The following is a 57671-nucleotide window of genomic DNA, read 5'->3' as shown; positions in this document are numbered from 1 at the left end:
CGCCAGCTTGGTGAATCTACACAGGTGATGTGCGTAACTCACCTGCCACAGGTAGCCGGATGCGGCCATCACCACTTCTTTGTCAGCAAAGAAACCGACGGTGAAATGACTGAAACGCACATGCAGGTGCTTGATAAACGCGCACGTTTGCAGGAGCTGGCACGCCTGCTTGGCGGCAGCGAAGTCACGCGAAACACGCTGGCAAACGCGAAAGAGTTGCTGGCAGCGTAAACTTTTTCACATCCCAGGAGTCTGAGTTCACAATAAAAACGCCGTGTGACCTGACAGCAAAAGGTTTTAAACTGACGTCAGGTCTATTATCATCGGCATATTACATATGAGCCGCGTACTGCTCGGGCCCGAAAAGGAATGAAATCACTATGCGCTGTAAAACGCTGACTGCTGCCGCAGCGGTTCTTCTGATGTTGACCGCAGGCTGTTCCACTCTGGAGCGAGTGGTTTACCGTCCTGACATCAATCAGGGAAACTATCTGGCACCTAACGATATTTCAAAAATCCGCATCGGCATGACCCAACAACAGGTCGCTTATGCATTAGGTACCCCGATGATGTCCGATCCGTTCGGCACCAATACCTGGTTCTACGTGTTCCGCCAGCAGCCGGGTCATGAAAAAGTGACGCAGCAGACGCTGACGCTCACCTTCAACAGCAGCGGTGTGCTGACCAACATCGATAACAAACCTGCGCTGACCGGCGAGTAAGTTCAGGCAATAAAAAAGCGCTCAGTGAGCGCTTTTTTTGTTTCTGGAAGCTGAAGAGTGGCATCAGGCTTTCCCGGCTGACTTCTCCGCTCGCTGGCGACGCAGTTCTTTCGGGTCGGCAATCAGCGGGCGATAAATCTCAACCCGGTCACCATCCTGCACCACGTCCTGCAACTTCACCGGGCGGCTATAGATACCCACTTTATTCTTCGCAAGATCGATATCGTCACGCAGCGTCAGAATACCGCTCGCCAGAATCGCCTGCTCGACGGTGGCGCCCTCTTCCAGCGTCACACGTTGCAAATACTGTTTTTGCGGCAGCGCGTAGGCCACTTCAACCACAATCTTACCCGGCACTGTAAACCTCTCTGGCGCGCATCGTGAATGCCTGAACCATGTTCAGCGCCAGCTCTTTGAAGATGCGCCCAAAGGCCATCTCAATCAGCTTATTGGTAAATTCGAAATCAAGATGGAACTCAATTTTACAGGCGTCCTGACTGAGCGGAATAAACTTCCAGCCACCAATCAGTTTCTTAAATGGCCCATCCACCAGCTGCATCAAAATGCTCTGGTTGCTGGTGAGGATATTCCGCGTCGTGAACGTCTTGCTGATACCGGCCTTCGACACGTCCACCGCCGCCGTCATTTGCGTCGGGCCCGACTCCAGCACGCGACTTCCGGTGCAGCCAGGTAAGAAATCAGGATAAGCATTAACGTCGTTGACGAGGGTATACATTTGCTCCGCGCTATAGGGCACCAGCGCAGTACGGCTAATCTGAGGCATAGCAATTTCCATGTTCGAACACGGGCTAAATAGTATCATTTATCTACGGTTAAAAAAAACGTTCCGCGGCAACTCGTGCTAAGATAGCGCATTGCGCCTCGCGGGAGCTTGAGGCAGATGTGTACGAACTGCGATGACTTCAGGATATTATGACTAAGAAAAAAGCACACAAACCTGGATCGGCCACCATTGCGCTGAACAAACGCGCCCGCCACGATTACTTTATCGAAGAAGAGTACGAAGCGGGCCTCGCGCTGCAAGGCTGGGAAGTAAAATCCCTGCGTGCCGGTAAAGCCAACATTGGCGATAGCTACGTGATCCTGAAAGATGGCGAAGCCTACCTCTTTGGCGCAAACTTCACGCCGCTGACGGTCGCGTCATCCCACTACGTTTGCGACCCAACGCGTACCCGTAAGCTGTTACTGAATCAGCGTGAACTGGATACCCTTATCGGCCAGATCAACCGCGACGGTTATACGGTCGTTGCTCTCTCACTTTACTGGAAGAATGCCTGGTGCAAAGTCAAAATCGGCGTGGCAAAAGGTAAGCAGCAACACGATAAACGTAACGATGTGAAAGATCGCGAGTGGAAGCTGGATAAAGCGCGCATTATGAAAAACGCCGGGCGTTAAAAAATGTTATGCACCCGTATCCTGAAAAGGTGCGGGTGTTCTTCCAAAACTTTCCCTGCCTATGTTACCTCCCTGAATCGCAACAGTTAATTCCCACACTCTAAAGAATATATTCTTCGCCGTAACTTCTCTGTTCTGTTTAACTCATAACTTAATTTCATAATATATTTTATATCGTCAAAATCCCTTCCAGAGAATAAAAAATAATTCCACTCTGACATTAATTACGCGCGCGATCACGGATATATCATATTTTCTATTCATGATTTTCATCATATTAATAATGAAAAAGCCCTGGAATATGAATTCAGACATTTCCTAAAACCCGCTTTTTGTCGTTTTTTTTACACCAGTTTTCGGTGACTTACCTAAAATCATTAACAGTCACTCTGCGACAGAGAAAATATAAAAACATACAAATTCATGGTGTTAAAAAATGGTGCATCTGCTTTCCATGTTAAAAACCACATGAACTAGAGCGCGATTAACCCTGCATAAAATGCTGGTTTAACTGATAGTTAGCAAGCTTTTGGTTTATCGCCCGTTTGCGATTTATCTTATATCTGGCTATATCAACAACAGTACTTCAATGTTTAAAAGAGCATTTAGAGCAAGGAATTAAATTTCAGATAGAAATTATTTAATTATTCGCCAGTCAATATTTTAAGAATATTCCTAACCACTATTTCGATAGTGGGCGCTACCGCTTTTGCCTGAATTTCAGGAGAGCTGAATATCACAACAAATATGCCGGCGTAAAAGTCCTGAGCTGCTGAATAACCGAATATCGCCATTGCGATCAACCTGTTCACCTCGAATGGAGTGACACCATGCGTTCTGTATCGATTATTTCAAAAATGACTACCGTCGCCACCACGGCTGAAACCGACAGCGTGACATTGACTGCCCCATCGATTGTTAAAATTAAGGTCGATCGCGCCGATATTGCCTCGATGCAGCGTTCCAATCAGGATTTGGTTATCACCCTGAAAGACGGTGAAAAACTTTTACGTCACCTCAGATTTAGGGCAGAGCCAGCTTGTGCTGGAAGATGCGAACGGCGCGCTCTGGTGGGTACAGGATACGGATGGCGCATTCCACTTCCAGCAAATCAGCAGCATTGATGAACTGCTGGTTGCCGGAGAAGGCAGCAACGAAAGCGGCGGAGCCGCCTGGGCGTGGATTCTGGGCGGAGCCGCCGCAGCCGCCGGGATTGGCATCGCCGCGTCCAACAGCAACGGTAGCGGGAGCCATCATCATGATGATGGCGGCAATGGCGGAACCGATCCTGGAAATCCGCAACCGCCCGTAGATACCACCCCGCCCGATGCGCCAACCAATCTCGCTATTTCCCCGGACGGCAAAACGGTCACCGGTAACGCCGAACCGGGTAGCACCATCATCATTCGTGATCCCAACGGCAACATCATCGGTACCGGAAAAACCGGCGATGACGGCAAGTTCACCGTCGGCCTGGATAAGCCGCAGTCTAACGGTGAACACCTGACCGTTGAGGCGAAAGATCCGTCGAATAATACCGGGCCATCCACGCCAATCACCGCGCCAGATACTACGCCACCTAATGCGCCAACCGACGTTGCCGTTTCAAATGATGGTAAGACCGTCACCGGGAATGCCGAGCCCGGTAGCACCGTGACCATACGCGACCCCAATGGCAACGTTATTGGCACCGGCACCGCCGGCAGCGATGGGAAATTTACCGTCGACCTGAATAAACCGCAGACCAACGGCGAACACCTGACGGCGGAAGCGAAAGATCCCGCCGGAAATACCAGCCCCACCACCAGCGTCACCGCGCACGATACTACCGCGCCGGGCGCGCCGAGCGACCTGAATATTAACGCCGAAGGCACAACGCTTACCGGGAAAGCGGAAGCCGGAAGCACGGTAAAAATCACCGACAGCGAAGGCAATGTGCTGGGCACCGGGAAAGCCGATGGTAACGGCAACTTCACGATAACGCTGACCTCGCCGCAAACCGATGGCGAGCGTCTCTCGGTAACCGCGACCGACGCCGCAGGGAACCAAAGTTCCCCTTCGAATATTACCGCCCCCAATGTGATTGAAGAACCCGTTAACCTGTTACGCAGCGTGGTCGATGACGTCGGTACTATCACCGGGGCGCTCACGTCAGGGCAGAGCACCGATGATTCACGTCCGACCTTCAGCGGACGCGGTACGGCCGGAACCACCATCAATATTTTCGATAACGGTGTAAAAATCGGCTCCGTTCAGGTGGGCAGCGACGGCAACTGGAGCTACACCCCAACAACGCCGCTGAAGGATGGCAACCACTCCATCGTGGCGACCGGGACACAAACGCCGGACAATTCGATTCCTGGCTTCAAATTTGCCGTGGATACCACCCCTCCCACAGCCCCCTCAGGCTTAACGCCTTCAGCTGATGGAACGCATCTGAGCGGTAAAGCGGAGCCGGGTAGTGAAGTGATTATTCGTGATGCTGGCGGAAAAGAAATCGGCAAAGGCATGGCGGACGCCAGCGGCTCGTTTAATATCACCCTCAACCCCGCCCAAATTACCGGCGCACCGCTCACCGCGACGGCGTCGGACAGCGCAGGAAATATCAGCCCGGAGAGCAAAGTGCTCTCCGTAGATAAAACACCTCCCGAAACACCGGAGGAACTCATCATTAACGCTGCGGGTACGCAGTTAACCGGTGAAGCTGAGCCGGGTAGCAAAATTACGATTAAGGATAGCGCGGGCAACACCATTGCAAGTGGGGTCACAGACAGCAATGGCAATTTCTCCATTACGCTCACTCCTGCGTTGACTCACGGTGAAAAATTAACGGCCATCGCCACCGATGCGGCAAACAATTCCAGCGCACCCGGGAACGTCACTGCGCCGAATTTTGATGTTTCCAGCCAACCAACCATCATTTCCGCCACGGACGACATTGCACCTGATACGGGCAATGTCGCCAACAATGGGCAAACCAATGACACCCGCCCAACGCTAAATGGTCACAGCGATGCCTGGGCGACAATTACCGTTTATGAAGGCCAGACCAGGCTCGGGACGGTACAGGCAGACGGCAAAGGTAACTGGAGTTTCACGGTAGTTAATACCTTAAATGATGGTCAGCACAGCTTCACAGCTACTGCAACCAACATCGCAGGCAAGGTGAGCGATGCATCGGCTGATTTCACATTAAATATTGATACAGCGGCCCCTGAAGCTCCGTCGATTCAGGCTGTAATTGATGATCAACCCGGTATCGTCGGCGCAATCGAGAATGGCAAATCGACCAACGATACCACGCCAACCTTTAGCGGCGCAGGCGAACCGGGTAGTACTATCACCCTTTACAACAACAGTAGCGTCATTGGCACCGCAAAAGTTGATGAGTCAGGAGCATGGACGTTCACACCATCGACTCCGCTCACCGATGGAAGCTATACCATCCGTGTTACCGCCACCGATGCAGCAGGCAATGTCAGCTCTCCCTCCGGTAGCTTCACTTTTACCGTCGATGCCAAAGCGCCCGTGGCACCAACCTTTACGGCGGTGATCGATAATTCAGATGGTACAAACGTAACGGTCGCCAACGGAGGCGCGACCAACGACGCAACCCCGACGATTACGGGCACAGCGGAGCCTGGCAGCACCGTGACGCTTTGGGCCATGCTCAATGGAAGCCGCGTAGAATTAGGCACTGCAACCGTCAATGCGCAGGGTAACTGGAGTGTCACGCCCGGCACACCGCTGGCCGAAGGCACCTATACCCTGAGCGTGACCGCAACGGACAGTGCGGGCAACGTTAGCCCGGTGACATCAACGCAAAGTTTCACCCTGGATCTTACCGCGCCAGCCGCACCGAACGGCTTAGCCGTATCGCCAGATGGCGGCAGCGTAACAGGTACTGCGGAAGCGAACAGTACGGTAACCGTTAAAGATGCTAACGGCACTGTTCTGGGAACCGCTACGGCTAACGCCACGGGGCAATTCACGGTTACTCTCAATCCAGTACAAGATGATAATCAGGTGCTTTCAGTCACCGCCACCGATAAGGCAGGTAACACAAGCCCGCCTAATGGCGTTCAGGCGCCAGACCTTATCGCTCCCGATGCGCCAGAAAATTTACAGGTGTCAGATAACGGTACAATCGTTACAGGTCAGGCCGAACCGGGTAGCACAGTGACCATTACCGATGCGAATGGTAACCCACTGGGCAACGCGGAAACCGACAGCAGCGGAAACTTCAGCGTAACGCTGACAACCCCACAAACCAATGGCGAAACGCTGACCGCGATTGCGACGGATAAAGCGGGTAACCCAAGCGACGACGCCAGCGTCAACGCACCGGACATCACTGCCCCAGAACTCCCGGTGATCGGTTCAGTAGTGGATGATGTTCCGGCATTGACAGGGAATTTAGAGAACGGACAAAGCACTAATGATCCGCGCCCTACTCTGAACGGCACGTCAGAAGCCAACGCTATTATCACGCTCTACGACAATAACGTCATTATTGGTACGACAACCGCCGATGCGCAGGGCGTCTGGAGCTTTACGCCGGGTTCGAATCTCGGCAGCGGCAGCCATAGTTTTACTATTACGGCAAAAGATGAGGCTGGCAACACCAGCGACACATCAGCGCCCTTCACCATTATTGTCGATACTACCGCCCCAACCCGACCAACGATCACAAGCCTGACGGACGACCAGGAGCCGAATACGGGCGCGGTGAGCAACGGGCAAACTACGAATGATAATTTGCCTGTTATCAACGGTGCCGGCGAAGTGGGATCAACTATCTCCGTCTTTGATGGCGGTAAATTGCTGGGAACAGTCGTTGTCGGGAGTTCAGGTACCTGGTCGCTCACGCTCACCGCACCATTGAGCGACGGCCCACACAGCCTGACGCTGAGCGCGGCGGATGCAGCAGGAAACACGACAACCAACACGACACCCTTCACGTTTACCGTTGATACCAGTACTCCAGATGAGCCAATCATTCTGGAAGTTCGCGATGATGTGGGCCCGGAAGTCGGAGTTCTGAATGATGGTGACACTACCGACGACACTCGCCCAACGTTTTCAGGGAAAGCGGAAGCCAACGCGCAGGTTAACGTTTATGAAGGAGATACGTTGCTTGGCACAGCCAACGTCGATGCCAACGGAAACTGGACACTCACTCCTAACGCGGCGCTGGACGAAGGTAAGCACGACTTCACCTTCGTCACGGTGGACGCCGCCGGCAATATTGGGGCTAAAACTACCTTTACGCTCACCGTCGATACCCTTGCGCCCGAGGCACCGCTGATCGCTACCGTCAATGATGATGTGGGCGCAATTAAAGGAAATCTCACTAACAACCAGGTGACTGACGATACCTGTCCGACCCTTAGCGGTACAGGAGAAAATGGCGCAACCATCACGGTCTACAGCAATGGGATATCGCTGGGCACGACCACCGTCGTGGACGGTAAATGGTCATTCACACCGAATAGCGATCTGAACGATGGTGAAAATATCTTCACCGTAACCGCTACCGATGCTGCGGGTAACGTCAGCGCAGAATCGCCTTCCTTCACCATCACGGTGGATAATGACGCCCCCATCAAACCGGTGATTGGTTCGGTCGTTGATGACGTTCCGGAATATACCGGCGCGCTGGCCTCAGGAAGCGTAACCAACGATACCCAACCCACCTTCAACGGCACAGGCATCGAGGGCGATACCATCACGCTCTATAACGGCACCACCGTGTTAGGCACCGCCGTCGTCGGGGAGGATGGAAAATGGAGTTTGACACCGACTGCGCCTCTGGGGGAACAGACCTATACGCTTCACATTACGGCGACCGATCCGGCAGGCAACGTCAGTGTGCCATCGGATAACTTTGTCATTACCGTGGATACCACACCGCCTGCGATACCACCCGCTTTCAGCGTTCAGGATAATGTCGGCGACGATCAGGGCGCGCTGCAAAGCGGCGACCGCACTGACGACAACACGCCAACGCTGAACGGCACAGCCGTGGGCGGGAGTATTGTGACGATACTGGTTGATGGTAAAGCGATTGGCACAACCACCGCTAACCCGCAGGGCGGCTGGAGCTTTACACCTTCTCCAGCCCTGACGGATGGCACTCATACCCTGACCGTTACGGCAACCGATCCGGCGGGCAACACTAGCCAACCGACACCGCCCTTTACCCTCACCGTGGATACCACTGGCCCGGACGCGCCGACTAACGTTAACATTGTTGACGATGTTGGTTCGATCACGACTGACCTGATAGACGGTTCCTATACTGATGACCCTCGCCCTACGTTCTCTGGTACTGCCGAGGCGAATGGCACCGTCATCATCTTTGCCAACGGCATAGAAATTGGTCGAGCCAACGTCAATGACGAAGGCGGCTGGAGTTTTACCCCTGGCACTAACTCGCCGTTGTCCGATGGGGATAACGTACTGACCTTCCAGGCGCTGGACGACCTTGGTAACGCGGGTCCGCTTTCGGATGGCTTAACCCTGCACGTTGATACACAGGCCCCTGTTGCACCAGTCAATCTGGCGGTGGCTGATGATGGTCTCATCGTTACCGGACAGGCAGAGGCTAACAGCACCATTATCATCCGCAATGCCAACGGTGATGAAGTGGGTCGTGGCATCACCAATGGCCTGGGTTACTTCACCGTTGAGCTTGATGAAGTGCAGGCCGCAGACTCGGTACTGTCTGTTTATGCGCAAGATCGCGCGGGGAATATCAGCGTTGGGGCAGATGTCACCGTCGCGCCTCCGACTGAGCCAGCCGTCCCGGTGATTATAGAAATTCTGGACGAAACGGGCCCGAACACCGGCCCGCTGAACAACGGAGACAGTACCGATGATACGCAACCGATCATCAGTGGTACGGCCGCTGATGGCGCTACCGTTTATGTATTGATTGACGGGGTGCGTTCCCAAGATATCCCAGTGGTCGATGGCCGCTGGACCTACACCCCACAAGAAGCGCTAGGCGAAGGCGAACACACCATTTCAGCTATCGCGGTAATCAACGGCGAAACCAGCGCGGAATCCACTGAAATTACCATTATTGTGGATACCGTTGCCCCTGACTCCGCCATCATTGTCAGCGTGACGGATGATGTCGGAGCAGTCACCGGGCCTATTATCAATAATGGCGGCACCGACGATACACAGCCCACCCTGCGCGGCACCGCTGCCGACAGCGCCCGTGTGGAAATCTTCAATGGAACCACGTCACTCGGCTTTGCGACGGTGAATGCTCAGGGTAACTGGACATTTACACCAACCACACCGCTGGCAAACGGTATCTATAACTTCAACGTTGTGGCTATCGATGCTGCGGGTAACAGAGCAGATGCATCCAACACCTGGACCGTAACCATCGATAACGCCACGCCAACCGCCCCAACACTTACGGGAGTGGAAGACAACGTGGGTACCCTCGTTGGGCAAATAGACGAAGGTAGTAAAACCGATGACACTCAGCCAACGCTAAGCGGCACGACCTCACCAGGCTCAACGGTCATTATCTATGACAACAATGTTGAAATTGGTCGCGTCACCACCAGCGATGGTAACTGGAGCTTTACCCCGACCACACCTCTGGGCGAAGGAAGCCATAGTCTGACGCTGACGACCACCAACAGCGCAGGGAATACCAGCCCGGCAAGCGATCCGTTTGAATTCAGTGTCGATACCACGGCACCGTCGCGCCCGATACTCAACAGTGTTAACGACAACCAGGGGCCGATCACTGGCGATCTGCTGAATAATCAGACGACCAACGATGCAACCCCAACGCTCAGCGGAACCGCCGAAGCCAACTCAACGCTGAAGATTTACGACAACGGTAATCTGGTGGCGACCATTACCGTGCCAGAAACAGGCAACTGGACATGGACACCCGCCACGCCACTGAGCAATGCATCGCATGCATTCACCATAAATACCACCGATGAGGCTGGTAACGTCAGTGCAACAACACCGGCATTTACGATTGTGGTTGATACGGTGGCTCCTGACACGCCATCGGCAATCACGGCGACGGATAATACACCGCCGAATACGGGTGCGATAACTGAGGGTCAGCAGACCAATGAAACACGTCCGGCCCTGAGCGGTACCGCGGAACCTAATGCCACCGTGCAAATTCTGGATAACGGTACGGTCATTGGCACCGTTAAGGCGGATGCTGGCGGTAGCTGGAACTTCACACCGAGCACCGCATTGCCACCGGGCGAACATCAACTGACCGTCACGGCCACTGATAGCGCGGGTAATGTCAGCCCGCCATCTCCGGCATTGAACTTTGTCGTTGATACCGTCGCGCCTGATGCGCCAGCCATCGTCAACGCCAGCGACAACGTCGGCAGCATTACCGATACGCTGACGAACGGAAAAACCACCGACGATGCGACCCCTACGCTAAATGGCACCAGCGAAGCCTTTGCCTCTATTCGCATTCTTGATAACGGTGTGCAAATCGGTACCGCCACCGCCGATGTCAATGGCAACTGGAACTTCACGCCAGGCAGCGCATTGGGAACCGGTAGCCACGTGTTTACGGCCATTGCGACTGACAGGGCGGGTAATACGGGCAGCACATCGACATCGTTTACGTTGATTATTGATACCACCGCACCGGGGGTACCGACGATCATCCAGGCCAGTGACAACGTCGGCACGGTGCAGGGAACATTACTGTCAAACCAAACGACAGATGACACTACGCCAACGCTGAGCGGTACAGGTGAAGCAGGTGCCACTATCACCATTCGCGATAATGGCACCGTGATAGGAACTGCCATTGTTGGCGATAACAATGCCTGGACCTTCACGCCCCAGGGCGCACTTGGTGCGGGTACGCATAACTTTACCGCAACGGCAACGGACAGTGCCGGGAACACCAGCGTACCATCAGGCAGTTTCGTACTGACCGTCGATCTTACCCCGCCCGTCGCGCCAATTATCACTGGTGCGGCGGATGATATTGGGACCATTAAAGGGCCAATTGCGAACGGCCAGGTAACCGATGACACCCGTCCAACGCTCAGCGGGACGGGAGAAACTGGCGCAACCATTAACGTCTATGACAACAATGTACTGATTGGCACCACGACCGTAGGCAGCGGGGGGACCTGGAGCTTTACCCCAACGCAGGATCTCACAACCGGTTCGCATAATCTGACGGCGACAGCAACCGATCCTGCCGGTAACACTGGCCCGGCATCAGGCGCCTGGAATGTGGTTATCGACACCACTGCACCAAATACACCGTTTATCACCACAGTGACCGATAACGCTGGAACTGTGACGGGCACGCTTGCAGCCGGTCAGCCTACCGATGACACCACCCCAACGCTGAACGGTACAGCTGAAGCAAACGCCACCGTGCGTATTTATGACAATGGCGTAGAAATTGGCAGCGTACAGGCGGATGGCGGCGGTAACTGGACCTATACACCGACGCTCACTGAAGGTACGCATACACTTACCGCAAAAGCCGTGGATGCGGCGGGCAATACCAGTTCGTCCTCCACGGTGACGACGGTAACCGTTGACCTTACGCCACCCGCCGCACCGACGGATTTAACCGTCAACGCCACGGGCAACGTGGTGACAGGCCGTGCCGAAGCGGGCAGTACCGTGACCATTTACAGTTCAACGGGGACCATACTGGGCACCGGAGTTGCCGATGGGCTCGGCAACTTTACGGCTAACCTTTCCCCAAGTCAGGTTGACGGAGAAGACCTACAAGCCAGAGCAACCGACGTAGCCGGGAACCAGGGCATAGCAGCAGATTTCAACGCCCCATTCACCGGCTTGCCGGGCTCACCGGTTATTACCACGATTGTGGATAATGTGGGGCCTGTTTTAGGCAATGTTGGAAACAACCAGAGCACAAACGATAACCAGCCGGACATCAGCGGTACTGCTCAGGCACGTTCAACGGTCAACATCTACAACAACGGCGTGCTGCTGGCGACCGTTGTGGCGGATGACACCGGGGCGTGGAGCTATACACCGACGACAGTTTTAACCGAAGGTCTGCATGTTATTACCGCCACCGCCACGAATACCAACGGTACCAGTAGCCCATCCACCGCCATTAACATTACGGTAGACACTATCGCGCCGGACGCGCCGACTGCCACGATCAGCGGTGATGGCTACACCATTAGTGGCACAACGGAAGCCAACATTACGATCAGTGTGACGGTACCAGGTCAGGCCAACCCTGTCACGGTAACGACAGACGCCCAGGGTAACTGGTCTGTCGGGCTACCGACGCGTCTGGTCAGCGGTGAGCAGGTGACGGTGATTGCCACCGATGCGGCCGGAAACGTTTCATTGCCGGGGACAACTAACGCACCAACGCTGCCCATTGCGGCAAGCGACAACGTAGTGAACCTTGAGCTGGAAACGTCTGCAACTGTTACCACAGAAGAGCATAGTGACTACGGCTTCCTGCTGGTCGGTGCGCTGGGCAATGTAGCTTCAGTGCTGGGTGATGATACTGCGCAAGTGACGTTTACCATCGATGCTGGAGGTAGCGGTGTTGCCGTCATTGAAGCGGCGGCAACAGGGGCTGTGCTCTCGTTGCTGAGCACTCTTGAGATCGCCGTACAGAAATATGATACCGACCTTCAGGCATGGGTCACAGTCATCGATACCTCGTTGCCGCAATTCGCCAACCTGTTAACTATCGGCGCTTCAGGCGTGCGCCTGAATCTCGACAACCTCACGGGCGGTGAGTATCGCGTACTGAGCTTTAACACCAGCCTGTTGGCCGTTGGTTCTTACACAAGCCTGGATGTTTCTCTTGTCAAAACCAGTGCAGGCACTGTCGCTGCGGGTGCGATAGAAAATGGCAACGTTATTACCGATGCCGATCCGACAAACGGTAGCGATGTTGCCCCTTCGGGTACAAACGTCACGTCCATCACTAATGCCAATGGCGTGACAATCTCGGTCGGTGAAGGGGGCGCGGATATCGCTGGCAAGTACGGCACGCTGCATATTAATGCGAACGGAAGCTATACCTACACCCTGTCGGAAACCAGCTCATCCATCATTGGTCGTTCTGAAAGTTTTACCTATACCATTACCTCCCCTGCGGGCCAGTCCTCCACCGCCAACCTGGTGATCACGCTGGGCTCCACCGTACCGACCAGTTCCGTCACCGCTGCCGATGACAGCGCCAGCCTGCAATTTGACACCTCGGTTGCCGCAGTCAACAACGGCCCGAGTTCCACCACCGGCTTTACCCTCGTTGGGCTGAATCTGGGGAATGTGATTGATGTCGGCCTGCTGAACAACATGCAGAACCCGATTATCTATAACGTGGATGCGGGTACCACGCGTACGCTCTCCCTGGGCGCAAGCGTCGGCGGCGTCGCGGTTGGCGCGGTCTTTGACCTGTATGTCTATCGCTACAACGCGGAAACCGGCAATTATGAGCAGTATCGCCATGTTCCGAGCTGGCTCCAGGCGGCGCTGCTGGGCGGCTCCACGGCGCAGGATCTGGTCATCACCCTGCCAGATGGTAAATACCTGTTCACGCTGAACGCGGTTTCCGGCTTGACCGTGGCAACCGGTTTTACGCTGAGCGTCAACGCCGACCACACTTACAGCGTGAAGAGCGCGGGGGCCAGCACGACTGGCGACGTGCTGGATAACGATGCCGGTGCGGCAAACGGTCATGTGACCGAAGTGAATGGCGTGGCGGTGGCGGCCAATGGCACCACCACCATTAATGGCCTGTACGGCACGCTGACCATTGATGCGCAGGGGCATTACACCTACACCCTGAAATCCGGCCTGGGTGCCGACAGCATCAAAACACCGGACACCTTCGTGTACACGGTAACCGCGGCGAATGGCGACACCAGCACAGCGTCGCTGAACGTGCAGCCGACCGCGAAACCGGTCGATGCGGTGAATGACACCAGCAGCACGATGGCGCTGGCGACCAATCAGGTAACGGCCAGCTACTCAGACACAAGCGTTGGCTCTGCCACCATCGCGCAAGGCAACAGAAGCGCGACAGGCAGCGGTACCTTCGATGTGGCTGAAGGCTCGGCCCTGAAGGCCATCTCCGTAACCTTTAATACTTCTGCGTCCGGATTAGCCGGGGTTGGCGGGTTGAGTGTGGCGTGGTCGATTCTGGAAAACGGTCAAACCGTCTATACCGGTACTACGCTACCTTCCGGAACGTTCGGCTTACTGAATGGTTCCAGAACCGTGACGCTCAGTGGGTTTGAACTGGATGCCGGCACGTATACCCTCGCCATTACGACCAATTTGACCAGTACCCAACTGGGTAACGTCAGCGTTACCCCTGTGGTGAACGCGACTTCATACGATCTGGATAACTTCCTGATCAACAACAACGCGCATACGGTGACCGGCAACATCTACAACGGTAGCGACTCCGCAGGCGCCGTCGATCAGATTGCTTCCGCGCAAACCGTGCTGACGGTCAGCGGGAACAACAGTACGCAGACGCTCAACCCAACGGTTGACAGCAACGGTGCGGCGACGGTTCAGGGTACCTACGGCTCACTGCGCATCGCCATCGACGGTTCGTACACCTACACCCTGAAAGCGGGGCTGCATCCGGGCGACATCACCACGAAGGAGACCTTCACCTACACCCTGAACGATCAAAAAGGCCACTCGGACAGCGCGACCTTAACCATCAACATGAACCCACAGTTCACCAGCACATCGCAGTCAGATGTGATCCACGGCTCGGCCTACGGAGACACATTAATTTATGACCTGCTGAATAATGCCGATAACAGAGGAGGCAACGGGGCCGATCGCTGGGACAACTTCTCGCTCGCTCAGGGCGACAAAATTGATATCGGCGACCTGCTGGTGGGCTGGAATGGCCAGGAATCGACGCTCGGCAACTACCTGACTGTGACCACCAGCGGCAATAACACGGTGATTTCTATCGACCGTGATGGCACCGGTACCGCCCACAGTTCAGCCACCTTAATCACTCTGGAGAACGTACAAACCACGCTGAATGAGCTGATCGAACAGAACCATATTGTGACCTGATAGTTAACAAAACCCCGGGCGCGAAGACGCCCGGGGTAATAACAAATACACCTGCGCTATTTTAAAAGGGATCGACAATGGGAAAGTTAACACCTATCGCATGGGGGCTGGCGAGCTGCCTTTGCTCAGCCGCCCTTCACGCCGAAGAGACGCCAAGGTTTATCTCTTCGCAGACCTTGCACGAACAGCAGGAGCTACCGTCGTTATCCGGCAAAGTGGATCTGCCGCTCGACCCCGCCGCGCCGGGTACCTTAACGTTGAATAACGCCGTTGATCGCGCGGTGAGCTGGCATCCGTCCATTCAGGAAGCCGTTGGCAAACTGCTCGCGCAGAATGAGCAGGTCGATGTCGCTAAATCAAAATACTATCCGCAGATAAGCGCGGGCATGAACAACGGCTACGCCAATAACTATGTCGACCATGGTTTCAGCCCGTCGCTGGTGGTGTCGCTCTCCCAGATGCTCTATGACTTTGGCAAAGTGGCAAGCCAGGTGCGCGCCGAAAGCGCGGGCGTCGCGCAGGAGCAGGCAAACGTGCTGGTCAGTATTGATAACGTGGGCTACAGCACCGCCGTCGCCATGGTGCAGGTGCAGACCTGGCAACAAATGGTGGACGTCGCCGAAGAGCAGCTCACCGCGCTGAACCACATCGGCGGGCTGATTCGCCAGCGCAGCGACGAAGGTGCAGCATCGCAGTCTGACGCGGTGCAGACGGACGCACGTATTGAGTCCGCGCGCTCGCAGCTGATTCAGTATCAGGCAACGCGCGACAGCGCCGAGGCCACGCTGATGAGCTGGCTTGGCTGGAATACCCTCAACGGCATCAGCAACGACTTCCCCGACAAACTGGCGCAAAGCTGCAATATCGCGCAACCGGACGACCGCCTGGTGCCGTCGGTGCTGGCGGCGTGGGCGCAGACGAACGTCGCACAGGCCAATGTCGATTACGCCAACGCGCAAATGACGCCGACCATCTCTCTGGAACCGCAGGTTCAGCACTATCTGAACGACAAATACCCCAGCCATGAAGTGCTGGACCGCACGCAGTATTCGGCGTGGGTGAAAGTGGAAATGCCCATCTACCAGGGCGGCGCAATGACCGCCCGACGCAATGCCGCCAACTATGCGCTGAGCGCGGCGCAAGCGACCATCCAGCGCGTGCGTCTGGAAGTGCGGCAAAAACTGCTGGAGTCGCAAAGCCAGGTGATGAGCCTGATGAGCTCTTTGCAAGTACAGCGCCGTCAGCAGGAGTACAGTGCGCGCACCCGCGAACTCTATCAACAACAGTATCTTGAGCTGGGCTCACGCCCGCTGCTGGACGTACTGAACGCCGAGCAAGAGGTGTATCAGGCGCGCTTTTCCGAGCTGCAAACGCTCAACCAGCTGCACCAGCTTGAGCTGAATTGCCTCTACAACACCGGACGCCTGCGCAATGCGTTCCGCCTGGAAAATCGCAGCATTCAGTCAGTGGAGATCCAGCCATGAACAACGCCGATACCGCCGACACCTTTTTAACCGAACAGACGCTGCAACGCTGGGCGCTGGCGATAAGCCATATCGCCAACCACTACCGCATTGCCTGCTCGCCGGGCACCATTCAGGCCAATGCCCCGTGGTTTCACGATAAAAGCCTGCTGCCCGCGCTGACCCAGCTCTCTCGTCAGGGCGGGCTATCGTTTCGCCTGCTGGAAGCCAACACGCAAACCCTCAACAGCTGGCGTCTTCCGGTTGTCGCCGCGCTGAATAACGGCGAGCTGGTGATCGTCGAACGCTTTGATGGCGACAGCACCGTCGAGGTGCGTTTTGTCGATGACACCTCGCACATCAACCGCCTGTCGATGGACGAACTGCTCGGCAAAATCGACTATCTCGCCGCCCTGCGTCCGCTTTCCGCGATGCGCGATAGCCGGGTCGACAACTATATTTCCCGCTTCAGCCCCGACTGGCTGAAATCGCTGGTCTTGCAGGACATCCGCCCCTACGGCCCGGTGATGTTCGCCGCCTTTCTGGTGAACGTGTTGTCGCTCGGCGGCATTGTGTTCTCGATGCAGGTCTATGATCGGGTGATCCCCGCGCAGTCGTACCCGACGCTTTACGTGCTGGCATTCGGCGTGCTGCTGTCGGTGATTTTTGGCTTCCTGCTGCGCGTGGCGCGCGGACACATTATGGACGTGCTCGGCAAACGCGCCGACATGCGCGTCTCTGACCGCGTGTTCAGCCACGCGCTGCGCCTGCGTAACAGCGCGATCCCCCGCTCGACCGGCAGCTTTATTTCGCAGCTGCGCGAACTGGAGCAGATCCGCGAAATGATCACCTCCTCGACGATCTCGACGATCGTCGATCTCCCCTTCTTTTTCCTGTTCGTGATCGTACTGGCGATTATCTCACCGCAGCTGGCGTGGATCGCGCCCGTTGCCGCCGTGATGATGGTGCTGCCCGGTATTCTGTTGCAGAAAAAGCTGGCGGTGCTCGCCAACCAGGCCGCGCATGAATCAACGCTGCGCAATGCGGTGCTGGTGGAGAGCGTTCAGGGGCTGGAGGATATCAAACTGATGCAGGCCGAGAACCGCTTCCTGCAACAGTGGAACAGCTATATTCGCATTACCGCCGAGTCGGGCCTGCGCACCCGCCAGATCTCCCAGGGGCTGATAAGCTGGGGGATCACCGTGCAAAGTCTGGTTTATAGCGCGGTGATCCTGTTCGGCGCGCCGATGGTTATCGAGGGCGAAATGACCACCGGTGCGGTGGTTGCCGCGTCGATGCTGGCTTCACGCATGATCGCCCCAATGGCGAACCTGTGCGGCGTGCTGGCGCGCTGGCAGCAGGTCAAAGCCGCCAAATCGGGCCTCGACAGCATTATGCAGCTCCCCACTGAAACCCAGCGCGACGACAGCGTGGTGCATCGCGATATTTTCCATGGGCACTATCTTTTTGAAAACGCACAGTTTCGTTATCACAACGACGACCAGAACGTGCCGCTCAAAATCGGCCGCCTTGAGATTCAACAGGGTGAACGCATCGCCCTGCTCGGGCGCAACGGCGCGGGGAAATCGACCCTGCTTCAGGCAATGGCGGGCGGCGTGGAACTGGTAAGCGGCGAAGCGCGGCTAGACTCCCTGAGCATTGCGCAGATTGATATGGCCGATTTGCGCCGCAACGTCGGCATGCTCAGCCAGAACGCGCGCCTGTTCTACGGCACCCTGCGCGAGAACCTGATGCTTGGCGCACCGCGCGCCAGCGATGACGACATCTTTGCCACCCTTGAAGTGTGCGGCGCGGCAGGCTTTGTGCGTCAACTGGCGAAAGGTCTCGATCACCCGATTATGGAAGGCGGCGCGGGCCTGTCCGGCGGCCAGCGGCAGTCGATTCTGCTGGCGCGTATGCTGCTGCGCTCGCCCAACATCGTCCTGCTCGATGAACCCACCGCCTCCCTCGACGACCACACCGAACGCGAGTTCATTCAACGGCTGAATCAGTGGCTGGGCAATCGCACGCTGATTGTCGCCACTCACCGCGTACCGGTGCTCGAACTGGTGGAGCGCGTGGTGGTGCTGAAAGATGGGCAAGTGGTGATGGATGCGCCCAAAACGCAGGCGCTGGGCGGCAACCGTATTGGCACACCGGCAACCGGACGGGAGTGGAAAAATGAAAACCAATCAGCATGATGTGGTGATGGATGACCCGGACATCAGCCGCGAACGGGAGTTCTCCGGGGCCAGCCGCATTATTATTATCAGCACCGTGTTATTTGTGCTGCTCGGCATCTGGGCATGGTTTGGCACGCTCGATGAAGTCTCGACCGGCACCGGGAAAGTGGTGCCCAGCTCGCGCGAGCAGGTTTTACAGTCGCTCGACGGCGGTATTCTGGCAGAACTGATGGTACGTGAAGGCGACAAAGTGCAGGCCGGGCAAATCGTCGCCCGCATGGACCCGACGCGTTCAGAGTCCAACGTGGGCGAAAGCTCCGCACGCTATCGCGCATCGCTGGCATCCAGCGTTCGCCTTTACGCAGAGGTAAACGACCAGCCTCTCGTCTTCCCCGACTCACTGAAAGCCTGGCCCGATCTGCTCGCCAGTGAAACCCGGCTCTACCGCTCACGCCGCGCGCAGCTGGCGGACTCCGAAGCAGAGATTAAAGACGCGATGGTCTCGGTTAACAAAGAGCTGGCCATCACCCAGCGGCTGGAAAAAAGCGGCGCGGCAAGCCACGTGGAAGTGCTGCGACTACAGCGCCAGCGCAGCGACCTCAGCCTGAAACTCACGGATTTGCGCTCGCAGTATTACGTGCAGGCCCGGGAAGCGCTCTCCAAAGCGAACGCCGAAGTCGATATGCTGCTGGCCATCATCAAAGGCCGCGAAGACTCCGTCACCCGCCTGACCATCCGCTCGCCGGTGCGCGGCATCGTAAAAAACATCCAGGTCACGACCCTGAACGGCGTCATCCCGCCCAACGGCGACCTGATGGAGATTGTCCCGGTCGATGACCGCTTGCTGATTGAAGCGCGCCTCTCGCCGCGCGACATCGCCTTTATCCATCCCGGCCAGCGCGCGCTGGTGAAAATCACCGCCTATGATTACGCCATCTACGGCGGGCTGGAGGGCGAAGTGGAGACCATCTCCCCGGACACCATCCAGGACAAAGCCAAGCCGGAAGTGTTCTACTACCGCGTGTTCATCCGCACCCACCAGGATTATCTGGTGAACAAAGTCGGGCACCATTTCTCCATCGTACCGGGGATGATCGCCACCGTGGACATCAAAACCGGCGAAAAAACCATCGTCGACTACCTGATCAAACCGTTTAACCGGGCGAAAGAGGCGCTGCGTGAGCGATAAATGAACGACTATCTGCCTGTTGGCAATGGATTTTTGCCCAAAATGCAGGCAGAGAGTATTTATGCAGGGGGGTGGCAGAGCGCATAGCAACTCTGTTATACTTGCTGCAACACTATTGGGGCTGATTCTGGATTCGACGGGATTTGCGAAACCCAAGGTGCATGCCGAGGGGCGGTTTGCCTCGTAAAAAGCCGCAAAAAAATAGTCGCAAACGACGAAAACTACGCTTTAGCAGCTTAATAACCTGCTCTGAGCCCTCTCTCCCTAGCTTCCGCTCTTAAGACGGGGATCAAAGAGAGGTCAAACCCAAAAGAGATCGCGTGGAAGCCCTGCCTGGGGTTGAAGCGTTAAAACTAATCAGGCTAGTTTGTTAGTGGCGTGTCTGTCCGCAGCTGGCAAGCGAATGTAAAGACTGACTAAGCATGTAGTGCCGAGGATGTAGGAATTTCGGACGCGGGTTCAACTCCCGCCAGCTCCACCAAATAATGATGTACTGAAGTTCAGTAAAGTCTACTAAGCCCGCATGGAACCAGCCTTGCGGGCTTTTTTACGTCTATTGTAGTCTAGTGAGAATTGCTGAGAACTATCACTTATGGCACCCTGAATGGGACCCACAACGAAGGGTCCTAAAATCGAGGGTCCCAAAATGGCAAAAATCGCTAAGAAGCTCACTGACACTGAAATCAAAAGCACCAAGCCAGCCGCCAAAGAAATCAACTTGTTCGACGGGGATGGTTTGATCCTACGAATCGCCCCCCTCTCGAAAGGAGGGAAAAAGAATTGGTATTTCAGGTATGCAGTGCCGGTGACCAAAAAGCGAACTAAGGTGAGCTTAGGAACATATCCTCACCTTACACTGGCAAGAGCCAGAGCCTTACGAGATGAATACCTTTCCTTGCTTGCCAATGGCATTGATCCTCAAATCCATAACAACGATAAAGCTAATGCCTTAAAGAATGCTACTGAACACACTCTCCAAGCCGTGGCAAGGAAATGGTTAGATGAGAAGGTAAAAACATCAGGTATCTCACAAGACCATGCAGAAGATATCTGGCGAAGCCTGGAGAGAAATATCTTTCCCGGCTTGGGTAATGTTCCTATCAATGAGATCCGACCTAAACTCTTAAAGCAACATCTTGACCCTATTGAGCAACGAGGAGTCCTCGAAACTTTACGGCGAATCATTTCCCGATTAAATGAAATTTTCCGTTATGCAGCAACTGAGGAACTTATCGAATTCAATCCGGCTGACAACCTTGGGCAACGGTTCAGTAAGCCTAAAAAGCAGAATATGCCTGCACTACCCCCTTCCGAGTTACCCCGCTTCCTATTGGTGTTAAACAATGCCTCTGTTCGTTTGGAGACACGATTGCTGATTGAATGGCAGTTACTGACCTGGGTACGTCCTGGTGAAGCTGTTCGCACAAGATGGGCTGATATAGATATCGATAACTCAATGTGGAACATCCCGGCTGAGTTTATGAAAATGAAGAAGCCTCACAAAGTTCCACTAAGCAAAGAAGCTTTGAGAGTCCTGGAGTCAATGAAAGCGATAAGTGGGCATCGTGAATGGGTGTTTCCAAGCATAAAGGCTCCTCTTAACCATATGCATGAACAAACAGCTAATGCGGCCATAATCCGTATGGGCTTCGGAGGTGAGCTTGTAGCCCACGGTATGCGATCCATCGCTAGAACGGCTGCTGAGGAGTCTGGACAGTTTAGGACTGATGTCTTAGAAGCCGCCCTTGCCCACTCGAAGAAAGATGAAATAATTGCAGCATATAATCGTGCAGAATACTTAAAAGAGAGAGAGATACTAATGCAATGGTGGAGTGATTATGTCATGACTCAAAAATATAAAACACTCGCTGCATGAATGCTGACTTTTAAGAAATAATTAAGGTGTATATCCCCAACCTGAAAAATTGTAAGTGGCGACGTGCCATGTCATCGCCACTTACATTAAAATTAAATATTAAGCCATTCAATTTCTTTTTTAAGTAGCCCACCACTATCAACAGAATTTATCAGCCCTTTAACATTGATTTTCTTTAAACTGTCATTGCTATCAAACTCAATGAAAACTCTGTGTTTTTTTAATAATTCGGATGCAGCAGCCCTTGAGAAACCGTATTCCTGCAAAGACATTTCTTTAGCATTAATTGTTCCATAATCAACAAATTTAGATAAGTTTATACCTGATGCGTTCTCACCATGTAGAGATTTACATAACTGATAATAATGAGCCAAAGAACTTTCCAATTTAAAAGTGATATCTGTCTCAATAGAATTTATCACCTCTAATATTTTTAAATTTACGTGGTATGTATTGCTACTGTCAAAATCAACCCAACCATAAGGAGCAAGCTCACAGACTTTTTTACTGTACTTAATGCCGTTATTTATAATTGAGTTAATGGATTCACCTCTTAACCAAGAATAGGTCATGATACTAAAAGGGTAGATTGCTGTTGACTTCACTATTTTATAAACATCATTTATTTTCTGTAAATATTTAAACACATCATCTCTTTGAAATGTCATTAGGATATTATTTTTATTAGAAGCTAACTTATATGCTGAGGATTGTATATCTGAGTTAAACCGATGATTTTCAGAAAAAGTGGAGATATCAATGTCAAGAAGGTTTTTCTTGGCTAAATGTTTACGTCCAGATGAAATTATTTCTTGTCTAATTTCTGAATCGAATGCCCTTAGTAACCCACCAATCTTACCTTCACTCAGATATGTTAAAATCTCAGATAAAATCATTGTTGAAATTTCAACCACTTTAGGTTTGTGAGATTTTACACTTTCATTAAGATAATTGAGTATTTGCTGAGGAGATTGAAGCAGTGGCGAAATCTCGTTATCAATTTTTATTATGTCTTTATTAGAAACAGAACTCTCAAATTCACCCCAAGAATTTGTTTCATTCCCAATACAAATGATATTCCCTGTCAACTCGCTCTTATATCGACCTGCTCTGCCAGCAAGGTTCCAAAAATCAAGAGAAAATCCATTGCTGTTACTTGCTTTACCAAATGGATAAATAAAAACATTCTTAGTTGGTAAATTGACACCTTCCAGTAAAGTCGAGGTACAAAATATGTACTTAATCTTTTTACTTGAATAAAGAGACTCTATTCTTTTCCGAATAAATGCTGGCAAGTTTCCGTGATGATACGCGATACCATATTTTAATAGATGTGGTAATGAAAAATCTTTATGAATGCACTCAGAAATTAATTTCGATTCGGTAAGTAACTCTTCATCTTCCTCAGCAACTATACCCTTTGAAATCAGGAAACTTGAAAATTCCAATGCTTTATTTACACATTGTGATTTACTTGAAACATAGACAAGATTTGAATCATGTTGAGAGCCAATTTTGAAAATTAAATCGAAATCAGATTCAAAACCACCAAATATATCAAAATCAATAACTTTTTTTGTCACTGTATCAAAATACTTATACTCTTTGCTATAAATATTAGCAAAAAACAAGCTTTGAGCAACAGGGCTTTCCGCGATACTTAGGCTTTTACCATTAACATTAAAATATTTGAAAAATATATCAGGGTTAGAGATGACTGGACTTGAAAAAATAAGTTTCAAGCCCGAATATTTCTCCAGCGAGGCCGAAATGACTTTATATAACGTTAAAGATCTCTTACTACTTTTATCTGCTAACTTATGTGCTTCATCGATGAAAAGAACATCAACATTAATATCGAGATAATCCGACTCGTAAAGGAAGTTATTATATCGCTCTTGGGTAAAGATCATTAAATTCTTCTCACCCGGTTTAACACCTGATACGGATTTGGTGATATTTACATTATCAACTCCTCGTTTATTTAACATGGCACGAAAATCAACCAAGTATTCTTCAAGCAAAGCTTTTGTGGGTAGAATAAAAACAATAACATCAAATTTATTAAGTAAGTCAATGGCACAATTTTTAATAACAAATGATTTACCCAATGATGTTGGTCCTGAAAAACTAAAGAAACGATTATTTAGGATCTCATTGTAGATATCATATTGCCTATTAGTGAATGAATACTCTGAATTTGGTATAGCCTGAGTAGCCCTACGAATGTCTCCTATCAATGTGGATGAAGTTGAGAGGGAAACAGATGGGTCAGTAAATGATGTCACTGCTGAAAACAAACCAAAATTTGTAAGAATAGATTTTGTTATCGCCTTTGTATAGTTATTATGAGGGAACAATTCATTTATTCCTGAAATTACTTTCAAGGCGATAGCTCTATTGCTTTCAGTGCTTGAATTAGATAAGAACTGACTAAAATGAAGAAGTCTCTCGTGTTGTGCTGTAAAAACAAAATCATGCCTGTTCTTCTCGAAAAATGAATAAGCTAACTGTTCCAAGAGACCATGATAGTAATTATTAAACTCATAGCTACTTTTAATTCGATCACATAAATACTCAATAAGACTGATCATCACCAATTAACTCCCTAACAATAGCCAGCGATAATTCATTAATTTTATTACTCGGCATGACCAATAAATTTAATTTCAAGCCAAAGGAAAGATTCTTTAGGATATCTTCATCAATGCCAGTACATGCCTGATTAACCAGTGAGATAATATAGTCATTTACCGCAGCAAATTCATTTTTATTATATTCTTCCAAAGAAACAGTAAAGACCAAGCAAAATGTACTAATACACTTATCCTCAGAAAAAAGAACTTTAAATAGTGTTTCACATTCTGATGCCGGAAGCTTTTGATTTAAAAATGAACGTTCTAAAAATAATTCCTGATTAAAACCATACAAATTAAAATTAGAAATTACTTTCCCTATTTCATCATTTAAACCGTCAATTATATTATTGTGGCCACAATAATTTGAAAATGCTAATTCATAATTCCCATCGGGATTAATCATATAATGCATGTGGTGATAATTTTTGTCCGTCAGCCCAGTTGAGTAAAGATGAGGAGCATTAAGGTATGTTTCTACTAATCTTCCTGTCAGCAACTTATTAGCAGGTTCATACTTATCCTCATTAGCTAATAAATTACCGGCCCTATACATACTTTGAGAAAGAGAAAGTTTATTGGTAGTTAGCATATGATTAAATTCAATAAGCAAAAATCTTGCAATCGGATTTAAGTCAAAGTGAGGAAATCCTTTATGTGAAGGTATGTAAGTGACAATTTCTAATTCATCGGTAACTTTCTTCCTGAAAATTTCTTTGACATAACCCCCTATTGAATTATCTAATTTTATTGTCCATGCAGGTTTATGAAAAACGATACAGTCGAAGAATTTATTAAGCTGCTCATGGTCAATATCATTTAGACATTCAGCAACGAGATCATTATTTTTCCCATTTTCTATTACAATCGCATGTGCTATTGGAAAATCTGAAGTTGGATATTCTAAAACTAATGCACCAGAAACACCTTTATACCCTCTAGACTTTTCAACCAAATCAGGGGTTGAGTTAGATTCTATATTATAATATATAAGTCCATCAGATGATTTATTAGGAAAGTTGAGCATGATGCGCCCTGGTTCTGTATCATTTTGTTTATATGCATTAAGATAAAAATGTGTTGAGCTAATATTAGTGTCACTACCGATGCGTAAAGGATGACTGGAAGAACCTTCGACAAGAGTGATAGCCAAGTCTTTATCAGGAAAACTGAAGATTTTTAAGGCATCTAGGCTCATTTTAGAGTTTTCTAATGAAATATTTTCTAACCTGAGTTGGACTGGACATTGCCTACAACAACCTGCTGTTTTCGCTTTAAATGGCTCGCAACTTGTCTTCTGATGGCAAAGACCGTGCTTCGATGAGATCACAAAACTTGCATCGCAGGAACTTGCCTTAAAAAGATACCCAGTCGATTCAGATCCTAACCCTTTGATCTTTATGCAATTAGCTACACTCATAGTATCGTACATTAACTCCATTAGAAGAATAAGTGCATAACACTTGACATCCTAACACATTGTTCTCACTGAAAATACTTCTGACTTTATCATTATCACTACTAAAATGAAATGTTGCTTGTTGAAACTGGGATAATATCCGAGCGATAGTTTTATTGTTCGGGTGATTATGCTTGCTTTTATCAGCACAAAATATATATTCTGTTTTACCTATTATATTTATTAATTCGCTATTTGTGTTTTTTTCACTTCCATGATGTGATAATTTTGTAACACAAAAACCTGGTTCAATTTGGTTTAATCTGAAACATTCAATGATATCAGAAGCCCATGCATCACCTAAAAACAATCCCCTAAAACTATTATACTCGATGATAAGAGATAAGCTGGTTCTGTTAGTAATTGATCTATCGGGTATGAATTTATCATTACCATTAGTAATTTCTTCAATACATTCTGCTAAGGTGGGTTCAAGATTTTCATCGGAAGAAATTTGTGGTTGATTTTTTATCAGATAATCATCATGCATATATTGGAGTGAACCAATTGTCGGTGTTAAAGGGATGAGCTTGATATCATTGATAATGATTGGTTCGTTACCAAATACTAATGCCTCTAAGGAAATTCCCTTATCCTTTATAAAGGTATCTAAATTAACATCTTGATTATAGGAAATCTGTTGTTCATGATCAGTAAAAATTTCACCGCAAATACTGAGACTATTAAAAATGAACTTTTCAATTTTAATTCCTGAAGATATTACATACTCATAACCGCCAATATGGTCATCATCATTATGTGTAACAATTGCAATATCAATTGTTCTATCATTCAATAAATATTTAAGCTTCTCTATAACATTCCTTCTTATCAAAAATGTTTTAGGTCCGGAATCAATAAGTATCAATGTATGAATGAAATCTAACAGAATACAATCGCCATGACCAGCATCTAACACATTAATTATTGGCACTATCATCACCTAATTTTAACATGACCTTAGCATTTTAAAACCGAATTTGACAGTTTATAAAATTTGATGTCATTTATAAAGGAAGTAATACCTTACTTTTATCTGGTTTGAAAATCAAGGTTCAATATCTTTCTGAAAATACAAAAAACCGAACTTGGCGAATCCAAGCAAGGTTTCATTATTTAATCTATAAAAAATATTAGGAGTCTTACCTATGAGTAATATCAATCGATTAATCGATTCCAATTACCAACTGTAACCTAGCCAATTAATCATATAAATATTTTATAAAACAAATCTTTCGAGATTAATCAAACGATCTATATAAAAATAAGATTATAATACAATTCAATCTCGGTATTGACTTTCTTGTAAAAAATTATGAGCTTCAATGTATTTATTCATTAGCATAACTTTGTAACTGTCTTTGTATAAGTCATTGTATAAATTTTTTCTAATTGAATCTGCATCCATACCATTATCAATCATCACCGAAATGTTATACATCTCGTCAATCCTTTTTTCCATGAAAATACAGTTTTTAACATACTTAGCTTTTTCACAATCCTTCCCATTTAAATACTCTTTTGTTTTGAGTATATGTTTTTTCAATAACCCGCCACTTTTTAACATTAAGTAATAGTTAATACTATTTTCCTGATAAACAATGGAGTAAGTATCATACATTTTATCAACATAAGATTTGTTGTACTTACCATCAACAAATAGATTATTATCACGAACATCAATAAAGCTATATTTAGCTTCTGCCACCAGAGCCTTATCATTAAAAACATTCATTTTTTCTAAATAGGGAAGTCTGGCTGATGAAGAGCAAGAAAAAGTAGTGAACATAACTATTAACATTGATTGGAATAAAACCTTATTAATCATTAGAACCTCCGTTGACTTTTTATTTAAGATAGCAATCAATTATTAAAAGTCAACAGAGGTTTATTTCAGGAGTGTATCTATCTATTATTGTAGTCTATGTCTACTCCCTCGCAACTATAAGCTTTACTGTCTGAACCGGGTATAACAGATAGCATTTTAATAAGTTTTTCAGCTTGTTTTTCACTTACTCGGCATCCATTTGAAATATCGCTCAATAGTGTCCCTGGGCTAGAATTGGGGTCAACTTTAAAGTTACATGCACATTGAAGTTGACCAACCTCTATTTCTGGGACTTGTTTAGGCAATTCTGATGCTTGTGCCAATGAAACAAAACAACTAAATGAATAAAGGAGGGGTTTAATATTCATAATGTTCTCATTTGTGGTGTGCCATTGATGAAGCTATTATAATATATTGTTTGCAGAATGACATGTTTTTATTGAAAACTGAACATATATACCCATTGCCATTTTCACTTCATCCACTAAATTCGAAACAGATATCATTTCAAATAGAAAAAAACATTCTTTTTCTTATGTTTTAAGATTAATAATTACATTATTTTCACCCAATGAAAAATTAATTTAGCTGTGCTATTATAAGGAAAGAGATTAAGTTTAGATCTATATCCCCCACAGGTGATTTTAATATGTCAAAAAGCAACTACAAGTTTGAACGTTGGATTCCTCAATCACAGTCATCTTGGGCATGGCGAGTATTTAAAAAACATAACAATGAATTATTGAGAATGCTAATAACATTTGATAATAGTCATAAATTTACCTATAGCAACCTGAAAGAAAAAGGGGCAAATTTTGAATCTGAGGTTATCAGTTACTTTGATTCATCTCTCAAATTAAAAGGGCATATGAATGATACTAAATTTAAAAATATCAAAGAATGGAGCAATTCTTTCAATGAATTACAAAACTGGATGAATCTCAATGCACTTCTTGCAATGATGTCGAACTTAGAAACGTATATGGCAACAGTCATTCCTTTAGCTATAGAATCTGACATCGGTGTTCTGTACGGTGTTTCAAAGAGAATAGATGGTATTGAGCTGCTTAAACATGGTAAACAAAAAAACCATGGTATAAAAGAAATGGTAATAGGTTGTACTAAAGGAACATGGCAATCAAGAGTGAATACATATATAAAAATTTTCGACCATGCTCCAGATAAACTTATCAAAAACATATCTGAACTAGATAAAATGCAAGATATAAGAAATAAAATTGCTCATGCTTTTGGGAGAGACATTGAAAGCTCCAGAGCAAATGGTAAAATCACTACATTACCCAGTGAAAAAATAAAAAATGATAAATTAATTGAATTTCAAACAACCGTATGGCAAACAGCCAAAGTTATAGATTTTCACTTGCAAAATTCTCATATCGGTGAATACTTAAGAGTCCTTTTCTATCATAATATGCAAAAAAATTTAAACACAGCACTTCATAAAAATGAAAAGGCTGTTATTTTAAAAAAAAGGATTGGTAAATTTGGCGACGTTTCTGCAGGTAAAGAATTTTGCCAAGGTTTAGTAGAGTACTATGATAAACTTTAATATACAATGGAGAATAAAAAATGAAATATGGGTACGTCACCAGCAATAAAAACTATATTTTTTATTACGATGAAAGTAATAACATAAGAACTTTTACTCTGCGAGGTAATAAATATAATGTTGACAATAACCCTCAAAGTACTTACTCACCTATTTTTGTTTTAGCTGGGATTGTTACAAACCAAACTAAACATAATATTTCAGCACAAGAGGTAAGAACATTACTTAATATCCAGAGCAATGTTAAAGAAATAAAACTAAAACATGTCGGAACAGGTAGTTTCCCTGAATTGATGAATAATAAAAAGATTCATGTGTTTCTAACATGGTTGCTTGAGAGCCCTTTCTTTATTCATTATTACGCAACAAATACGGTCTACTGGTCTTTCCTTGATATCATAGAAGACCTTGCACACTATTTATTCGACGACAAAAACAGTTCTTTATTCAAAAAAGCATTTCATAACAGTATAGATCTTAGATCACAACTCGATTTTTACAAAAATGCTCTATATATACTTATCAAGAAAGACAAAACTGGTTTTTTAAAATTGATGAATGATTTTAATTATCCTGAAATAAATAATAATGATGCTAATAAATTTTACAAATCCCTGCACAAATTTTGTAGAAGTCACACAAATAGTTACCTTAGCTACAAGCATAAGAATCCAAACCATATTGAGAAATCATTGCTGGAACTAACAAGGCTCCTGTCCATCTGTAAAGACATTGATAATGCCGAATTAACATTCAATGATAAAGATCTTCTTATAGATTCATTTTCTCATTTCTATCTCAATCGATTGAATGGATTTAGAAACTCCCAGCACTTGCTTGATGAAGAAGACTTAGTAGAACCGCATCTGGTACTTTCAACAAAAAATGAATTTATTGGTGATGAAAAAAATCAATACTATGGGCTGAATTTCAAATTCATAAAATCGGAAAGCAATATTGAAATTCAAATTTCTGACATTATTGCTGGTATAATTCGCTCTCTATACTCTTTTATTGAGCAGGTTGAATTTTCCGAAATTGATAGCTTTATTGAAAATTCCACCGAATTGCAAAAGGATAATATAAAGAAACTAAGCATGTTAATTTCTAAATCTGTAAATGAATGTGAAGGCTTTATTTTTAGAACCCAACCACAAATGGATGAATCAAAAATGTATAAGCTATTATCATAATGATTTAACATGTTAATAAAGCAAGAGCTAACTCAGCGAAGCTGCGTAGTCTTGCTTTACTTGCTCTTCGATTAGTAAAGGAAAGCAAAATCTCAAATTCTTATTGGTCGCTTCGAATTCGTCAACATTAACTCATTTGTTATTATTGAATTGAAGTAGCCCTGATCAAGGAAATATAATAGTTGCTTCACTTCTCTTTTTGAGTTTGGCATAGTGATTTTATTATCACCATTCACATTAGTTATACCTAATTGATATCCAATCTTCTGGGCACACTCAATTAGATTTTCAATAGGCTGATCGTTGAGTATTCCAGAACTTATTATCAAAGATACTTTCTTTTTAATTGCAGAATCTGCAAACATCATAAAATCTTCAGCATTTTCCACATGAAATATATCATTACCGATAAAGTTATCTAAATCCTCTCTAGTAGCTTCATTAAAATACTCTTCCATGTTAAAAAATCGCCGGAGCATAAAGAAACTCTTGAACAATAATTTATCACCCACAAGAATAGCAGTTAATCGATCACTAAGCGAAAAACCAGGACGAGTGGACACTGAGAATCTATTTCCAGGCTGAGTTACTACTTGGAAAAAGGATTTTTCATTATTAATTATTTGTCGTCTGTCGAAACATTGAAGCCAAACTTGAGTAGGATTACCATTCGAAGCTGGCTCACCCGTAAATAACGCTTTGAAATAATGAACTGACACATCATCAGGGTCCCAAACCGGAACAGCATCAGGCCGTTCGATTGCATTAATAATGCCTATTTCGTCATCAAATGGATTGATGGAAAATATCTCACCATCCTGAACATTATAAGATGCACAAAACTCTATTTCTTCGATATCTTCATTTATAAACTCACTCCTCTGAGTTCTAAATAGATTTTCTACTACCGTTTGTGCGGGAGCATCTATGTCAATCTTAATTATTCTAGTCGGTATTTCGCTGTCTGTAATCGCAAAAAGTTCCATATAATATCCTTATACAATCATATAGGTATGTTCAGTAAGCTTCTTTACCCTCAAACCTTTGATCTTCGCATTGGTAAGAGGTTTTGTTGACAAAAGAACAAAACTCACCCCAGTGTCATCTTCGGCTTCATAAAACTTGAATCCAAATATGATAGACAAAATTGGATTGAAACTATACGAAGACGAGTGCTTTATGTAGAAGAAAAGACTTAAATAAAAAAACAGGGCTAATCGCCAATCCATAAAAGTGGTCGGCCCAGATATAAGTGGAAATAAGTAAGTCAAGAAATAGTTGGTTATTTCCTTATCTGCCGGAGATGCCGATTCTAAGTTTTTCAATGTGACCGGATTATATTTTTGTGCTTGCTTGATTATAAAGACACAAAAAACAACACTTACGACAGCCAAAAGAATTGAGGAAACAAGAATCTTATAATTATCATTAATATAAGCTAAGAATGCCAATGTCAGGCAAACTGGGGCAACCGAACTAGCAGTCAAAGCATAGCGAGCAAATCCATTAAGCATACACCACCCACCATAACTGTATAAAAAACCAGTATACATGAAGTCCGTGGTCATAGCGATCAGCTTTAGTGCTAAATCTCATCGAACTCATTACATATTATAAAGTTCAGATTGACAAACACAATTCATTTGGTAGATGTATTTTATCATCATAATCAATAAGTTAACCAGATTCACCATTTTTTGCATAAGGAAATGCTATGGAAAAATCTAAACATGACGATCAGCATCGTGATCGATTTAGGAAAGATAAAAATCTAAGGTTGTTACGCCATTATTGTATCAGTGTGCGTTTGAATCAGGCAGAGCTAGAGCTTTTAAATAACAGAAGGGGCAAACATAAAAAAGGGGAGTGGTTAAGATTAACCTTTTTAAATCACACCCCAACCGATATTCCGTTAGTAAATGTTGAAGCTTGGAAAATGTTGTCAGACATATCGCAAAAGCTAAATCGAATTGCGATCCATATCGATGGTAAAAGCAAAGACAGCAAGCTTACGAATACAGAATTGTTTGCAGTCAGAAGACAAATTGTAGAGCTTCGCAAGCACCTGCTAAATGCTGACATATGGAGCAAACCCGATGAAGGGTATGCAGAAGATCAAAAGGGGTAAGAGCTTCGCTGGTGTCGTTCAATATGCATTGAAACCGGGAGCACATCATAAAAGTGATCCCATCATCATTGGCGGGAACATGTTAGGTGATTCAGCCCTTGAACTGATCGCTGAATTCGATAGCACCAAGCATCTTCGCCAGGATGTCGCAAAATCAGTTTGGCACAACTCGCTTCGCTTACCCAACGGTGAATCACTAACGAATGAACAGTGGTCTAGCATCGCAGATGACTATATGAAACGAATGGGATTCAGTGATACCCATCTCCGTTGCTATGTCTTACATGACGACGAAGGCCAGCATATACACATTATCGCCAGCAGAATCGACATAGCCGGTGGGAAGCTCTACTTAGGTAGGAACGAAAATCTTATAAGCACACGGATCATCAGTGAACTTGAAATCACTCATAACCTGACAGTGACCATGACAGCACCAAAGCAACCGAAGCGAAGGAAGGTTTCCCGCAATGAACAGATGCTTTCAGAACGGACTGGCCTTCCTTCCCCCAAAGAAGCTCTCCAACAGATACTTGATAAAAGTTTGGCAGATACACCTGACCTTTTAACTTTGATCAAGAGGCTGGAAGAGGCAGAAGTCGGCTGGACGGCTAACATTGCCTCTACCGGTAAGATGAACGGCTTCTCATTCGAATACCGCGATATAGCTTTCAAGGCTTCACAGTTAGGCAAGGGTTACTCTTGGGCAAATCTTCAAAAGCAACTTAACTACAACCCCGACCACTTAGAATTTCTGCGAAAGGGTATACAGACGAAGGAATCTCTTCCTGTTCCTGTTCCTGTTCCTGCTCCTGCTCCTGCTCCTGCTCCTGCTCCTGCTCCTGCTCCTGCTCCTGCTCCTGCTCCTGCTCCTGCTCCTGCTCCTGCTCCTGCTCCTGCTCCTGCTCCTGCTCCTGCTCCTGCAATAGTTTTGAAAACCGCTGAGAGAAAGGAAAGTATCGGTAAAAAAATTGCAGAACTGGAACTACGGCTCAGAGAAGACAAACGGAACGAAATCGTAGAAAAGATCCTTCAAAAGAATGCAGCCAAACAGCAAAAGCATCTCAGGCTCACCGGCTGGATTCCCTTTTTACAACGGCTCATAAAGCTTCTCAGAAAATATGGAAAGAGCATCCTCCACAAGGTTCCTACAAACTTCTCAGAAGTCTATTCAACACATCATCTGAAACCTACAAGAAAAATTCGTTTATAGACAGCTAGTTGTAAACACCTTTCGTAACCTAACTCAATTGCTTAGTAATAAATTTGTGTTTAGTCAAGAAAATATTGATCGTTATTACAGATCGATAATCAAGTTATGATAGACAACAACTATCAAGTAACAATCATCGATCGGTACAAGCAATTTTACTAAAGCGAGTCGGTCATCGAGAATCTCTGTAAACGCACCATTTAATCTTCCAGATTGGGATAGCTATGGAAAACGAAACAATAAAGTGCCCGTTCTGCTTTACACAAAGTCCTCATGGTGTGCGGATTTGCAAAGGCTGTCATGCAAAGGTCGCTTACGGTGAAAGCCCGCTCAGTGTGGCATTCCTGTTTCAATTCGTGGCATTTGGTCTCGCGTGGTTAGCATTTTCGTGGACCGGCAGCACTCTTGTATCAGTCATTACGTTTTTCGTAAGCATCATTATTCTTATCTATAAAATCAAAAGAATGTATGCAGACAGAGTTGTTTTTATACGGTGAAATTAATTTCACACAACCGCAAACATAAAATGAGAAAGTAAATGAACCGATTTATAACGTCCTCTTTTTTTATTATTGTCTTCCTGCTTTCTGGCTGTTCAACATCAGGGAACCAGAACCTTAAAAACGAAACACCACAAAGCCTCCAGTCAAAGATCATTAAAAACAAAACAACTAAGACGGAATTACTCACTAAGTTAGGTGAGCCTGATACAAGAACCACACTCGATGACGGAAATGAGCAATGGAAATATTTCATGTCTAACAATCAGTTCAATGCAACGACTTTCATTCCTGTTGTGGGGCTGTTTACTGGCGGTTCCCAAACTCAGTCTAAAACTCTTGAAATCGACTTCAAGGGAGAGACTGTAAGTAAATGGACTTTTTCCTCTGACAATAACAACACCAAAACTGGCATTCTTAATTAATTGTTTTTTGGATAAGAAAATGAAAATATACTCAATTATCACAGTTATCATTACCACCTTCCTTCTAACCGCATGTAACAATGAACCATCGCAAGACGATATATACAATGTTTTCAAAAGTGTTGTAGATAGAACAAATACAAGTATGAAAGCTCTTGATTCAAGAGTTACAGAAAAAGATCTTTTAAGAATCGATTACGTGAAGAAAGTTAGTTGCACAGAAGAAGCAAACAATGTTTATAACTGCATTGTCGATGCCTCTATTAGTAATATGAAACAAACAAAACCAGTAAAACTAATCAAATCTGATGGTGTCTGGAAAGAAGTTCAGTAGTAGCCTATATCAAGAAGTCTTTTAGCCCCTGCTTAGGGGCTTTTTATTGCCTATAACCTGACGGTTCTTACGCGAACTTCATGGGTTAACTCTTTCTCAATTACTTTCATTTCATATTGTGCTCTGACCGTAGCATAGATTTGTTCTGCTTTTTCCTGATTGTTATCTATGAAATTAACAAGCGAGTTTAGCTCTCTTAGAACCCCTTCTTTGTTATTTAATCGTTGTAGTAGATTGCTTGTTAGACTTTTGTATACCGAGCTAAACATAGCCATTACGTTATCAATATTACGATTAGATCTAGAATAAATATTTTTAGGGTAAAAATATTTTAGATGGTATCCCACAAAAATTAAGTAAAGCTGGTATGAGAAACTTTTATCACCTGGCTGGTATCGTTTTGAGATATATTTATCGACGATAATGATAAGTTGCTCTTCCAGAGTAAACTCTGGATAGATAATGTTTTTGTCCATAAAATGCATCCTTGCATTAGTTAAATAGTCTTCCTGACCATATCTTTATATTTATCGCATTTATTAAACTTGTCAATAGGTGTAACCTATCAAATATTATTTTTTATTAAATGGCCTATTCAACTGTTCCATAGTAAGACCGTGTCTATAAGCATTATACTGCCAATAGCTAAATTGCTCTTTGTATCTATTGTTCTGTTTTTTCAACATTTCGTTTTCGGCTTTAAGGTTTATTATTTGTTGTGCCGCAATAGTTAAGTTAGCTGGTTTCTTTAGACCAGATTTTTTCAAATTGGACAAACTTTTCTTTGTTCTATACGCTTCAACAACTTCATCATGAGCACTTAAAGATTGCCTTGTGATAGTTCTGTTTAGATTCTTATAAACTGATTCACATAAATCACTCCATGTGATTTTACCGTCCCAAGTCAGTATAATGTGTTTAATTGCCTTTATCTCACTCCTGTTCAAATGTTTTGCCATAAGTATCTCCTGTTTTAATTATTCAAAAGCTTATTAATTCTTTCCAAATTTTTTTCATGGTGTTGCAACCATTTGTCTGCACCATAATCACCATTTTCATAAGCGATCTGAGTTATTCTCTTTAATTGCATTACTTTCTCTCGGACAGATTGCAGTCTAATTCTATCTACTGAATTAATGCCCAGTGTTTCATTATCACACTCAATAACCTGATTAATTTTTGCACAAGGCTTGATTAAATAGTTATGTACACAGTAACCAAATTCAGTTAAGTGTATTGCACCTTGATTAAGGTTATCAAAATCAATTGTCAATTCATTTGTGGGTATTGACTCCCTTTGACAGTAATTACTCCTATTCAATTTAATAGCTTTGATTTTATCTAACATATCTTCTTCTGACACATGGTTATAAACTCTGTTCTGATTCGCATTGATACGACCAGACCATTTAGCTATATCTAGTTCAGACATTTCACCATAATGGGCTATTGTGTTTAAAAGGTGCCGTGGCTGGTGTGAGCGAATAAGTAGTGGTTTACCTTCATCATCATAATACCCATATCGGGAAAATATATTTTTATAATTCATCTCATAGCTTTTTTTACTTTGTATATCACTGAAAAAGAAACTTTTAGTAGGCTTATAAAATGTGAAAATTGAAGTCATTCTTGATAAAGAAAATTGATCAGTATTGAGCAAGCATAAAGCATTACTAAATTTTATGGATTTTTCTTTATCATACCATGGAAAGTCTCTGCTAAAATTAGAACTAATAATTTCCCACAAATCACTCAATGAATAGTTGTAATCATTGTGGTTTAAGAAGCTTTTCCCACCATCCAAACTCGTTCTTTTAATTTTTAAAACACATGATTTATGATCAAATAAATGATATCCCAGTGCATGGCAAACTTGTACAACGGTCAATTTAGCTTTTTCATCAACTGTTGGGCAAAGCTCATGTCGGTAAAATTTATCCGGGTACTTTTCGCACCAGTGAGCAAGTGCTCTTGCATGTTGTGATAAGGAAAGTAATCTTCTAATCGCTTTCTTTGCAACTGGTATCATAACCCGTGGAATCCATTTGATATTAGGACCATACCCTTTTACCGAATAAAATCTCAACCCATATCTTTCGATACCCTTGCCATCTATTTGTGTAATCTCACAATCAGCAGGTAAGGCTAAAATTTCAGAGATTCTGCTCGGACAACAAAGTAGAAGTGCAAATACTGAACTGGTGAACTTATCCCTTGGACTCAGTAACTCATCATTTTGTGAAAAAATATCAGCAATAGCGAGTAATGCCTCTTCATCTGGTAACTTATCGCTTCGGTGATAATCCTCAATCTCAGGAAGATAATTGTTTTTGACTTTCTGTTTTACATGATTTTTCCATGAGATATATCCTGACTTCACAAGATTATGTTCACATAGAAACTTTGATATTTTTTCAAGCTGTATTCCACATTTAGCTAAAACGTTACCTTCAAAATATTTACTCCCGATCTGCATTGCCTCATCGAAAACAACGGCTGTAACATTATAAATGAGACCAGTGTTCTGAACCTGCAAAAGGGCCTGTTCGAGACATCGCAAGGCCATCATAATAACCCCATAATTTTTCAATGGTTTCAATGAGTGTTGATATCTGATATATGCTTTCACAAAATTGATATAATCTTCGTGCATTGCATCAATGGAATCAAAGACTTTATTTCCAACCCCTATTTTTCTAAATGTTACATATCCTTTCCAGGCATACTGCTCCCAATCCTGAGTTTGGGTTAGTCCGGGCAGTTGATAGCGACAAAATTTTATAAACTCATTATAGTTTTCTTCTACAAGAATATGTTTTTTTGATTTGAACAAAATAATATTATTCATAGTTGATTCACCTCACTGCGATCAATCGGAATAAAAAACATACATTGATTGCAAGGGAATCCTGAATTCTGACTCTGGCATCTACTTGAAGAAAAAAATTTGAAATGACAACTCTTTTTCGATTTGATTCCGTTCATAAAAATATCAGCGACAAATGACAATTGTTCTGAAACAGCGGAATCAATCCTTTCAACACTGTCAGCATGATTTTTAATATAAATCCCCGCACTTGAAGTAGAGGAATGATCCAATAATTCAGCTATAGTATTAACATTATGCCCATCTTTAGCCAGCATAGTTGCTATTGTATAACGAAGCCTACGAGGAGTAACATTTAGTATCGAATCGGTATGGTTGGATATTACACCCTCATTATTAACAATACTTTTCAATGCTACATTAGCAATTGTAGGCTTCGCATATAATTTATTATATTCCAGAAGAATTGAACCTGTTATGGATAAATCTGAGAGTTTTTCCTCATTTAAGAAAATAGGAACTTCTCGTTTAGAATAATCATCAAGAGTTTTTCCAAGAGCTTGCTCAACAAGTTTCACTGATTGATTAGCTTGCAATTGAACAATTGATGCAACCTCTGATATTATTGCAAGTTCTCGATATCGTAGTTCTTTACCCCGTTGTTTAACTCGTGGCACTGAAATTACATATTCTACTTTGCCATTATCTAAGTTCTTTTGAATAAGGTCTTTATATTTCAACATAACTAACTGCTGAGGTCTTCTACCTGTAAGGCTGATCAATAGTGATATTGCATAATGTGGCAGTGACAGTTCACCTTTTCTATATGCATGATTCATAGCCTTAATCAAAGAAGTATGTTCTTCTTTAGTTAGTGGTCCCTCTGTTGGATCATCTTGAAGCACAGACTGACCAGATTTTTTTATCTTTAGGTCCAAATGCTTTAACAGCTCTACCGCACTTTCATCTATTCCTGGATATCCTAACTCAAACCATTTAATCAAAAATGGTCGTAAAACGCGAAATGATGCCGGGGCTTTTGATAATTTCTTATTTTGATATTCAATTAGAACCTTATCATCAATATGAGTAGGAGATAGTTTACGGATAAGACTCTCCATATTTCTAACAATATTTTTCACATACAAATAGCTGTTGCTATTAAAATAATATTGTACTGTATATACAAATCCACAAACCAAATTTTCGTTCATAGCATATATTAAGTTTGTAAGATTGATTCCGTTATTTTCAATCGAACTGACGATTTTATGTTCATGCAAAGACGTTTTATCAGAGTTATATTTAATTAAATTATTCATCAAATCCTCCTTTGAATAGTTGCTCTTGTTGTTCAAGTGCAGTTTTTTTCGATAGCTCAAAAATATGCCTGCGATTATAAATTATTGAAGTATCTGAACCAGGTCGCCATCCCATGAGATAAGAACGGATTTGCTGTTCTTTTTCATCGGATATATCTTGGGCATTGTCTATTGTTTTTGAGAACTCATAATTCCATGTGTGTCGTAATTTATGACCTGTTAATCCACTTAGAAGTGAGGATGATTGACGAACAACACTCACTATCTTATGGTATGAGGAAAATGACAGAGGTTGCCCTTGGGTCTTCCCTTCCTTATAGGTAATAAACAGAAAATCATGCTTATTAGCATTTTTAACTTTCCTACGATCATTCAAAATATAATCTGAAATTTCATATATAAGTTTTCTGTCAGCAATTAATTTTCTCTCACACGTCTTCACTAATGGCTGATAAACTCGTGGATCTGTTTTATCATTTGCTCTCCTTCTTATTGCGATTGTTGATTCTGCAAAATCCATATCGCCAATACGCAGATTCAAAAGTTCACCTGCTCTCAAACCAAAGCAATGTAATAGAAGGAATATTAGATTGTTTCTTTGTTGCACTTTTTCCGTAAACGGGTTCAAGTCACTCCCTGGCGAAAGTATGCTGAATAAAGAATCTAATTGTGCTTTGTCTAAGCTTTTTTCGATTTCCATATTATATTTATCATTATTCCTTGGTTTCTTTCTTTTTATGTTATTAATGAAAGCCATTACTTCCTTGAGAGTATTTTTCTGACCTGCATGTGAAAGAAGTATTTTGCACAACCATTCAAGATAGTTAGCGACTGTTGTAATGCGAAAATACTTAGTTGGTTTTTTGACATTTGAAACCATAAAATTACCATCCCCTCCATCTCGGAAATTTAATGAAGTGAATTCAATCAAATCCTCAATTTCATGAGGAGCGAGAAACAGCTTATTCTGGATTCTTTCATCAATATTGATATTTTTTCTCATAAAGAATCGATATAACAATGAAATGCTCCCAGCGATAACCTTCATTGTTGATATAGACTCTGAACGATTCCTGACTTGTGTTGTTATATACAAGTTTGGATAATACAATGGCTCACCAGTATCTTTATTTACAACATGACAATATCTCTCACCATTTTCGAACATAAAAGAATCCACACAAATACTGCACATATTTTCCTCCTAAACTTTACAAAAAGTATAATTCCAATATATTAATAATAAGCATTTCGTAGATTTACAAATTTATTTGGACCGATTAAGATATTTATTTAAATTAAAACAGTGAGATAGACGATTATTCTTGTCAAATTATCATCTGGTAGATCTAGTTATTATTATGTACACCTAATACTTCGAAAACTATCTCACTGCCTTGCTAATAAACGGCAACCAAAATAATGTAAGTTATTCTGTAAAGTTTTAAGATAAATTATGCAGCCAAACTTTACATTTTCATAAAAAGCTCTTAATCCATTAGATATAAAATTATCCGCTTCGCTAGGAGTTTCAATTCATCAGGACATTTAATTAGAGATAACCAGGTCTCGTAAACATATATCTGTTTGCAAGCATCAAGCTCAGAGATCGAGTCTAAAGGTTCTCTCAGATTTCCTACAAGGTACTGACTGAGCCAGTAAATGATTTCTTTATTAAACTCGTTATTAGGTAAGTCATAAATCACTTCTTGGTCAAAGATCTTGTAAAAAAGATCTCCGCATAAATTGCACATATGGTTTTCTTCGCTTACAAATTCTTCGATATTCATAAAATCACTCCTAAGTTCAATTAAGCAACATTATTTCGACTTGTTTCGATAACAGACTGAATCCAGGTATCAATCTCACTTTCAACGAAAGCTACTGCACGACTTCCAATTTTGACAGGAGCAGGAAACTTACCATCGTTGATCAGACGATATATCCAGGCTTTTCCGTAGCCAGTTCGTTCGAGAACTTCTGGTAATCGTATTAGGCGGGTTGCTTGATTTTTCATTTCGTTATCCCTTGTCGTTGCGGTGAAGTCACTATACGAACAGTTGGGAAAAGAAAAGAGCGAAGCTCCTGAAGCGGAGGTTCTTCGTAGCTATGCAGGATGGTTTTCTCGAAGTTGGTGCCGTACAGAAAAGGGGAACTTGAGAGTAGCTGAAATTCCCCCGTTTTATAGCAAGTGTCAAAATGCCCGGTTTAAAGTAAAAATCGCAAAAAAAAGCACCATTCACAATGATGCCTTTAGTTAATTTTAACAATTAAAACAAATAGTTATAAATGTAATTCTAATCAGATAGTTTCATTACATCAGAGACTTTCATTTGCTTCAAATGGCTATTTTTGTTCATGAAGTAATGGAATTGTCGGATAAAGTCAGTTGTGCAGGATTTAAGAGCCAAAGGCCTGTCGGTATCTTTGATTTGGCTAGACTGCCTCATTTCGCTTTCTTCGTCATCGTCTGTATATAGCAGTCTGGATAACCTGTCGTCAGAGACACGGATTTTTTTAACGGCTGCCCACACCAGGATATCCAGCATAGGTATCACACGATAACTGATGAGTTTCTTGATAGTTCCATACCCAAAGCGAACTGATTCTAAAGGATCTGGTTCGATACCTTTGATTTTACGCCACTGCGGTAATGCAGCTTTAAGCGACTCTGCAATCTCTTCGTCTGTGCCACTTGCCAAATCAATCTCGAACATGACTGTTCGTGAAAACTGATCTGGCATAATATCTGAAAGTGATTCTTCCCGAAGATCTCTGTTTATTGAATAATTGTCATCACCATCCCAAACAAAACCTCCGCGTTGCATAGCAATGATGCTCGTTTCAGCAAGGCGATCAAGAGTTGTTAGAAAAAAATGGGGAGGCTGAAAAAGTTTATTGGCAGGAGTCATGTATCCCAGTTGCCCTTCTTCAATTAAAAAAGGATTGCCACTGAAAATTTTTGAGAAGTAACCCATAAGAGTTCTGCTCTCAAACTCTTCCCGATACTCCTTAAAGAACAAGTTACGAGCCCATATCTCATGGTAAAACTGGAGCAATGAGAGGTCTTCAAATTTGCGATATGTATCAATCTTAAACCAACTCTTGATGTCTTTTGTGTGCTCTGGTGACCAGTTGTTCAAAATCCATTCTCCACCTATGCTGGTACTGCCCTACGGATAGAATTCAGTTTCGCTGAAAAACTACCGCATTCACTAATCGGTGAAAAGCAGATCCTGCTTGCGCAGTTCAGCTACTAGCAGGGAGTTGAACTGAAGAATTTGTTTCCTTTTGATACAATTCTCCAATCCGCTAATCGTGATAACCCATACCATTACGATTTATGGTTCCTTTTTAGAACCACACATAAAATTTAAAGTATAAATAACATTAAAAATCAATGGAATGAATGGCTAATTACAGGGACGCCAGCCCCACCAAAATCTTTAGCGGCGATTCCAGAGTCGACCGCAGAAGTCGAAAGCCCGCAAGGCGTAATTCTTGCGGGCTTTTTTGTTGGGTTTTGTTTATGGGTAGCTCTATAAATCAGAAACCTAAAAGATAAGCCTCATCGCTACCCGGCGCGCTGGATCGAGCCCTCGCGCGATTTCATCCTTGCTTATCGCCGCCAAATGCGGCGGCCGCGCTTCCCCTTCCACCATCTCAAAACCTAACGTAGCGTAAAACCTGGCATTGAATGCGGCCATTTTATCGGTGGTTAGCGTGGCACCTGTCAGGCCGCGTTTTTTCCCGTTACAGAGAATTGCCTGCATTAGTTGTTTGCCGATCCCACGGCGCTGCCAATTTGGATGTACATCCATTTCTGCGACGTGCAGCCATTCATCAGCGATTTGTCCTGCTATGAATCCGACGGGATCGGGGTCTGGTGTATATGCCGCAAGCAATAACCCGTTACGGCTGAAGTCCCTGAGTTCTTCAATGCTGCTGGCGCTGGCGGGACCGGTCATAGCCCCTGCGTGGCGTAGTGTTTCAAAGGCGGCCAGCTCAATGGCGCGAAGAGTGGCAAAGTGCTCGGGGTGTGCGGGGGTGATGGTGAAGTTGATGTTCGGGCTCTCCGTGAAGGTTGCGGGGATGATTTTTCTTGGGCTGAAGGTTGGGTAGAACTGTTTGGCTACAAGGTAGCATATGTTTGCGATGACCGCTGTTGAATAGGGGCGGGTGGCTTGGGAAGATGATAGGACAGCTTTGAGCGAGAAGCGGACTTCAACGAGGTGGCAATGTATTCATGCTCCGCAATAGGCTATGTTTATCAATTCTGAAACCATAGCAATGGAGCCGCAGTCAAGAAATGAGCTTGCCGGATAACCTAGAGAACCTCCCTGTTGTACTCATTCCAGGATTTATGCTTGATGAAACATTATGGGACGATTTTATCGCTGCATTTCCCGATAGTAGACGCTTTATTCCTGTGAGCCTGAATGGGGGAACAACAATCCAGGATATTGCCGCCAACATAGCCCAGAAACTACCTGAGCGTTTTGTTCTGGCAGGTTTTTCGTTGGGTGGCTACGTAGCCAGAGCTATTTATGAAGCTTTTCCGGAACGGACAGCGGCTATGATTCTCATTGCTACCTCTCTCAGAGAAGATTCACCAGAGCAGAAAAAAACACGCATAGCGACTGCGGTTACTCATTCCTCCAGAGCATTCAGTGGACTGAGCACCATGGCAATTAGAAAGTCGCTTCACGCTGATCTTGCCGATAATACGCCCCTTATTGATAAAATCCGTGACATGGGAAAAAGGCTGGGAGCACATGCATTCAGTGTCCAGTCAGGGCTAAACCGTGAGCGAATAACGTTAAAACCAGTTTCATGCCCGACCTATGTCATTGCAGCTGAACATGACCGGCTGCGTTCAAAAGAGGAGGCAGAAGAACTGGCCAAGCTAACCGGCACCTGTGCTGTTTATATTGACGGCTGTGGGCATCTTATTCCTCTGGAGAAACCGTATGAATTGGCCCAACTCATGAACGTATGGCTCAATAAAAAAGACCTTTGAAACTGCGAACTAAGCACCTGGTCGCGTTTTTTTTAAATGTCCGCTCCTGGCACGGAGCGAACGAACGAATGCAACTGAATGTCTGCTGTGAGCGAAATGCGGTCTGGAACGAATGGTTAACCCTCATAAATCATAAATCATAAATCATAAATCATAAATCATAAATCATAAATCATGAAAAATATCGAAGAGTTACGTGCAGAACTTGTCAAAATCGGTGAAGGAATTGGAGGTGGAATAAGACCCAATTATTACTTCACCATCCCTGATATACCTGACGGTATGGCGACTCCATACCTGGAAATTCATGGCAAAGAATATCATTTCATTGTCAATGAAAGAGGTGCCGAAATAGCTCGTAAAGTGACCCTTAGTGATGATGAGATTCTTTATTGGTTTGTTGAGTGTGGTGTGGCTGGTCTGGCTACAGAGTATGCAGCCATGAATAGCTCACCTGAAATGGAATTCAGGTATGTTTATTTTCGTAAACAATATAGTTTAATGCTCTCCATCAAACCTGAATGGGCAACAAGGAAGCGCAGAGAATTTACAGAAATCCTTAGCAGACAGGTTTAAAAAGGTCACAGAATTTCTCAGAAACGTCGTGATCATCAGTTTGATTCAAGCATCAATGCTCCCACAACTCAGCATCCAACGTCCGCTCCTGGCACAGAGCGGGCGAGTTTGCTGGCTGAAGGTCCGCTGTGACTGAAAAACGGGCTTTAATATCAGTAAGTGCCTGTTGAGCAAATGCACTGGTGACTCGCGGCCGGGCGCGGAGCCTGTTAATATCATACCGCTTAGCTTAAACAGGGATAACTAATGCATATCGCAAATATCCGCGCCCTATATGGAGGAATACTTTTACTTATGTCCGTCTTCGTCCCCGCGTCCGCAGACCAGCCCCCGTCCATCGCTTCAGAACTTTCAGACTCGCAGCGTATCTCTGTGCAGACGCACGGTTCGGGAACGGATGTTATATTGATTCCGGGGCTGGCGTCGTCTCGCGAAGTCTGGGCTGATTTAGTGTCAGGTTTACATATGCGGCACCGCGTTCATCTTGTAGAACTTGCAGGCTTTGCGAGTACCCCTGCCATTGCTAACCGGGAGGGAGCGATCATCGCACCGGCAGTTGACGCTATCGCTGAATACATCCAGTCCCGGCACCTCAAAACACCGGTGATCATTGGCCATTCCCTCGGAGGTGAGATGGCACTGATGCTGGGAGCCCGTTATCCCCATCAGGTCGGTCGCCTGTTAATCGTCGATGCTTTGCCATTCTATTCGTTAATGTTTGACCCGGCGGCGACCAGCGAAACAGCGGCCCGGCATGCCACTTCCATGCGGGACTGGCTACTAAGCCAGTCGCCTGAGCAAATCGCAGAGTCCCAGAATAACTCTATAGCCCGTTTAGCGAAGACCGAGGCGGTGAGGCCTGCTCTGGTGGATGCGGCTATTCATTCCGATAGCAAAACTGTTGCGGATGCGGTGTATGAGTTGATGATTACCGATTTGCGTCCCGAGCTTGGCCGTATTAAAGCGCCGATTGAGATCGTTTACGCGTATGACCCCCTGTTCGGGATACCTGCAGCCAGTGTGGATACAATGTACCGTCAGGCCTATGCCTCTGCACCTGATATTCATTTCACGCGGATCGACAACAGTTTTCACTTCGTCATGCTCGATCAGCCAGAAGAGTTCTCCAAAGCAGTTGAGTCATTTTTAAATAAGTAAATGCACCAGGGGATACTGACATTTTCTCTCTCCATAGGATCAGGTGAGGTGATTAGGGTGTCCCCTGTGAGCGAGGAGCGGACGTTGACAACGGTTTATTCAGTTTATTGAATGAATACTATATCCATTTACGCAGTTCGACCTGACAAACAATGGCATTTTAAAAATTTATCACATAATGATTATTTTATATTTTCCTCAAGGTTGATGTGTTGATACCTTTTATCAATTCATAACGTGGAAAACCTACGGAACACTCATTTAATATGTTCGAATGAGTTGTTACGATGGTTTGAAATGAAGTCTCAATGGAATTCAATCTTTCAATGTATGGTTTAAAAGATTCCTTTGATAAAAAGGTTTCATTCATTTCTATAAAAAGTAGTGTCGGTGTGTATTTGGAACGCTCATTTAATGATGCGATTATAACATCCAATAGCACTCTAGTTTTTTCACTTCCAGATAAACGTTCGAAAGGCAAATAAAAATCATTACCTTGTATCATGCAATAGATATCATGAATATCTCGCTCTTTTTCATCTTCACTATCATCATCCTGTTCCAGCTCTTCCTGAGTAGCAAATCTGATTGATTTAAGTATGCCTTTTTTGTTTCTGCATACATAATCAAAAAGACTCCCAAGTAGCACTGGGGATATATTTATGAACTCAGCAAAAAAGTTAGATGTTTTATTATATTTTTTCTTTGAGTAATTAAAATCAAAAAAATAGCATGTAAAAGGAAAAGGACTTGAGGTAATGTCAAGATAATCAACTTTATAGGAAATCCTTCCGCTATTTACACTCACTTCAATTAAGTGTGGCTCTGGCGTGTGCAAATAAATTTCAATATTGAGCTTTTTACAATTAACCCAGCGCTCAAGTCTATTTATTGCACTGACACTTGATAACCACTCGCATATTGCTGTTTTCCCTGCGCCATTACTATCACTCTCAATAATTGTTATCTTTGCAAAGTCGATGCTTATTGAATCTTGAAATAAAGGACTATCAACTATTGATAGTTTTGATATCCAATGTAATTTATTGACGATCCTTCCCTGGTGATGTTTAATGAATTCCTCATGATATTTTTTCCAACTAATTAGTTGTGATGCGGTAAATCCTGCTCCATTATTTGTATCAACTAACCTTGCGTGTACCTTACATAGCCAAATTCCATTCTCAGGGCTTTTTAACTGTTCTTCTGTTAGTCCACCTTGCCCTCTGGGGCCATTTTTAGCTGCACTATAAATATGTGATGCCTCACCGATGCTGGATGTCTCATCCTCTTTTTCACCTGGGCCAATAGTTATTATTGAACATTGAGGATGGCTACATTGATATCCTGCTCTCCCAGCAAGTACATTCTTTGTTCTTTCTGTGAATTCTACTCTCATAAGCTCCTATAAACCTAAACGTTAATCTCCAGAACATTTTATGTTCACCTAGCGATGATGCAAGCATGGGAAAACATAGTTTATTCAATTGAACCAACTTAAAGGTAACTTGCGCTGCATACAAGTATGCATCCTGTTAACAATTTTACAGGCCTCATATACCAGAATTCCTTGAATACGGCATCATTTTAGGTCGATTGCCGTATGCCGTGCTTCAGACTACCAACCCTCGCACCATCATCCAATATCATACTTGTTACGTCCGCTCCTGGCACAAAGGAGCCAGCTATGACGAACTCTCTCGTCATGCGCGAAAATTGGCTGCAATCTAAAATCCAGTTCTAAACCGGAATCAAAACCCGGGAGAATATCTCACAGGAGACATAGCACCTTTCTTTCTGAGGTCATCAGGGATCTTCTTACCTAAATAAAGCTGCGTAATCTCAGGAGATGCAGTCCTACCCCGGAACCCAAAGCGAGAACTTTGAGTAGCTTCAAACTCATCATCAGCATCCCATGAAGCTATCTCTGGGAAATTCTCACGAGTAGACTTAAGCCACTCATCAGCAATATATACGCCCCTCACGATGCCTCTTACTGTCGCCAGTATGACCTCAGCCTTACGAGCACGCTCAACGCTGACACGCCAGCTAAACCGTACTGCATCATAGAGGTCAATATCCTTTGAACTCCTGTTAACCGATATCATTAAGGCCTTATGTTGGAACGTAATTGTTTCAGGTTGGTACGTAGCGATTAACTCTTTGATGTGTGCAGCACCGAACTCATTACTGCCAGCACCGTTCATAATGTTAGTTAAACCGGGATAGGCGTCTATGAGCGCAGCTTCAACCTCGTAAGCGGTCTTTTCTTCAGCCATACCGTGCCGATGGATAACATGGATAACCTCAAGGCCAGCTAATCTAATCTCTCGAAGTTGCTTGAGTTTGTTACTCAGTAACTCATCATCATCCACTGCCGCAACCTCACCACGCATATGAGCAAAGACACGATTACCTTTCCCTTTCCCTATGTAGAACGTACTGCCATCCCTCGGGTCAATTAGTCGGTATACATACCAGCCAAGATGTTCGATGACTCCAGCTGGAAATTCATTAATATCCATATAACAACATCCAAAATTTAACTTTTAAGTTAAAAAATAAGCACAATACTGTCGATTGACAACTTATAGTCCCCAATAGTTAGCATTACGATTTTGACCGTCATAAATAAGTAATGTCTGCTCCTGGCACCACCCCGCCCTACCCCCACCAATTCCCCATCCCATAAACCACACCCACCAGCACCGCTACATTCACCACCACGCTCCCCACAAACCACCGTCCAAATGGCTGTTTCTGCGTTTTATGTCTGAACAACTGCTGAGCGGCTAACCCGCCGGGCCATCCACCAACAAGGCCAAATGCCAGCAATGTCCTTTCCGGTACTCGCTGCCAGCTTCGTCGTGCAGCAAATTTATCCGCGCCATAGATGAAAAAGGTCAAAACGTTGACCATCAAAAACCACGCCCAAACGGGATGTAAAAACCAGAAGCTGGCAACGAATGATACGGCCAGTAGGCCATAACAAATTTGATTGAGTTTCACTTTGCTAATCTGCTTATGAAAGGAAAAGTAACACGCTGTTTTTATGCGTCGCCGTCAAAATCAAAAAGCCCTTTCATCTCTTTACCCAAACCTTTGGCTAAAACGTGTATGACTTCAAGAGTAGGATTCCGGACACCTCGTTCAATACCACTGACATAGGTGCGATCCAGGCCGCATTTATCCGCAAAGGCTTCCTGAGACAAACCGGCTTCAAGCCGTAATTTTTTAAGATGCGCGCCAAAACGCGACTGAATGCTGGACATGTTTTTCATCATGCCAGCATGACTTTATGTCGTTTATCAGACCACGGACTATGAGTCACATAGAGAAAGTGTTAGCATCATAATAATGTGACTCATAATCTACAGAAGGTAGTGCGTATGCCCCCAAAAAACTGGCACCCCGCCGACATCATCGCCGCCTTACGAAAGCGCGGTACCTCTATGGCGCGTGTCTCACGCGAGGCGGGGCTATCCTCAGCCACCCTGGCAAACGCCCTGAGTCGCCCCTGGCCGAAAGGCGAATGGCTGATTGCTAACGCATTACATATCCATCCGTCAGCCATCTGGCCTGCTCGTTACCAGAACTGTCGCGATACGCGCTTACCCAGGGAAAAGCTGCCCCTGAAACCAAAACCGTAACTCCAGGGCCTCGCCCTGCGCCGTGAGTGACAGAACGCATTAACGCAACACCCGACATGGAGAGTTGTTTATGCCCACTGATCCACATTCGTTACCGTACAAGCCAGGCCACGCGCCCGTCGCTTGTACCTTCACGTTCTCTCCCCTGCGTTTGCTCATAACCGGGCCGCCGCACCTTCGTCGCGCCCGCCCATAGCGGCGTAATTACTCGATTTATCACTAAAACCAAAGTGAGTCTTTCGGCTCGCGCGGGCTTCCGCGCGCGTTGTGGGCTCCCCTGTACCTCAATAAGGAACGTTAAAATGGAAATCAGTCATTTTTTTACCGACGCGGATCGTTATGCCAAAGAGGATCACATCGCCTGCTCCGGGCAGGATGAAGATCACGAACGCTATTTTGGTGCCGTCAGCGCGCCCATCATCCAGACCAGCCTGTTCGTGCAGAAAAACTATCAGGCTTATTGTGATGATATGCAGCATGAGGCGGAACGCTTTATCTACTCTCGCGGGCTAAACCCCACGGTACAGATGGTTGAACAAAAGCTGGCGAAGCTTGAGCGCGGTGAGGCTTGCCGCTGTTTTGCTTCAGGGATGGGGGCAATCAGCGCGGTGTTGATGGCAAACCTCAACAGTGGCGATCACATCATTCTGGTCAATAACGTTTATGGCCCGGCGATGGCGTTAATCAAACAGATGACGCGGAAGTTTGGTATTCATTATGACGTTGTGCTTGATGGCACCACAGAGAGCATCCGCGCCAAAATCCGCCCCACTACGCGGGTTATCTATACGGAATCGCCCGGCACCATGACGATGAACATCGTTGATTTATCGGCGATTGCTGAGCTTGCGAAAGCGCATAACATTACCACGGTGATTGATAATACCTGGGCGACGCCGTTGTTCCAGAAACCGCTGACTCTGGGCTTCGATATTGTCATTCATTCCTGCACCAAATATCTCGGCGGCCACAGCGACCTTATCGCGGGTGCGGTTATCACCTCACAGGCGCGGATGGCGGAAATCCGCGACTTCTCCCATCAACTGCTTGGGGCCGTATTGTCGCCGTTCGCCGCCTGGCTGCTGCTGCGCGGCCTTCGCACATTGCCCGTACGCATGCGCGCGCATCAGGAAAATGTGATGCAGGTTATCGACTACCTGAAAACCCGCCCTGATGTCGAGAACATCCGTCATCCCTGTATGGCGGACGATGCACAGCAAACCATTATCCGCAAACAGATGATGGGCTTTTCCGGGTTGTTCTCTTTTGAAATCCGTGACGGGCATTTTGCGGCGGTGAAGCGCTTTATCGATAGCTGTCGCCTGTTCAAAGTGGGGTGCAGCTGGGGCGGTTATGAAAGCCTGATTATCTCTCCCAACCGGGGCTACAACGAGCCCTCGCTGGCGGCAGACAATATTGCGCCGGGACTGATTCGCCTTTCAATCGGTCAAGAAAGCCCGTCGTTACTGATTGCCGATCTTGATGCGGCCTTTACGGCTATCGCCGGAATGAGAGGATGATGCAATGACTGCACAACAAGAGCCTTCGTTTGCCTCAGCACTCTCGCTGCTGGCGGTGATTTTCATCATCTTCGCCGTTGGGATTGGCCTGCTGAATTATCCGGTCGAGTTCACGCTTATCTGCATTACGCTGGTCACCAGCTTCTACGCCCGCTACTACGGCGGGAGCTGGAACGCGGTAATGGGCGTGTTCATCGGCAAAATCAAAGATGCGGTGCCCGCGATTTTACTGCTGCTGTCTATTGGGATGTTGATTGGCTGCTGGATGGTTTCCGGGACCATTCCGCAGATGGTTTATTATGGCCTGGCAGTGATAAACCCGGCGTATCTCTACCTGACCGCGTTTCTGGTCACCGTCTGTATCTCGACTTTTACCGGTACGTCATGGGGCACGGCGGGCACCATCGGCGTTGCGTTAATGGCGGTGGCATCGGCGATGGATGTATCTCTCGCGATTACCGCCGGGGCGGTGATTTCTGGCGCCTATTTTGGCGACAAACTTTCACCGCTCTCCGATACCACTAATATGGCGGCCATTGCCGCGGGTGCGGATCTCTATCAGAGCATCCGCAATATGCTCTATACCTCTCTGCCTGCGTTTGTTATTGCCTGCATTGGCTTTTATCTGCTGGGCAATCATCTTAATAGCGGGTCCGACGCGCAAATGGCCGCCATCGGTTTGATGAAAACCTCGCTGTCGTCGCTGTTCTGGCTAAACCCGATACTACTTGCGCCAGCGTTGTTGGTGTTTGTCGGGGCGATCAAAAAGTGGGATTCAGTGATCGTTCTGATCGCATCTGCATTCTCCGGCATTGTGCTGGCGGTCATCTGTCAGTCAGTCCATATGGGGGATATCGTGGGCGCGGCAATTAACGGTTTCAGGTCGGAAATGCTACCGGGGTTGCAGGGGCTGGCGATGGATGAGGCCACGGCGAAGAATATCAACGTGCTGCTTAATCGTGGCGGGATGTATTCGATGGTCGGGCCGATTATCGTGATGCTGTGCGCGTTTATTTTCGCGTCGGCGTTAGATGTTTCCGGCGCGCTGGCGGTGATTCTGAGAAGCCTGGTGAAAAAGCTCAATACCATCACGCGCACCATTCTGGCGACGATGTTCACCAGCTCGCTGCTGGTCGCCTGTACCGGGAACGCGGTGATTAGCTTTTTCCTTGTCAAAAGCATGTATGACCCGTGCTTTCGCGAGAAAAAGCTTCACATGGTGAATATGTCTCGCGCGATGGAGTCCGGGGCTACCTTGCTGGAAGGCCTGTTCCCCTGGACCATCTCCGGCATGTTTATGGCCAAAACGCTCGGCGTCGCGACGCTCGATTACGCGCCATTTGTTCTGTTTAATCTCTCCTGCCTGGGGATGGCGGTTATCTACGCCATCCTGCCGCGCTGGACAAACTTCGGTACGCGCTATGTGACTGAAAATGCAAAATAAGCAATAGGTATTAAAGGCGGGGATTCCTTCCCCGCCAGGGCTTAATTCACTGCGACGTCATGCTCCGTAAAAGCATAACTCAGCAAATCCGGGATCTGCGCCAGCGCGCTGTTTTCCGCCTGCTCACGTCCGGGATGGGTTTTATCGACGCCCTCGGCAGGAAGAACATGTACGTCCTCGATACCCATCAATTTTAAAGTAGAGATCAAATAACTTTCCTGATGATCCATCACCCGATGCTCCTCTGAGGAATACACGCCACCGCGCGTCGAGACAATAAACGTCGGTTTATCCTTTACTAACCCCTGCGCCCCTTCCGGCGTAAACCGAAACGTCAGCCGCGCCTGGCAAACCTGATCGATCCAGGTTTTCAGGGCCGATGACACGCTGTGGTTGATCATCGGCGCGCCAATCACCAGCACATCACATTCATTCAGCTCACGAATCGCGTCATGGATATCGCTCACTTCTTTACGCGTGCGATCGTCTGGCGCGTCGATTTTTCCGGTCAGCGTCAGGAACGTCTCTTCACGCAGATGAGGCGGTGGATTACGCCCAAGATCGCGATGGGTTACGGTCGCGTCCGGATAACGCAGACAAATCGCGTCGGTAAGGGCCTGGCTCAGTTTGCGCGAGCTTGAGGATCTCAGCATCGGGCTACTGTCGATATGCAGAACTTTCATCATTTTTATCTCATTAACGGGAATACGTTAATGTTAACCGTTGCATTAATGATGATTAAATAGACAATAATGAACATCACTGTTGTATAAGAAGAACAATCATGATCGACTGGAATGATTTCTACTACTTCTCACTTATCGCGGAAGAAGGCAGCTATACCCAGGCCGCGGTACGAGCCGGGATTTCTAAGTCAATGCTTAGCCGCCGGATGTCTGCGCTGGAGGAGCGTCTTGGCGTGCGGTTGATTCAACGCACAACGCGGCGGCTATCGCTCACGCCTGCCGGGGAACAATTTGCCGCAGAGTGCCGAACGCTGGTGAACCTGGGAAAACAGGCTCAGGCGGCGGTTATGGCGGAGCAAGAACAGCCGCAAGGTTTGCTCAGAATCAGCGCACCGGTGTTTGTTGCAGAGAGCTGGCTTGGGGAGTTTGTCAGTGATTTTATTCTGCGCTGGCCGCTGGCGAACGTGCAGTTGCTGGCCGTCAATCGCCCCGTGGATATGATTGCTGAAGGTATTGATATTTCTTTAGTGGTTACTACCACCGCGCTTAACGATTCCACGTTTCATGCGCGAAAATTGCAAACGCAGCGCGATATTCTGGTGACCAGCCCGGCGTGGCTTGCGCAGAACGCCCTGCCGGAAACCGTGCGTGGCCTCGCTCAGATACCAGCGTTAGTTCGTCTCAATGGGAACAGCATCCCGCGCTGGCATCTGGTTTGCGGGCAGGAGACGTTTGAATTTGAACCTAAGCCACGCCTGCAAAGCAACAATTTGCGCGTATTACTGAAAGCGGTTCTGGGCGGGAATGGCGTGGCGCTGATGCCCGCCTTCGCCTGTCAGAAAGAGCTTGAAGCAGGCAATCTTCAGCCATTGTTTCCTGACTGGAGCACACCGCCAAGAGATCTTCTGGCGCTCTATCCGGCGCGCAAAGGGATGCCTGCCATCACGCGTATTTTCATTGATGAACTGGCCGACTGGCTTGCGTTGTATCCTCCTCAATAACGGCGGAAAAACACAGCCAGATGAAGAGTCTCTGTGCAATGATTTAGCAGCGATCTTTCACTGCTAAAATCACTCAATGCAGAACATCCTGATCCAAATACAGTATTTTCCTAATGCATCTCCCGGTTCGCTCTGCCATGCTGAATACAGCTCATACAGCCATAACGATAGATGAGGATATTATGAAAAAAACAATGATCGCATTATCTGCCCTGCTGCTGGCTTCTCCTGTTTTTGCCGCAACCACCCACGCAACGGACGATACCGTTGCCGCGGCGCATGAGAATGCGAATACCGCCAAAGAAAAGCTGCATCAGTCGCAGCATGAAGGCGAAGAGCTGAAGCTGAAATCACAACATGCTGCTGAAGGTAAAGCAGACAGCACCGGGAGCAAAGTGAGCGAAGGCTCGCAGAAAGCCTGGAATAAAACCAAAGAAGGTACTGAAAAAGGCTGGAACGCTACCAAAGAAGGTACCGAGAAAGGTTGGAATAAAACCAAAGAAGGTGCTGAGTCGCTGAAAAATAAAGTGACTGAGTAATTTCTCAGAGTGATAAAAAGGCCGCGAAGCGGCCTTTTTGCTTTGGTGCTCATGCCGGATGCGCTTCGCTTATCCGGCCTAAAGGTTTATTGCAGTATTTGTAGGCCGGATAAGGCGTTCACGCCGCATCCGGCACAGGGCAGGCTGATAACTCAGTTATACACCAGCGCAAACGTCACAATACTGTTCGCTTCCCCTGCCGTTACGCTGCCTTCCGTCTGAACATACTGCGCCGAAAAATTCACATTCTCCGCATTACCCGCACTGGCCGCCGTCACATGCTTCAGAACGGGTAAATTTGTCGCTTCATTAATTTTTACCGACGTACCCGCTGAAGGCGCAGAAGCATCATTGTTGCCATACGTTAGCTTAACGCCAACGCCCGTTGCCGTATCGCCGCTTTTGGTCAGCGCCAGCGTATCCGGGGAATCGCTGGCGGCAAGAATACCGAAAAAGCCCACTCTGACATCGCTCGGCGCCGTGCAATAAACCGGAATATCAAACGAACGGGCAGAGCCTGCCGTCAGCCCTTTGCCCTTAAATTCGGCGCGGTTAACGGACCCCAGGTTCACCTGAATGCTGGAGGTGCTGACCTGACAGCTGCCACTGGCGCCGATATCGACGTTAAGCGCCGCCAGATCAATCGACACCGGGTTGCTTTTCACGCTGGTCGCGCTGTCGGTACGATCCTCAATATAGAGTTCCCCAAAATGCGGCTGCGATTCCACGTTGGTGTGGTTGCCGCCGCTCATCGTCACCTCACCGGTTTTATAGAAAGTGATATACATTTTGACGATGGGTTCGCGTTCACTGAGCAGGTCCGGCAGTTCATCACTGTCACATACCGTCACCGACTCACCGCCCGCCGGAGCCGTGCTATCGCCGATATAGCGAATCGGCCCACCGTTGCACTGAAATCCTGCCGAGTAGCTCACGCCATCCAGCTTTGAGGCAAACACGTGATGACCGTTAATCACCGTCCCGGCACCCGTCGTGTCTTTTTGTTGATAAACAATGCGTTTCCAGTTCGCCAGCGGTGCCTGCAAGTCACAGGTAAAGTGGATCCCATTGCCGTTATCCGCTATCTGGTTCGCCATTTGCGTATTCACGGGCAGAGTAGGAAGGTAGGTCAGGTTCTGGGTATTCAGCGTCATCTGCCCGACGCTCGCCATGCAGGTTTCCGCATGCGAAGCGTGGCTATAAAAACCCGCAATCAGCAGGAAAAAGAAAAACAGCGCGCCGTCACGATGTCGCATATCGCTCTCTCTTATAAGCAAAGGCCAGTGACTGTTTTCACCGGATTTTGCTGTGGGTTACTGGAAATATGGAAATGCAGCGTGCAGTGGTGCGAGATGTTATCGGTTTCCCATTGCGCCTCCAGCGTACCCTCTTCGGGTACGCCGCTCAGATACACCTGGCCCTGATCGGCGACAATACCGCTGGCAGGCGTCACGTCGTCATCGCTGGTTTTGCGTACCTGCGCGCTGGCACCAAAAGGCAGTGGCCCGTGGTTATCATGGAGGGTAAACAGAACGCGGTTACCGATGTGCGTTTGATAATTTGCCATCACTACCGCACCACCACCGGGGATCACCGTCTGGCCCTGAAGATCGACGTCGGTATCATCTTTTAGCGACTCGGTGTCGAGGGTAATGTAGTTTTTGCGATACGCCGTTAAGGTCGGCACCACCGCATAGCCGCGCCAGTCCGTATGCACGTTCGTGCCATTCTGGATGGCCACGTCCGAGGCTCCCGGCGCGCGAACAATCGCAAAGCTATCGCCCGTACTCTGCCCAAACGTGATCCCGTGAGGATGGGCAACAATCGAGCCCGATGCGCCCCAGGTCAGCTGGTTACTCTGCTTATCGTGGCGATAACCAAGCTGAGTGCTGCCGTAACCGCCACGATAATCAAGCGCAACGCTGCTGTTCGCGCCCTGGCCGTTATTGCCGTAGCCCTGCTGGACGGTGTAGTAAAGATTTTGATTTTCCGGCACCGAGCCATACAACGAAACCTGCTGCGAGGTATAGCCGTTATTATCGGATGTGGTGTTATAGCTCACCGAGCTGTTCGGCAGCCACTGGCCGAGCGGGATGGTGACGTTAAATGACAATGAACGGTCAGATTTATTCTGTTCGGAAGATTTGGTGTAGTAGTAACCCACGCCCCACGAAACGCCCTGCCAGGTGTTGTAAAAGCCGAAATGCACCGTCTCATCGTGACGCCCGGTGCGCCAGTATCGCTGCGAATAGGCGGATGCGGTCAGGCTGGTGCTGCCGCCAAGGGGCTGCGAAATCGAAATCTCTTCGCGACTGCGCTTGTTGTCCACCAGGCCGTTTTCACTCTCCAGCGCATTGGCTTCGCTGAAATCATAAAACCCGCTGGATGAGTAGCGATAGCTGGCAAGGTTAAAAGTTGTACCGGTCAGATTCACATCTTTCTGGTACTGCACGCGGACAGAGTGACCAGAATAGCGCTTACCAGAAGGCGTGCGTGTATTGGCCCACGTGACATCCGCGCCCAACGAGCCGAAATCGCCAAATCCGTGCCCCATCCCGCCCGCCCAGGATTGATCATCCTGCTGTCTCTCATACACATCCCCGAGCCCACGAGACCGTACTTGCCCCCGTTTTCCGTCTTCCGCTCGAAAAAAAAATCCCATCTCCTCTCCTTACCTCTCTTGCGCCCTGTCTCTTCCTGC

The 57671-nt window shown here is 46.3% G+C and carries 47 protein-coding genes, 1 other RNA gene and 2 pseudogenes (1 of these 50 running past the window's edge); 25 read left to right on the top strand and 25 right to left on the bottom strand.

Annotated features, from left to right (window positions below; genetic code table 11):
• Both recN and bamE read left to right on the top strand, forming a co-directional pair.
• A protein-coding gene (gene recN / locus G163CM_RS00250) for a DNA repair protein RecN (RefSeq protein WP_231826469.1) crosses the window boundary here: on the top strand, positions 1–231 show its end. Its footprint begins 1431 nt before the window's first position; 231 of the gene's 1662 nt are visible here — the last part of the coding sequence; the start codon falls outside the window, past its left edge; the stop codon is at positions 229–231.
• 149 nt (positions 232–380) lie between these two features.
• Positions 381–722 carry an outer membrane protein assembly factor BamE gene (gene bamE / locus G163CM_RS00245; protein WP_015963350.1) on the top strand — a complete coding sequence of 114 codons (342 nt, stop codon included), beginning with the start codon at positions 381–383 and terminating at the stop codon, positions 720–722.
• Between the two features lie 63 nt (positions 723–785).
• On the opposite strand, the gene G163CM_RS00240 is transcribed toward bamE, so the two are convergent.
• Both G163CM_RS00240 and G163CM_RS00235 read right to left on the bottom strand, forming a co-directional pair.
• A complete protein-coding gene (locus G163CM_RS00240) occupies positions 786–1079 on the bottom strand; it encodes an RnfH family protein (RefSeq protein ID WP_015963349.1) in 294 nt (97 codons plus the stop codon).
• Positions 1069–1506, bottom strand: coding sequence for a type II toxin-antitoxin system RatA family toxin (locus G163CM_RS00235; protein ID WP_015963348.1), 438 nt, complete (start codon positions 1504–1506; stop codon positions 1069–1071). Before G163CM_RS00235 ends, G163CM_RS00240 begins: the two co-directional genes overlap by 11 nt.
• A 149-nt stretch (positions 1507–1655) precedes the next feature.
• Between G163CM_RS00235 and smpB the strand changes: the two genes are divergently transcribed.
• The 8 genes and pseudogenes from smpB to G163CM_RS00195 all read left to right on the top strand — a co-directional run bounded on the left by smpB (position 1656) and on the right by G163CM_RS00195 (position 21941).
• Positions 1656–2138, top strand: coding sequence for an SsrA-binding protein SmpB (gene smpB, locus G163CM_RS00230; protein ID WP_015963347.1), 483 nt, complete (start codon positions 1656–1658; stop codon positions 2136–2138).
• A gap of 830 nt (positions 2139–2968) precedes the next feature.
• Positions 2969–12275: pseudogene (locus G163CM_RS00220) on the top strand (Ig-like domain-containing protein); the annotation flags it as partial.
• Entirely contained in the window at positions 12267–15230 is a 2964-nt protein-coding gene (locus G163CM_RS23595; protein WP_476748452.1) for a beta strand repeat-containing protein, read from the top strand. The pseudogene G163CM_RS00220 and the gene G163CM_RS23595, both read left to right, overlap by 9 nt.
• A 77-nt stretch (positions 15231–15307) precedes the next feature.
• Entirely contained in the window at positions 15308–16714 is a 1407-nt protein-coding gene (locus tag G163CM_RS00215) for a TolC family outer membrane protein (protein WP_015963345.1), read from the top strand.
• Positions 16711–18894, top strand: coding sequence for a type I secretion system permease/ATPase (locus tag G163CM_RS00210; RefSeq protein WP_231826467.1), 2184 nt, complete (start codon positions 16711–16713; stop codon positions 18892–18894). Before G163CM_RS00215 ends, G163CM_RS00210 begins: the two co-directional genes overlap by 4 nt.
• Before the next feature lie 7 nt (positions 18895–18901).
• Positions 18902–20065, top strand: a complete 1164-nt coding sequence (locus tag G163CM_RS00205; RefSeq protein WP_231828303.1) for a beta-barrel domain-containing protein — start codon at positions 18902–18904, stop codon at positions 20063–20065.
• A gap of 117 nt (positions 20066–20182) precedes the next feature.
• Positions 20183–20546, top strand: a transfer-messenger RNA (tmRNA) gene (ssrA, locus tag G163CM_RS00200).
• 165 nt (positions 20547–20711) lie between these two features.
• Complete coding sequence (locus G163CM_RS00195) at positions 20712–21941, top strand: integrase domain-containing protein (RefSeq protein WP_172945974.1); 1230 nt, start codon at positions 20712–20714, stop codon at positions 21939–21941.
• A gap of 92 nt (positions 21942–22033) precedes the next feature.
• On the opposite strand, the gene G163CM_RS00190 is transcribed toward G163CM_RS00195, so the two are convergent.
• The 5 genes from G163CM_RS00190 to G163CM_RS00170 all read right to left on the bottom strand — a co-directional run bounded on the left by G163CM_RS00190 (position 22034) and on the right by G163CM_RS00170 (position 28232).
• Positions 22034–24535, bottom strand: a complete 2502-nt coding sequence (locus G163CM_RS00190; protein WP_163363395.1) for a DEAD/DEAH box helicase — start codon at positions 24533–24535, stop codon at positions 22034–22036.
• The gene (locus G163CM_RS00185; protein WP_163363393.1) at positions 24519–26009 is read right to left on the bottom strand and encodes a hypothetical protein; all 1491 of its coding nucleotides are present in this window, start codon (positions 26007–26009) and stop codon (positions 24519–24521) included. The genes G163CM_RS00190 and G163CM_RS00185 overlap by 17 nt, the downstream gene beginning before the upstream one ends.
• A complete protein-coding gene (locus G163CM_RS00180) occupies positions 25984–26970 on the bottom strand; it encodes a ComEC/Rec2 family competence protein (RefSeq protein WP_163363392.1) in 987 nt (328 codons plus the stop codon). Before G163CM_RS00180 ends, G163CM_RS00185 begins: the two co-directional genes overlap by 26 nt.
• A gap of 348 nt (positions 26971–27318) precedes the next feature.
• Positions 27319–27864, bottom strand: a complete 546-nt coding sequence (locus G163CM_RS00175) for a hypothetical protein (RefSeq protein ID WP_163363391.1) — start codon at positions 27862–27864, stop codon at positions 27319–27321.
• Positions 27865–27941: 77 nt separating this feature from the next.
• Positions 27942–28232, bottom strand: a complete 291-nt coding sequence (locus G163CM_RS00170) for a hypothetical protein (RefSeq protein ID WP_163363390.1) — start codon at positions 28230–28232, stop codon at positions 27942–27944.
• Between the two features lie 281 nt (positions 28233–28513).
• Between G163CM_RS00170 and G163CM_RS00165 the strand changes: the two genes are divergently transcribed.
• A complete protein-coding gene (locus G163CM_RS00165; RefSeq protein ID WP_231826466.1) occupies positions 28514–29434 on the top strand; it encodes a hypothetical protein in 921 nt (306 codons plus the stop codon).
• Positions 29435–29454: 20 nt separating this feature from the next.
• Entirely contained in the window at positions 29455–30627 is a 1173-nt protein-coding gene (locus G163CM_RS00160) for a DUF3800 domain-containing protein (protein ID WP_231826465.1), read from the top strand.
• A gap of 92 nt (positions 30628–30719) precedes the next feature.
• On the opposite strand, the gene G163CM_RS00155 is transcribed toward G163CM_RS00160, so the two are convergent.
• Both G163CM_RS00155 and G163CM_RS00150 read right to left on the bottom strand, forming a co-directional pair.
• Entirely contained in the window at positions 30720–31613 is an 894-nt protein-coding gene (locus tag G163CM_RS00155) for a Kiwa anti-phage protein KwaB-like domain-containing protein (protein ID WP_001676873.1), read from the bottom strand.
• 9 nt (positions 31614–31622) lie between these two features.
• Entirely contained in the window at positions 31623–32141 is a 519-nt protein-coding gene (locus G163CM_RS00150) for a hypothetical protein (RefSeq protein ID WP_000931689.1), read from the bottom strand.
• Positions 32142–32341: 200 nt separating this feature from the next.
• Between G163CM_RS00150 and G163CM_RS00145 the strand changes: the two genes are divergently transcribed.
• From G163CM_RS00145 to G163CM_RS00125, 5 genes are all read left to right on the top strand, one after another.
• Positions 32342–32755 carry a hypothetical protein gene (locus G163CM_RS00145; RefSeq protein ID WP_163363363.1) on the top strand — a complete coding sequence of 138 codons (414 nt, stop codon included), beginning with the start codon at positions 32342–32344 and terminating at the stop codon, positions 32753–32755.
• On the top strand, positions 32724–33968 hold the full coding sequence (locus G163CM_RS00140; RefSeq protein ID WP_231826464.1) for a relaxase/mobilization nuclease domain-containing protein: 1245 nt from the start codon (positions 32724–32726) through the stop codon (positions 33966–33968). The genes G163CM_RS00145 and G163CM_RS00140 overlap by 32 nt, the downstream gene beginning before the upstream one ends.
• 224 nt (positions 33969–34192) lie before the next feature.
• Complete coding sequence (locus G163CM_RS00135) at positions 34193–34465, top strand: hypothetical protein (protein WP_007666384.1); 273 nt, start codon at positions 34193–34195, stop codon at positions 34463–34465.
• A gap of 41 nt (positions 34466–34506) precedes the next feature.
• A complete protein-coding gene (locus G163CM_RS00130; RefSeq protein ID WP_001078959.1) occupies positions 34507–34893 on the top strand; it encodes a hypothetical protein in 387 nt (128 codons plus the stop codon).
• A 19-nt stretch (positions 34894–34912) separates the two neighbouring features.
• On the top strand, positions 34913–35227 hold the full coding sequence (locus G163CM_RS00125) for a hypothetical protein (protein WP_000708681.1): 315 nt from the start codon (positions 34913–34915) through the stop codon (positions 35225–35227).
• 50 nt (positions 35228–35277) lie between these two features.
• Here the strand turns inward: G163CM_RS00125 and G163CM_RS00120 are convergent, their stop codons facing one another.
• From G163CM_RS00120 to G163CM_RS00080, 9 genes are all read right to left on the bottom strand, one after another.
• Positions 35278–35703 (bottom strand): hypothetical protein, encoded by a 426-nt coding sequence (locus G163CM_RS00120; protein WP_231826463.1) that lies wholly within the window; start codon positions 35701–35703, stop codon positions 35278–35280.
• 96 nt (positions 35704–35799) lie between these two features.
• Complete coding sequence (locus G163CM_RS00115) at positions 35800–36186, bottom strand: hypothetical protein (RefSeq protein WP_001625709.1); 387 nt, start codon at positions 36184–36186, stop codon at positions 35800–35802.
• Between the two features lie 14 nt (positions 36187–36200).
• Positions 36201–38075 (bottom strand): DNA-binding protein, encoded by a 1875-nt coding sequence (locus tag G163CM_RS00110; protein ID WP_032619190.1) that lies wholly within the window; start codon positions 38073–38075, stop codon positions 36201–36203.
• Complete coding sequence (locus G163CM_RS00105) at positions 38072–39376, bottom strand: tyrosine-type recombinase/integrase (RefSeq protein ID WP_048241963.1); 1305 nt, start codon at positions 39374–39376, stop codon at positions 38072–38074. The genes G163CM_RS00110 and G163CM_RS00105 overlap by 4 nt, the downstream gene beginning before the upstream one ends.
• On the bottom strand, positions 39369–40571 hold the full coding sequence (locus tag G163CM_RS00100) for a tyrosine-type recombinase/integrase (RefSeq protein ID WP_231826462.1): 1203 nt from the start codon (positions 40569–40571) through the stop codon (positions 39369–39371). Before G163CM_RS00100 ends, G163CM_RS00105 begins: the two co-directional genes overlap by 8 nt.
• A 295-nt stretch (positions 40572–40866) precedes the next feature.
• Complete coding sequence (locus G163CM_RS00095) at positions 40867–41166, bottom strand: hypothetical protein (protein ID WP_048241967.1); 300 nt, start codon at positions 41164–41166, stop codon at positions 40867–40869.
• A 20-nt stretch (positions 41167–41186) separates the two neighbouring features.
• Complete coding sequence (locus G163CM_RS00090; RefSeq protein WP_000795663.1) at positions 41187–41393, bottom strand: helix-turn-helix transcriptional regulator; 207 nt, start codon at positions 41391–41393, stop codon at positions 41187–41189.
• 280 nt (positions 41394–41673) lie between these two features.
• Positions 41674–42519: a DUF6387 family protein gene (locus G163CM_RS00085; protein ID WP_001067212.1), complete on the bottom strand. Its 846-nt coding sequence runs from the start codon at positions 42517–42519 to the stop codon at positions 41674–41676.
• Between the two features lie 411 nt (positions 42520–42930).
• Positions 42931–43344: a GNAT family N-acetyltransferase gene (locus G163CM_RS00080; RefSeq protein ID WP_231826461.1), complete on the bottom strand. Its 414-nt coding sequence runs from the start codon at positions 43342–43344 to the stop codon at positions 42931–42933.
• A gap of 341 nt (positions 43345–43685) precedes the next feature.
• Between G163CM_RS00080 and G163CM_RS00075 the strand changes: the two genes are divergently transcribed.
• The 3 genes from G163CM_RS00075 to G163CM_RS00065 all read left to right on the top strand — a co-directional run bounded on the left by G163CM_RS00075 (position 43686) and on the right by G163CM_RS00065 (position 46130).
• Positions 43686–44396 carry an alpha/beta fold hydrolase gene (locus G163CM_RS00075; protein ID WP_231826460.1) on the top strand — a complete coding sequence of 237 codons (711 nt, stop codon included), beginning with the start codon at positions 43686–43688 and terminating at the stop codon, positions 44394–44396.
• Between the two features lie 174 nt (positions 44397–44570).
• Positions 44571–44972, top strand: a complete 402-nt coding sequence (locus G163CM_RS00070; RefSeq protein WP_108477021.1) for an Imm63 family immunity protein — start codon at positions 44571–44573, stop codon at positions 44970–44972.
• A gap of 246 nt (positions 44973–45218) precedes the next feature.
• Positions 45219–46130: an alpha/beta fold hydrolase gene (locus G163CM_RS00065; protein WP_231826459.1), complete on the top strand. Its 912-nt coding sequence runs from the start codon at positions 45219–45221 to the stop codon at positions 46128–46130.
• 187 nt (positions 46131–46317) lie between these two features.
• Here G163CM_RS00065 and G163CM_RS00060 read toward each other — a convergent pair whose 3' ends face one another.
• The 4 genes from G163CM_RS00060 to G163CM_RS00045 all read right to left on the bottom strand — a co-directional run bounded on the left by G163CM_RS00060 (position 46318) and on the right by G163CM_RS00045 (position 49411).
• Positions 46318–47529: a hypothetical protein gene (locus G163CM_RS00060; protein WP_231826458.1), complete on the bottom strand. Its 1212-nt coding sequence runs from the start codon at positions 47527–47529 to the stop codon at positions 46318–46320.
• A gap of 352 nt (positions 47530–47881) precedes the next feature.
• Positions 47882–48655: an LEM-3-like GIY-YIG domain-containing protein gene (locus G163CM_RS00055; RefSeq protein WP_231826457.1), complete on the bottom strand. Its 774-nt coding sequence runs from the start codon at positions 48653–48655 to the stop codon at positions 47882–47884.
• Between the two features lie 139 nt (positions 48656–48794).
• A complete protein-coding gene (locus G163CM_RS00050; protein WP_231826456.1) occupies positions 48795–49139 on the bottom strand; it encodes a DUF1294 domain-containing protein in 345 nt (114 codons plus the stop codon).
• Between the two features lie 41 nt (positions 49140–49180).
• A complete protein-coding gene (locus G163CM_RS00045; RefSeq protein ID WP_231828420.1) occupies positions 49181–49411 on the bottom strand; it encodes a helix-turn-helix domain-containing protein in 231 nt (76 codons plus the stop codon).
• 108 nt (positions 49412–49519) lie between these two features.
• Between G163CM_RS00045 and G163CM_RS00040 the strand changes: the two genes are divergently transcribed.
• The 3 genes from G163CM_RS00040 (at position 49520) to nhaC (ending at position 52744) form a co-directional block, all read left to right on the top strand.
• A complete protein-coding gene (locus tag G163CM_RS00040) occupies positions 49520–49780 on the top strand; it encodes a helix-turn-helix domain-containing protein (RefSeq protein ID WP_231826455.1) in 261 nt (86 codons plus the stop codon).
• A 302-nt stretch (positions 49781–50082) separates the two neighbouring features.
• Positions 50083–51300 (top strand): trans-sulfuration enzyme family protein, encoded by a 1218-nt coding sequence (locus G163CM_RS00035; protein ID WP_231826454.1) that lies wholly within the window; start codon positions 50083–50085, stop codon positions 51298–51300.
• A 4-nt stretch (positions 51301–51304) separates the two neighbouring features.
• A complete protein-coding gene (nhaC, locus tag G163CM_RS00030) occupies positions 51305–52744 on the top strand; it encodes a Na+/H+ antiporter NhaC (protein ID WP_231826453.1) in 1440 nt (479 codons plus the stop codon).
• Positions 52745–52785: 41 nt separating this feature from the next.
• On the opposite strand, the gene G163CM_RS00025 is transcribed toward nhaC, so the two are convergent.
• A complete protein-coding gene (locus G163CM_RS00025; RefSeq protein ID WP_231826452.1) occupies positions 52786–53430 on the bottom strand; it encodes an FMN-dependent NADH-azoreductase in 645 nt (214 codons plus the stop codon).
• Between the two features lie 98 nt (positions 53431–53528).
• Between G163CM_RS00025 and G163CM_RS00020 the strand changes: the two genes are divergently transcribed.
• Entirely contained in the window at positions 53529–54431 is a 903-nt protein-coding gene (locus G163CM_RS00020) for a LysR family transcriptional regulator (RefSeq protein WP_231826451.1), read from the top strand.
• Between the two features lie 182 nt (positions 54432–54613).
• A complete protein-coding gene (locus G163CM_RS00015) occupies positions 54614–54970 on the top strand; it encodes a hypothetical protein (RefSeq protein WP_015963332.1) in 357 nt (118 codons plus the stop codon).
• A 152-nt stretch (positions 54971–55122) separates the two neighbouring features.
• On the opposite strand, the gene G163CM_RS00010 is transcribed toward G163CM_RS00015, so the two are convergent.
• Both G163CM_RS00010 and G163CM_RS00005 read right to left on the bottom strand, forming a co-directional pair.
• Positions 55123–56226 (bottom strand): fimbrial protein, encoded by a 1104-nt coding sequence (locus G163CM_RS00010; protein WP_420851320.1) that lies wholly within the window; start codon positions 56224–56226, stop codon positions 55123–55125.
• A gap of 11 nt (positions 56227–56237) precedes the next feature.
• A pseudogene (locus tag G163CM_RS00005) lies at positions 56238–57551 on the bottom strand (fimbria/pilus outer membrane usher protein); the annotation flags it as partial.
• Positions 57552–57671 lie beyond the last annotated feature (120 nt).

The organism is Pseudocitrobacter corydidari (assembly GCF_021172065.1).
Lineage (GTDB): Bacteria > Pseudomonadota > Gammaproteobacteria > Enterobacterales > Enterobacteriaceae > Pseudocitrobacter > Pseudocitrobacter corydidari.
The sequence above is the reverse complement of the archived record's forward strand: the minus strand, read 5'-3'. Positions and strand labels throughout refer to the sequence as shown.

Bases quoted from the DNA above. Each gene is read 5' to 3' on its own strand.
- bamE (WP_015963350.1), top strand. From the start codon at position 381: ATGCGCTGTAAAACGCTGACTGCTGCCGCAGCGGTTCTTCTGATGTTG.
- G163CM_RS00235 (WP_015963348.1), bottom strand. From the start codon at position 1,506: ATGCCTCAGATTAGCCGTACTGCGCTGGTGCCCTATAGCGCGGAGCAA.
- smpB (WP_015963347.1), top strand. From the start codon at position 1,656: ATGACTAAGAAAAAAGCACACAAACCTGGATCGGCCACCATTGCGCTG.
- G163CM_RS00215 (WP_015963345.1), top strand. From the start codon at position 15,308: ATGGGAAAGTTAACACCTATCGCATGGGGGCTGGCGAGCTGCCTTTGC.
- G163CM_RS00210 (WP_231826467.1), top strand. From the start codon at position 16,711: ATGAACAACGCCGATACCGCCGACACCTTTTTAACCGAACAGACGCTG.
- G163CM_RS00205 (WP_231828303.1), top strand. From the start codon at position 18,902: ATGGATGACCCGGACATCAGCCGCGAACGGGAGTTCTCCGGGGCCAGC.
- G163CM_RS00195 (WP_172945974.1), top strand. From the start codon at position 20,712: ATGGCAAAAATCGCTAAGAAGCTCACTGACACTGAAATCAAAAGCACC.
- G163CM_RS00190 (WP_163363395.1), bottom strand. From the start codon at position 24,535: ATGATCAGTCTTATTGAGTATTTATGTGATCGAATTAAAAGTAGCTAT.
- G163CM_RS00185 (WP_163363393.1), bottom strand. From the start codon at position 26,009: ATGTACGATACTATGAGTGTAGCTAATTGCATAAAGATCAAAGGGTTA.
- G163CM_RS00175 (WP_163363391.1), bottom strand. From the start codon at position 27,864: ATGATTAATAAGGTTTTATTCCAATCAATGTTAATAGTTATGTTCACT.
- G163CM_RS00170 (WP_163363390.1), bottom strand. From the start codon at position 28,232: ATGAATATTAAACCCCTCCTTTATTCATTTAGTTGTTTTGTTTCATTG.
- G163CM_RS00165 (WP_231826466.1), top strand. From the start codon at position 28,514: ATGTCAAAAAGCAACTACAAGTTTGAACGTTGGATTCCTCAATCACAG.
- G163CM_RS00160 (WP_231826465.1), top strand. From the start codon at position 29,455: ATGAAATATGGGTACGTCACCAGCAATAAAAACTATATTTTTTATTAC.
- G163CM_RS00155 (WP_001676873.1), bottom strand. From the start codon at position 31,613: ATGGAACTTTTTGCGATTACAGACAGCGAAATACCGACTAGAATAATT.
- G163CM_RS00150 (WP_000931689.1), bottom strand. From the start codon at position 32,141: ATGCTTAATGGATTTGCTCGCTATGCTTTGACTGCTAGTTCGGTTGCC.
- G163CM_RS00145 (WP_163363363.1), top strand. From the start codon at position 32,342: ATGGAAAAATCTAAACATGACGATCAGCATCGTGATCGATTTAGGAAA.
- G163CM_RS00140 (WP_231826464.1), top strand. From the start codon at position 32,724: ATGAAGGGTATGCAGAAGATCAAAAGGGGTAAGAGCTTCGCTGGTGTC.
- G163CM_RS00135 (WP_007666384.1), top strand. From the start codon at position 34,193: ATGGAAAACGAAACAATAAAGTGCCCGTTCTGCTTTACACAAAGTCCT.
- G163CM_RS00130 (WP_001078959.1), top strand. From the start codon at position 34,507: ATGAACCGATTTATAACGTCCTCTTTTTTTATTATTGTCTTCCTGCTT.
- G163CM_RS00125 (WP_000708681.1), top strand. From the start codon at position 34,913: ATGAAAATATACTCAATTATCACAGTTATCATTACCACCTTCCTTCTA.
- G163CM_RS00120 (WP_231826463.1), bottom strand. From the start codon at position 35,703: ATGGACAAAAACATTATCTATCCAGAGTTTACTCTGGAAGAGCAACTT.
- G163CM_RS00115 (WP_001625709.1), bottom strand. From the start codon at position 36,186: ATGGCAAAACATTTGAACAGGAGTGAGATAAAGGCAATTAAACACATT.
- G163CM_RS00110 (WP_032619190.1), bottom strand. From the start codon at position 38,075: ATGAATAATATTATTTTGTTCAAATCAAAAAAACATATTCTTGTAGAA.
- G163CM_RS00105 (WP_048241963.1), bottom strand. From the start codon at position 39,376: ATGAATAATTTAATTAAATATAACTCTGATAAAACGTCTTTGCATGAA.
- G163CM_RS00100 (WP_231826462.1), bottom strand. From the start codon at position 40,571: ATGTGCAGTATTTGTGTGGATTCTTTTATGTTCGAAAATGGTGAGAGA.
- G163CM_RS00095 (WP_048241967.1), bottom strand. From the start codon at position 41,166: ATGAATATCGAAGAATTTGTAAGCGAAGAAAACCATATGTGCAATTTA.
- G163CM_RS00090 (WP_000795663.1), bottom strand. From the start codon at position 41,393: ATGAAAAATCAAGCAACCCGCCTAATACGATTACCAGAAGTTCTCGAA.
- G163CM_RS00080 (WP_231826461.1), bottom strand. From the start codon at position 43,344: ATGACCGGTCCCGCCAGCGCCAGCAGCATTGAAGAACTCAGGGACTTC.
- G163CM_RS00075 (WP_231826460.1), top strand. From the start codon at position 43,686: ATGAGCTTGCCGGATAACCTAGAGAACCTCCCTGTTGTACTCATTCCA.
- G163CM_RS00070 (WP_108477021.1), top strand. From the start codon at position 44,571: ATGAAAAATATCGAAGAGTTACGTGCAGAACTTGTCAAAATCGGTGAA.
- G163CM_RS00065 (WP_231826459.1), top strand. From the start codon at position 45,219: ATGCATATCGCAAATATCCGCGCCCTATATGGAGGAATACTTTTACTT.
- G163CM_RS00060 (WP_231826458.1), bottom strand. From the start codon at position 47,529: ATGAGAGTAGAATTCACAGAAAGAACAAAGAATGTACTTGCTGGGAGA.
- G163CM_RS00055 (WP_231826457.1), bottom strand. From the start codon at position 48,655: ATGGATATTAATGAATTTCCAGCTGGAGTCATCGAACATCTTGGCTGG.
- G163CM_RS00045 (WP_231828420.1), bottom strand. From the start codon at position 49,411: ATGAAAAACATGTCCAGCATTCAGTCGCGTTTTGGCGCGCATCTTAAA.
- G163CM_RS00040 (WP_231826455.1), top strand. From the start codon at position 49,520: ATGCCCCCAAAAAACTGGCACCCCGCCGACATCATCGCCGCCTTACGA.
- G163CM_RS00035 (WP_231826454.1), top strand. From the start codon at position 50,083: ATGGAAATCAGTCATTTTTTTACCGACGCGGATCGTTATGCCAAAGAG.
- nhaC (WP_231826453.1), top strand. From the start codon at position 51,305: ATGACTGCACAACAAGAGCCTTCGTTTGCCTCAGCACTCTCGCTGCTG.
- G163CM_RS00025 (WP_231826452.1), bottom strand. From the start codon at position 53,430: ATGATGAAAGTTCTGCATATCGACAGTAGCCCGATGCTGAGATCCTCA.
- G163CM_RS00020 (WP_231826451.1), top strand. From the start codon at position 53,529: ATGATCGACTGGAATGATTTCTACTACTTCTCACTTATCGCGGAAGAA.
- G163CM_RS00015 (WP_015963332.1), top strand. From the start codon at position 54,614: ATGAAAAAAACAATGATCGCATTATCTGCCCTGCTGCTGGCTTCTCCT.
- G163CM_RS00010 (WP_420851320.1), bottom strand. From the start codon at position 56,226: ATGCGACATCGTGACGGCGCGCTGTTTTTCTTTTTCCTGCTGATTGCG.